Genomic DNA, 46,218 nt, shown 5'->3' with positions numbered 1-46,218 from the left:
GAGCAGCCGGAACAGACCGAGCAGCCGGAACAGACCGAGCAGCCGGAACAGGCCGAGCAGCCGGAACAGACCGAGCAGCCGGAACAGACCGAGCAGCCGGAACAGGCCGAGCAGCCGGAACAGACCGAGCAGCCGGAGCAGACCGAGCAGCCGGAACAGACCGAGCAGCCGGAGCAGACCGAGCAGCCGGAGCAGACCGAGCAGCCGGAACAGACCGAGCAGCCGGAACAGACCGAGCAGCCGGAGCAGACCGAGCAGCCGGAACAGACCGAGCAGCCGGAGCAGACCGAGCAGCCGGAGCAGACCGAGCAGCCGGAACAGACCGAGCAGCCGGAGCAGACCGAGCAGCCGGAACAGACCGAGCAGCCGGAACAGATCGAAGAAAAGACCGAGATTGTGCCCCGGAAATTCTTGGCGACCCAAACGTATATGTCTGCGGCACCGGTGAACTACACAGCAGAGCTAGAGCTGGTTTTTGAAGAGATGCCCGATATCGTACCCCTTGAAGAGAGTTCTGTGGAGATTGCCATGGGAAGACGTGCGGCAAGCTCAGAAACTGGTACCATAAGCGATGTGACATCTGAGGTTGCTTATGTTCAGCACAACTACATCAAATTAAGTGGGAGCGGGAACGATGAGGCGACCCTCTACTACTATGCGACTCTGGTTGAGAATGCGGGTATCACCGCAGATCAGGTCGTTAATAGTGGTAGAGTCGCGAATGCTGGAGAATTTGAGCAAATCCGGGATAAGAATGGTACAGTGGTAAAGCCGGGTTATTCCGGCGGAAATATTTATCTGTATGCGGTTGAGGTAATCGGAGAGCAGAAGTCGGAGGTCGTTTCTGCCACGTATCCTGTGAAAGAATTATCCTATACAATAAGCGATATCACTGCATCACCGCAAGGCCCTTATTTGGTCAGCGATACAGTCACCTTTACATTTAAGCTGAATGCAAACTTGCCGTTAGTGACTGACGTGAAGTGCTATTACCAAATAGATAGTGCCGAAAAGATCGAATTGACAGACCCTACGGCAACCATGACCAGTGAAATCAAAATGTCCGATCTTAGTGCCGGCACACACACACTTACATATTATATTGAATTGGAAAATGATACCAATAACGAATATGGAAAATCTACTGCGCTGTCCTTTACTGTTGCGGAGGACACCCAAGATCTCTGCCTTTCCTATGGAGAAAACAGTTCGGAAACGTTTGCAGCTGCAGAGCTTTCCAGAATTGGCTCGTTTTTAACAGAGAATAGCATCACAGAAGCCACTTTGACGTTGTTGAACGATGTTGCCCCAGAGATGTTTACGACCTCTCTGACGATACCCAAGAATACATCTTTGACGATAGATCTTGCCGGTCATGCGATGACCAGCAAGACATCAGGTGTTGGTTTAAAATTGGCTGGAGAGGGCAGCGGTATTACCATTCAGGATCTCAGCGAGAGCAAAACCGGATCAATCGCAACGACCGGCAGTGCACTACAGGTTGCAGCCAACGGAACTTCGACGAATCCTGTGAAAATCGATGTGGCGTCTGGCCTCCTAAAGAGTACTGCGGCCGTAGTCAATGCTAATTCCAAGAGTTATGTTGAGGTGAATGTTTCTGGCGGTACCCTTGAAGTGACGGGAAGCGCCGCTGTAATTGACGCTCGAGCCGCAAATAACACTGTGACTGTTCGGGGAGGAACATTTAAGGGACTGTCCAGTTATGTATTTCGTTTAAATAATGCAGAGTCCACACTTACAATCGAGGACTGCGATGCTTCTGCGACGGGCGCGGTTTTCTATGGTGGAAACTCGAAAATAACAATCGGTGGCGGTACATTCACTTCAACAGGGAGCATGATGGCAGAATCGTTTACCGATGCGACGATCAATGGTGGAAAGTTTTTCTGCAATACTACCGATCTTGCAACTGCTTTTTATACCTATGGAAGCGCGATCAACTGCCCAGAAGGGCATTATTTCGGGTACAGCGAGACTGACAAGTGCTTTATGCTTCTAATGAAGCCTGTTACGCAAGATCAGGGATCGCTGAGTGTAACATCCTCCGATGGGGAAACTACAACATATACATCGGTGGCCGATGCGTTCGCCGCAGCAAAGAACGGTGGTACGATTCAGCTGACCGGCGACAGTTCTCTGGTAAATGGTGACAGTCTCACTTTGGAGGCCGATGCAACGCTGGACCTCAACGGACACACTTTAACGCTGACACCGTTCACAACAAGCGTAAGTTCCGGTGCTATCCACATTGCATCAGTGGTAGATTCTTCGACAGGCCTTGCAAAGGCCAGTAAGTTGACAATCAAAGACGGTAGGTCTGGCGGACGACTTGTTTTTGGAAATGGGACCCAGTACGGCATTACCCTCGGCGCAGCAGCGAGTTTTTCTCTTCAAAGCGGGACCATCTCTGGCGGTGACAGCCGTACAGTGCTGATGTCTCAGGGTATGTGGTCGGGAAAGATAGAAATTTCCGGCGGAATTATCGCCCCTTCAATGGACGGCACGGCTGTTGGCGCTGCGGTTACCTTTGGCGAGTACGGCGCTTTTGGTAAAATTGTTGTCTCAGGAAACGCGGAGATCACGACCACAGGAGCAGGAATTGGAATTGCAACGACCTATATTCCGGTGGAAATCCAAAGCGGAACCATAACAGCCGCTCATGGAGAGGCTCTGCAGGTAGCCGTGGCGGACTGCACAATAACTGGTGGAACGATTTCCGGTAGCGGCACCAATGTGGTGAGCTTTACGAAAGAGGGAACTCGTGAAGTAAGCGGCTCTGCCAAAATTTGTGCAATTGGTACTGGTGAATATGCTATCTATTTGGATGATCATGATGAAAATATACTTACCATAGACAACGATGCGGTCATTTCGGGCAAAAAATATGCGATTTATAACCAAATCATCGCCGACACTCATGCCACGGTAAATGTAAATGGAGGGCACTTCCAGTATGAGGAACTTCCCTTCAGCTCCAGCGCGGCCGTAACCTACAAGACAGAGAACGAAGACACTTATATTCTGGCACCGACGAAGGGTACAGACGAAGCATATCCAGCTTATTACAGCTTGGTCACTCGGGATTCCCTGAAGTGGGAGGACACGACAACCACGCCGCCTACCCAGAAGACGTACCAGGATTTTGAGCAGATGAATTACACCATTAGCGCTGCCAAGGCAACATTGGAAAATGAATCCATGTATACTGCAGATACCGTGGAAGCGGTCAAAAATGCACTCTCCACAGCAGAAGCTACTTTGATAAATACGAATGCGAACCAAGCGGAGATAAATTATTTCGAGCAGAAACTAAGTGATGCAGTAGCCGGTCTGGTTGGAACGTCTGATCTTGATCCGGATTCTCTTCAAGATGGAACTTATGAAGTGGATGTTGCTATGCGAATGGCCGGTTTGACAAATCCTTCAATGACGTCTGCTGCTGTAAATGGAACAGCTACATTGAAGATAGCAGGAAGCCAGCGTACCCTTATCCTTACTTTCCGGCCTGCACTCGTTATGAATCTATGGGGCCACTTGACGCAAATGTGGTACTACAAGGGGGAAAGCACAACTGAAGCAAGACTAAATTCTAAAAGTTGGTCTGGTGACACAGGAACTCGTTATACCTATATGGATGACACATACATCTTGAGTTATTATGCGCCAGATCCGAACGATCCCAGCAAAGCGATTCCTTGTGAAGATGGCCATGTGCACGACAGTAATTGTTACCCCTATGCGATTGAGATTCCTCTGAATTATATCAGCTCAGCGGATGGAGAAAATATATATGTGCTTCGTGTATCTGTTGATCAGATGACTGCAAATGGAGTGGGGGATCAAAATGTAGACTGCTATGTCAAATGGGGAACTCTAAAAGCTGTGGATATTAAAGATACTCTTTCGGTAAGTGATACTGAGATAGGTTTGTCCACACATGAAGCAGGTACAAATTCTAAATCCGTCACAGCACAGGTTATTGGTACTACAGGATGGGAAATTTCTTGTGTAGCTAATCCTTTGAGTAGCAATCAATCCAGTTCCATTGCGGACGTTATTGTTGACGGAAACAAAATTACGTTTACTGCGAAAGAGGTTGGTACCTGTGATTTTACAGTTATTGCCCAAAAAGAGGGAGCGACAGATTTAAGTCAGTCCATCACCGTGACCGTTACCGATCAGAAGCCAGCCGCAGTGACCACGACCACCTCAAATGGTACGGCGAGTATCTCTATTACCGGCGGCACATTGATCGGCGCAGGGGACATGATCGAGGTATCTGATTCTAAAATTACGATCAATGCAAAAACATCCGACGGCAACGTGGATGGGGCCGAGATCTCTCTTGCCGCAGATACCATGAAAGCGCTTGCGGCGGAAGGGAAGTCTGTTGCCATCGTGACCGATGTGGGCACGATCACACTTGACTCCGATGCGGCGTCCAGCGCTGCAAATTCTAGTCAGGAAATTAAGCTGACCATGAATGAAGTAGATGCGCCTGACATTGATGGAGTGGATGACAGCGATTTTGATGCGGCATATGAACTGACTATGCGCTATGGAAGTAGTAGCCGCTCCAATTTGGGCGGTGATGTGACCATCACGGTTCCCTGGAGCGGGAGTGTCGGCTATGCCTACTATGTGGACGGCGACGAACTTGCTGAGCGTTATACCATGACGGTCGGCAGCAGCACTGCCAGCTGGGTTACAGACCATTTCTCCACCTGGGCCCTCAGCACAGACCGCAATCTGATGGAGGTGGGCATCACAGAGGGTGTATATAGCGTTCCTATTAGAATCAAGAATTCTAGTAATACGAACATAGATTCCATGGCCAACGATGCCACCGGCGACATGGTGGTGGCGGATGTCGATGAAGATGGCGTAACCTACACCATGTTCCTCAAGGCCCGTATCGGCGACGAGCTGGGTGGCGATTCCCTGCGTGGACACCTGCTGAAGATGTGGTACTACGCACCGGATGATACCAGCCTAAGCAACCCTATCCGCGCTACAGTGGTGCGAACTTACCAGGATAAGGATATGTATGGCGAGATCGACACCTTCCCCCGTGAGGTGGAGGTCTATCAGGAAGGTGACCCCAACGAAGAGTACTACATTCAAGTCTCTGTAGATGCCATGGGCGGCGATAGCGCCCTACAGAACGCCCTGGTCAAACTGGACTGGGACAACGCGCTGGACGATGGTGGCGAGGCTGCCCGCGAGGGATTCGAGGACGAGTATGCTACGGAGCAGGTCATTGACTCCGGGGACAGCGTTTCCCGTAGTGATTTGAAGGATTGGATCGACAACGAATGCATTCTGCTGGTTCAGGGCAGGGACAGCGATCTGACAGCTTACTTTGATACGGATGCTTTGGAGGATATTTACGGTCAGACCAGCTCCAGTGTCAAGTTTGTCTTGGAGGAACTGAAGAAATCTAAACTTTCCGATGAGCAGCAGGAAGTGGCGGGAGATCGTCCGATTTATCAGCTGAAGATTACTTCCGGAAGCAAAACGATTACCGAAATTGATGACGGCAATGTGGAAGTTACTTTCCCCTATGAGCTGGAAGAGGACGAAGTCAAGGAAGGCCTGCTGATCCAGCTGGTGGATGACGATGGCGACGTCCAGAAAATCAAGTGCTCGTACAGCACAAAGGGCGAGACAGTCAGCTTTGATACAACAAACTTCGGCATTTTTGTGATTGGCTATGATGCCGACCAGATCTGGGAGAATCCCTTCACGGATGTCAAGGAAGAGGATTGGTTCTATGAGGCCGTAAAGTATGTGGTTCAGAAGGGCCTGTTCGCAGGTACCTCTGAAACGACCTTTGAACCGAATCTGACCATGACCCGGTCCATGCTGGTTACGGTCCTGTATCGTTTGGCCGGTTCCCCTGTGGTGGAAGGAACCAGCAAAGTCTCGGACGTTGCGCCTAATGCCTACTACACCGATGCCGTGATCTGGGCCACACAAAACGGGATCGTCGGCGGCTATGATAATGGGCAATTTGGCACAAATGATCCGGTCAGCCGGGAGCAAATGGCAACGATCCTGTATCGCTATGCACAGCATATGGAATACGACGTCAGCCTTGTCAAGGGGTTGAATGACTACACTGACAGCAATCAGGTATCCAGCTACGCCGTCCGTGCCATGCAGTGGGCGGTGGCAAACGGGATCATCAATGGAACCAGCAGCACCACGCTGTCCCCGCAGGGCAGCGCCACCCGTTCTCAGGTGGCTGTGATCCTGATGCGCTTTGATGAAGAGATCGCTGTTCCCGCTGAGCAGCAGAAGGAGGAGGGCACAAAGACAAAATAACGACACGGAAAGCCGAACTGTTTGGCTGAATTCAGCAACGGGAGCTGCCCGATAAGGGCGGCTCCCTGAGCTGGTTATTTGACCACACTTTGTAAAGAAAGGAATTATGGAAATGAAACAGACATGGCTTAAGAAGCTGACGAGCTCTCTGCTGGCCGGGGCTCTGGCGCTTGGTATGGCAGTGGTTCCCGCGGCTGCCGCGGAAAGCAACAAGCTGGTGGAAGTGGATCTCTGGCATGCCACCCGCAACCAGGCGTCTATGGGCAACGTGGCTACCGACAACAACAGCAAAGCACTTTATAACCCCGAGGAAAACACACTTCAGATTGCCACCAATCCTGTCAGTGTCAGCGGCTATCAGTCCGCCATCACCAAGGCGCAGTACGATACCACCGGCAAGGGTAACTATGAGGATGTGGAGATCCTCTCTACCGGAACGGTCCAGACCGGGACCAAATATGACGGCACCGACCATACCGTCACTTATCTCAGCAGCTTTGAGATTGAGCTGCCGGATTACATCACCGGCGAGGGCGTGGAATATATCTCCCTGCATATGATGGTTCCCTATACCCCCATGGATGAGGTAGTAGGGGAGGGGTATCTGGATGCCCGCCTGCGCATCGACTGGGATCAGGTGTCCACCACCTCTCTGACCCAGATCCAGCCGGACAATACCATGAGCAGCGGCGAGGTTGAAAATGTGGACCGCACGGATGCTGCCACCGGCGTCCGCCTGGTGACTGACAGCACCAAGGTGGCCACTACGACCCAGTTCAAGGTGGAGCAGGTGACCTCCGGTTCGGATTATACCCTTGCTAAGAAAGCCCTCACCGGCGTCTCCGGCAGCTTCACCCTTTATAAAGTTTCTCTGGTGACCGAAAACGGCACCCAGACTGATCCGTTCGGTGCGGTCACCCTGTATTTCCCGTACAGTGATGTGAGTTCTATGTACCGCATCAATGATACCGGCACCAAAACCGTCCTCCGGGGTACGGAAGGTGACGAGGGTTATGAGATCATGACCACAAAGATTGGACTCTTTGCAATTTTCGGCGGCACCAAGATGGAAATTACGGTCAAGCCCGACACCGGGAATGGCGATGACACGCCCACCACGGATGTTGCTTCTGCCTTTACTGATATTTCCGGTCATTGGGCGGAGGAGTATATCATCCGCGCCACGAACCAGGGATTGTTCAGCGGGACCAGTTCTACCACCTTCAGCCCTGACACCTCCATGACGGCCGGGATGGTGATTACGGTCCTCTACCGCATGGCGGGTTCTCCTGCCACCACGCTGCCGGACTCCATGGAGAATGTGGCTGTGGGCTCCTGGTATGAGATTGCCTGCGCCTGGGGCTATAACAACGGCATTATTGGCGGCTACAAGACTTTCTACCCTGATCAGGCTGTGAGCCGTCAAGAGTTTGCCACTATGCTGTATAACTTCTATAAGCTGAGCAAGACTCCTGGTTCCGGAGCGGATCTGTCCAAGTATACGGATGTCAGCACCGTGGCCTCCTGGGCAAAGGATGCTATGGCTTGGGCCAATGCGGCTGGGATCATCAGCGGTACCAGCTCCACCACGCTCTCTCCTGAGGTGGGTGCCAGCCGCTCTCAGATTGCTACCATGCTCTGCCGCTACCTGGATTACGCAGGCTGATTTCTAAGATCGGGTGGGAGTTGGCAGGAGGCCTGAAATAGAGCTTCCTGCCACCCACCCTGTCTGCGTACATAGGAGGAACTGTAGATGACAAATCGACAAGAGGAATATTTGCTTTTGTTTGCAGTACGCAGCAGCAGTGGAGGTTGTATCGCAAATGCATCAGAAGAGTTTGGAGTGTCTAAGGCAACCGCCTCCCATCTGAGCACTGCGCTGGAAGAGTTGGGCATGATCCGCAAGAGTGATTATGGAAGAATCGAACTTACGGAACTTGGCTACGCTCAAATCATGGAAAAGCTGAATCGTGCAAAAGAGTTAGAAACCTGGATGGTCTCCGGATTAGGGCTTGCTCCGAATCTTGCTGAGCACGAGGCACGGCGCATGGTAGTTACATTAAAGCCGGAAACAGTGGAGGCAATTATTAGAGATTGGGAGCAGCCCAAACAAGCCCAGGCGTTGGTTCAGGATGATTTCTTTTCTCACCTTACATATGGCGTCTATCAGCTTCCGTTCCATGTATGGAAAAAGGATAGCAATGAGCCGTCCATGGGTGATCAAGGATTTAGGAAACCGGCCATCTTGGTTTGTCAGGAAGACGGATGCTCAGTATTCCTGTTTCCGCGCAGCTTTCAGTACCGCCTATCAACGGTTAAAGCTCGCCGACATACAGGTGTGCTGGAGCGACTCTGGTATTCGCTTTCCGGAGTATGGCATGAGTCGCCGGAGGAAGAGAGCGGAAACCGTATGATCCCCGGAGAAGCACTGGTGTGTGAGAGCGGACTGGATGGCCACATTGCAAAGGTCCGCATCCGGGTCAGAGCACGAGTCCCTGTTTTCAGAATGCCGGAGAGTGAGGCGGATTTAGTGTTTTTGCTGGATCAGTTGAAGCTGTGCAATGAATCCGCTTCCACGATGGTATAACACAATGATTGGAGTTATGAACATGTTGAGACGAAGGATATTCTCATTGGTATTGTGCCTGGGCCTGATGACCGGTTTGTTGTCCGTCAGTGCTTCTGCAGCAGAGGTCAAAAGCGGTGTCTATACCGCCAGCATGGTCACCACCTATTATAATCCGGATACTGGAAATGTGGATGATGGTGGAACTGCCAATGCTGCGCTGGGCGAGGGCATGTGTCGCTCAGCGACCGATGAAACCTGCCTTGTCGAGGTTGATGGCGATGATATTTGGATCACTGTCCGCTTGTTGCTTCAGAGCAACTGTAGTAATGTTGCTCTCTATTCCCGCAGTGGATATGACAGTTACTCGCAGGTCAGTTATGACATCATGTCTGAAGATGCCGCGAATGACTCGATTGATTATCGGATCAAGGTCAGTGATGTGGGGCAAAAGCTGAAATGCACCATGTATGTTTCTCCCATGGGGCGTGATGTGCTGTGGTACTTATATGTAGACACCGCTTCCTTGACTGCCGGCAGCGGCGACTTTGTGGTGAGCATCGACCCCAGTGCGGAGCCGGAGACATCCGCACCGGAGCAAAACGTCGGGACTTCCACTCCCTCCACCCAGGCACCTTCTACCCCCGCGGCATCCACGACTCCTTCCGTGCCCTCTGCTCAGGAACCGGAGGAAACACCTGGAAACAGCGCAGATCCTGTGCAGTCGGAGGAACCTGTGGAGAGCACACTTCCGGAGGAGACAGATATGGTGGAGCCCACTGAAACCCCAGAAACACCCGATACAACTGAAAAGGACTCGGAGAGCAGTCAGACTCCTGAGCAGAATAAAGCTGAGACCGGCAGCACCGTTGAGCAGGAGTCGGCTTCTGCGGGCGTGTCCGGCGGAGTGATTGCAGCAATCGTGGTCGTGGCAGCTATCGTTGTGGGCGCAGTGATTTACTTTGTAAAGAGGAAGAAATAAAGATGAAGCACCGTTTTTTGAATCGGCTGTTGGCAGGCGGGTTGGCCTGTGCAATGGCGCTTTCTCTCACAGCCTGTGTGGACCAGCACCCGGAGGAGAGCTCAAATACCGGGAATGGTGAGACGACTGGAGAGAGCCGTATCGTGGCCACCTCCAACGCCACCCTCCAGATCTGCGACCGGCTGGGGCTGGACTTGGTTGCCATCCCCACCACCACCGGCGAGGTGCCGGAGCGCTATCAGGGGCTGCCCGAAATCGGCACTGCCATGGCTCCCGATGCAGAACAGATTGCCCTTCTGGATCCCACGGATGTGATTGGGCCGGATACACTGAAAGAAAATATTGAGCCGACCTACCAGGCGACCGGCGTTCCCTACACCTGGATCGATCTGCAAAGTGTTCAGGGTATGTACGACAGCATTGCCATGCTTGGAGAAAAGTACGGAAAAGAAGTTGAGGCTGAGGCCCTGATCTCAGAATACGAAGAGACCATGGCAGAGTTCGAGTCATCCATCGCCGGGAAGGAGCATCCCACGGTGCTGGTACTGATGGGGCTGCCCGGGGCCTATATCGAGTGTACCCCTAACTCCTATGTGGGCTCTTTGGTGGAGTTGGCCGGCGCCACCAGCGTAGTTCAGGTGGAAGATGAGATGAATTTTGTCTCATGGAACACGGAGGAGCTTTTGGAACTGGATCCCGATGTGATCCTGCTGACTGCCCACGGCCTTCCTGATCTGGCCATGGAAATGTTTGCGGAGGAATTTACCACCAACGACATCTGGAAACATTTCCGGGCCGTGCAGGAGGGGAGGGTCTATCAGCTGGACTACAACACCTTCGGCATGAGCTGTACCTTTGACTGGCCGGAGGCCCTGGAGATCCTGAAGGAGATCCTCTATGACGGTACCTATGAAGCCTATGATGCGGAGGCGGCTTATGCGGAAAGCGGTACATAAGGATGCTCTGAAGGGCCTTGTGGGCTGCCTGGTTCTGGCGCTGCTGATTTTTATCCTTGCGCTGATTGCTATGAAGATGGGCAGTATCTCCATTTCCTACCGGGAGCTCTTTGAGGGGCTGTTCGTGACCTATGACAAACGGGTGGCCACGATCTATGACCTGCGGTTTCCTCGGATCATCGTAGCCTTGCTGGGAGGTGCAGCCCTGTCCTGCTCCGGTTTGCTGTTCCAGGCGGTGCTGAAGAACCCCCTGGCTGACCCGGGAATCATCGGTATTTCCGGCGGCGCATCTCTGGCAGCATCCGTCATCTCGGGCCTTTTTCCCGTCCTCTATTTCTCTGTGCCCCTCTTCGCTTTTCTCGGCGGGCTTCTTGCCTTTGTGCTGATCTACTCTCTCTCCTGGAAGGGGAGCCTGGATCCGGTGCGCATCATCCTCATCGGCATTGCCGTGGCGGCGGTGTTCACCGGACTGGAGTCGGTGCTGGGTGGGCTGACGGACCGCACCGGTGTGTCCGTGTCCGTCAGTGGACTTGCCCAGCTGGTATGGTCGGATGTTGCAATGATGGCGGTGTATTCCATTGTCGGACTGGTCCTGGCGCTGGTGCTGTCTCCTGTCTGCAATCTGCTGGCGTTGGACGACAAAACGGTTCGTGGTCTGGGAGTCAACGTGGATCTGGTCCGCTTTGTGATCTCTGTGGCGGCGGTGCTGCTGGTTTCCGGCGTCACCGCTGTGATTGGTGTGGTTGGCTTTTTGGCCCTGATCGTGCCGCATATGGCACGGCGGATCGTAGGCTCCGACCACCGTATTCTGGTGCCCTTCTGTATCTTGCTGGGCGGTTTTGTGCTGTTGCTGGCGGATACTGTGGGCCGGTGCATTGCACCGCCCAATGAAATCGCTGCGTCCGTCATTATGAGCATCGTGGGCGGCCCGTTCTTTATCATTCTGTTGAAGCGAGGTGACCGGCATGGTAAGCGTTGAGCATCTTACCTTTCATTATGACAACGATCTGCCCGTTCTGCGGGATTTGTCACTGACCATCCGGAGCGGAGCCATCACCACGCTGATGGGAGCCAACGGCTGCGGAAAATCCACCCTGCTCCAGATCCTCACAAAAAATCTGAAGCCGGACAGCGGGACAATTCGTTTCGATCAAGCGGAGCTTTCCACCATCTCGCTCAAAGAATTTGCCAGGAGAGCTGCCATCGTCCACCAAAAGAACACAGCGCCCGATGATTTGACTGTGGAGCGGCTGGTGGCCTATGGCCGCCTGCCGTACAGCTCGATTTTTAAGGCAGGGCTGGACCAGGAGAATCAGGCTCAGGTAGAACGGGCTCTGGCGCTTACCGACCTGACGGAGCTTCGGGACCGACGGGTGGGCGCACTGTCCGGTGGTCAGCGGCAGCGAGCTTTTATTGCCATGGCGCTGGCACAGAATACGGAGCTATTATTCCTGGACGAGCCCACTACTTTTCTGGATGTCCGCTATCAGGTGGAGATTCTGCGCCTGGTGGAGCGGCTGAATAAAGAGGAAGGGATCACCATTGTAATGGTACTCCACGATATCAACCAGGCGCTGTCCTATTCGGACGAGGTGATCGGATTGCTGGACGGTCAGGTATCCATTCAGGGGCCTCCGGAAGAGGTCATTACTTCCGAGAGTATTCAAACTCTGTATGGCATTGATTTGCCGGTGATCCGGGCGGATGGCCGGCTGTGTGTCATGGCAGTGTAGCGAGGGGAATCAATTTCATGAAAATCATGCTTATTATTCTGGGCTTTTTGGCCCTTGGTCTGGGCGCCGTAGGACTTGTGATTCCTGTCCTGCCCACCACACCCTTCTTGCTGGTATCCACTTTTTGCTTTGCCAGAAGTTCGGAGCGGCTGAACACTTGGTTTAAGGGGACGAAGCTTTACAAAAATAATCTGGAGACATTTGTTCGGGGCCAGGGAATGACCTGGAAAGCAAAGCTGCGCATCATGGGTACCGTGACCGTCATTATGGCAATCGCTTTTATCGCCATGCAGAACGTTCTTGTTGGTCGGATCTGCCTTGCTGTGGTTTGGATTGCCCACGTCATTGCCTTTTGCTTTATTATCAAGACCTGCCCGTCCAAGCACGGTAAGTCCGGTGAGGTGACGTGATATGATGATCAATAAGCGTCTCATTGCCATGGTACCCGAGGTGAAACCGTTTATTTTCAAAAAAGTGGTGGCCAGTTGGGTCTCGCTGCTGGCAGGTATCGTTCTCTGGTTCACCGTGGCCAAGACGCTGGAACAGGTTCTGGAGGAAGGGGCGGTTGCACAGGGCACCGGGACTGCGTTTCTTGTCGCCGGGGGATGCATCGTGATCCGCTTTTTCCTTACTCGTTTGTCGGCCGGATACACCCACCAGGCGGCAGCCTGTGTCAAGGCCAGACTTCGACCGGCCATTTATGATAAGCTGCGCAGGCTGGGCAGCAGCTACACAGACCGATTCCCAACAGCGGAAGCAGTTCAGCTGGCGGGTGAAGGCGTGGAACAGCTGGAGACCTACTTTGGAAATTATCTGCCCCAGTTTTTTTATGCAATGTTGGCCCCCCTAACGCTTCTAATCGTGTTCCTACCCCTCTCGCCTCTGACGGCGGCGGTCTTGTTTCTCTGTGTGCCTTTGATTCCTGCGGCTATCATTGCCGTCCAGCGAGTGGCAAAGCGCCTGTTGAGGAAATATTGGGACGCCTATGCCAATCTGGGGGACAGTTTTCTGGAGAATATTCAGGGGCTGACCACTTTGAAGGTTTATGGCGCGGACCAGGCCCGGCATAAGGCGATGAATGAGGAAGCGGAACATTTCCGCAAGGTTACCATGAAGGTGCTAACCATGCAGCTCAATTCCGTAACCATCATGGATCTGGTGGCCTATGGCGGGACAGCCCTGGGAAGTATTCTTTCGGGGCGTGCATTCCTGCTGGGTCAGGTCTCTTTTGCCGGAGCCGTAGCCATGATCCTGCTGGCCAGCGAATTCTTCCTTGCCATGCGGGCGCTGGGCAGTTTTTTTCATGTGGCCATGAACGGCATGGCTGCCAGCGAGCGGATGTTTCGTCTTCTGGATCTGACGGAACCGGAGGAAGGGGGTAAAACGCTGGAGAACGGCCCCATCTCAATTCAGGAACTCTCGTTCTCCTATGACGGCAGGAAGGATGCCCTTTCGGGGCTGGAATGCACCGTCCCTCAGGGCGGCTTTTTCGCCGTGTCCGGCCGGAGCGGCTGTGGGAAGTCTACGCTTGCCGCTGTCATCAGCGGCGCACAGACCCATTACCGGGGCAGTCTTCAAATCGGCGGTACCGAACTGCGGGAGGGATCCGCGGAGAGCCTGCGAAGCCTGATCACAGTGGTGTCCTTTAATAGCTATATCTTTGGCGGTTCGGTACGCAGTACGCTCCTGGAAGGACGGCCGGACGCCGACGAGTCGGCGCTGCAGGAGGTGCTGCGCCGGGTCAATCTGCTGGATTTCGTGCAGTCCCAGGGCGGTCTGGATATGCCCCTGATGGAACGGGCGTCCAACCTCTCGGGCGGGCAGCGGCAGCGTCTTGCTTTGGCCCGCGCTTTACTCAAGGACAGCCCGATTTATATCTTTGATGAAGCCACAAGTAACATTGACGCAGAGAGCGAAGAGGACATCATGGGTGTGATCCGTTCCCTCAAAGGGCGGCACACAGTTCTGGTCATCTCTCACCGGCTTGCCAATGTGACGGACGCAGATAAGATCTTGTATCTGGAACATGGCCGGCTGTGTGAAAGCGGGTCCCATAACGCACTGATGAGGATGGACGGAGGCTATGCCGCCCTGTTCCGGGCACAGCAGGAACTGGAGCATCCGGGTGGAAAGGAGGGGGAGGAATGCGAAGAAACGGCATAAAGATCATGTGGGGTCTGCTGGGGCTGCTGCGGCCTCTGGCCCATATCATGGTGTTCTGTATTGCCCTTGGTACACTTGGTTTTTTCTGCGCCATTGCCATCACGGTTCTGGCGGTGAATCTGCTGCTCACTGCCATGGAACTTTCCCCCTGGAGCCTCACCTTTGCTGCCGGTGGCGCGATTATGGCTGTGTGCGCCGTGGCCCGGGCATTGCTTCGTTATGGAGAACAGACCTGCGGACACTACATCGCATTCAAACTGCTGGCGGTCATCCGGGACAAGGTGTTTGCCGCCCTGCGGCGTCTGGCTCCGGCAAAGCTGGAGGGCAAGGGACGGGGTGACCTGATCTCTCTGATCACCAGTGATATTGAGCTTCTGGAGGTCTTTTACGCCCATACCATTGCCCCCGTCTGTATTGCCGTGCTGGTCTCTCTTTCCATGACGGTTTTGATCGGCAGCTTCCATCCTTTGCTGGGCCTGCTGGCTGGCATCTCCTATCTGCTGGTGGGCTGTGTTATCCCCTTGGCTACCTCCCGTATCGGACGGAGGCAGGGCATGGAGGTTCGAAATCAGCTGGGTGAGCTGAACAGCTATGTGCTGGAAAGTCTGCGTGGTCTGCGTGAGAGTCTTCAGTACGCACAAGATGGAGCCAGGGCACATGAGATGGAGCGGAAAACCGAACAGCTCAACCAGCTGCAAAAGCAGCTCAAACGGCACGAGGCTGCAGCGTCCTCCTGGTCTGGCGGGGCGGTCATGGCGCTGACTTTGGCGATGCTGGGTGTGGGAATGGTGTTGAATGTATCGTTCCCCGTACTTCTGTTGACCACAGTAATGCTCTCGTCATCCTTTGGACCTGTACTGGCGCTGGCAAATCTCTCCGCCACCATGGATCAGACGCTGGCTTCCGGGGAACGAGTGCTGGCGCTTCTGGAAGAAAAGCCGGAGACGGAGGAGGTGCTGACCGGCCAATGCCCGGACTTCTCCGGGGCGGAGGTAAAGCGTCTCACATTTTCCTATGGCTCTGAGGAGATCCTTCACGATCTCTCCGCTCAGTTTCCCAAGGGAAAGATCATTGCCGTCACAGGGAAGAGCGGTTCCGGGAAATCCACCCTGCTCAAACTGCTGATGCGCTTCTGGTCTGCGCCGGCGGGAAGTGTTTTGATCTCAGACACCGATGTGGGTAATATCCCCACCCATCACCTGCGGCATTTGGAAAGCTATATGATCCAGGACACCGACCTCTTTCATGACAGCATTGCGGACAACATCCGCATCGGAAAACTGGATGCCACTCAGGCGGAGATCGAAGCGGCAGCCCGCAAGGCAGCCCTCCACGACTTTATTCTCACATTGCCCCAGGGCTATGATACGCCGGTGGGCGAGCTGGGCGATACCCTCTCTGGCGGTGAACGACAGCGGATCGGCCTGGCCCGAGCCTTTCTTCATGAGGCGCCCTTTTTGTTGTTGGACGAACCCACCAGCAACTTGGACAGCCTCAATGAAGGAATTATTTTACGAGCTTTGCGTGAGGAACAGGATGACCGAACCGTGATCCTGGTTTCCCATCGCACATCGACGCTTTCCATTGCGCAGCAGTCTTACGCAGTTGATTGCGGACGACTTTGTTAGAAAAGAAGTAACCTAAGAAAGTGCGGATCTTGTCCATCAGCGGGGCTGCACTTTCTTACTCTATAGAGAGTGCAATAAAATGGTAATTTAGTCAGAATTCAGACAGCTTTGTCGACTACAATGAAAATGAGATTTTAGTTGGATCGGTATAAACTGCACTCAAAGAAATGGAGAAATGAATATGAAAACTAAAAATCAGAAAGGCAAAAGAAATTTCAAATTGCTTTTGGCGGCCTTATTCGCAGATGAATGAGGCCGCCTCTTTGTTTACAGACGACAAAAAACGACAATATTTTTAGAACGATACTGAACCCAAAGCGTTGGCAGGCCCGCTACCTAGTCTTGATAGTTGCGGGCTCGTGTGCAGAGTGTGGTTCAGATGGCAGGGAGCCAAAGGTGCATGAGAGAAAGATGGATCATGCACATAAAGAGGTTCGTCCATCTGCTTACATTTCGACACACAGCTTACTTTACAATACGGTTCTTCCGCCGCCCTTTTCACAGGAGCAGGCGGGAACATCGCAAATCGAGCGACAAGCCTCCTCCTGTGGGCGGCGGAAGTCGTGACGGACTTCTTTATGTGTTTTACACGGCCGACCGTTCACTTTTGCGGTGTGCGGTTGTCTGTGTTTGTTTATGTAACAAACACACACGCCCGTTAGTTCGATGCCGGTCTCCTCCGAAAGTTCAAGAAACCTGTTGGACTTCTTGAATGATTTGGAGGAAAAGGTCATGTGGCAACGAAATAATGGACAAGCAAGGGAAGAACTGCAAATCAGATTTACAGGTTACTTAATCCAGGCGGTTAGGCGCACACAGCGGGACTATCTGAGAGCTCTTTGCAAATATGGTGAAAACGAGATACTTACGGAAGTGTTTTGCGCTGTGGGCCAGTCGCTGGAGCAGGAACTGATAGAGCGACTGCCTCTCTGGGAGCAGATCGAGAGCAGTGATCTTCTGAACGCATTGAAAAGGCTGGATGAGCGTGAGCGGTATGTGCTCCTTTCCCGCGTGTTGGATGAACGCTCTTTCGATGTGATCGGCGCGCATCTGGGATTATCGTATAAAGGAACGGCCGCGGTATACTACCGAGCCATTCAAAAGCTGAAGAGGAGCATCAAGGGAGTGAATAATTGTGACATTTGAACAGATGCTGCGGCGAGCCAAGGACGGAGACCATGAGGCAATCACAAGCATTTTGCTCATGTACCAACCTATGCTGCTCAAAAATGCTGTGCTTGATGGCAGGTTGGACGAGGATCTGTACCAGGAGTTGTGTATCACGCTGATGCAGGCTATCAAACTGTTCCGGATTTGAGTTTATGAGGAAGGCTCTGAGAGCGCATTGTCTCAGGGCCTTTCTCGTGAGCTTAAAATAGTTGAGATATAATTTCACTGGGAAGCTATATACAACTAAACAGTAGTGTGTTGTGCCCTGCCAGGTTCGACCTGTGGGAAAAGAATGTTCCTAAATATAAATTAGTTACCAATCAGAAACCATTGAGGCATGCTGTTAATTTATAAAAACCTGTATTTTACTGGCCTATTGGCAACAGGATCTGCCCTGTGTTATACTGGGCTTAATTAAGGAGGTGGAGCCGGCATGAGCCCATTGGAAAAGAAACGAATTGCAGCGGTCAACGCTGCTGATGCTATTACCGCTATTGGAGGCGCGCCAATTTCCAGCTATGCACAGTCATTGTCTGTAAGCTGGGCCCACGGCGAGTTGACAGGCAAACAGATGAAGCAAGCACTTCTGGCGAATCATCGCCGGATCGCGGAACAGGAGCACCAGAGCCATGGTTGACCCATATCTGTATGAAGAATCTCTTGTTTTGAAAAACAAACTGGACATCAAAAATGAGAAAATCCTGGATCGCATCGAGGCTGAGCAGTCCAGAGTAAATATAATGCTTTTGCATGAAAAGGGATTTCAGAATTTTTCACCAGATGGACTGCGGGAAATCCATCGGTTCCTGTTTGGTGACATTTATGAATGGGCTGGCCAGTATCGCATTATCAATATCGAAAAGAAAGAGAAGCTGCTGGCAGGCCGGAGTGTCTGGTACAGCAATAAAGATAGAATAGAAGAAGATCTGAATGATGCTTTTCAGTGGCTGAAAAATGCTCACTGGGAGGGCATTGGTCGAGAACAATTTGTTCATCAAATAACCAGACTCTTCCCGGTGATCTGGCAAGTGCATCCCTTTCGAAAGGGCAATACACGAACTGTCGCAATGATGATCAACTTCTTTGTGGAGTATCACGGATATTATGTGGATCAAGAGTTGATGGCAGCTAATGCCGGCTATGTCCGAGACTCTTTTGTGATGGCATCTCTGGATCAATTTTCAGAATTTGAGCATTTAGAGCGCATTATGCTGGGCGTGGTTTGTGATGAGCCGGTTGACTACAGTGTGGGAAGCCTTGGGAAATCGGTACGGACGTTGGAAAAATACTGAAAGTAGCAGAAGGAACCCCATATGCCGGAGCCACATTGCCGGCGCGAGGAATGAAAGAAGCGCACAGCGGAAGGAGACCCGCTGTGCGCTTGCTTTATTTTGGGCAGGAGTCAGGGATAACAAATTTGCAGCCGTGCCCCCGCATTACTTCGATAATGTCGGTGCCTAATCTCCGTTGGAGCTTAAAAATCGTGCTGAAATCCCAGCCTAACTAGCATCAAAAAAGTCTGTGGCTACAGTTGACCTAGCCGACAGTTTATTAGATAGGCTCCAGAGCACATAAGAAAGGTGATCCATAGGGGCTCAGCCTCATTGCTTGACTTCAACAGCAGCCTTATCGTAATAGTGAACATAGACATTGTAATCCCGAAACCGGGTGATCAAACGAATCCAGATATACAGATGATCGGTCTCAGAATACAGGTTGAATTCCGTTGCATCGTTGGTAGGCTGTGCATAGCGGCAGAACCGCCGCATAGTATCCAGCGTTTTGAAGGCCGGCAGTTTGAACAGGGCACTCTGGAACTCGTCGATTTCTTTTACCAGCTCCGGAGCCGGTTTTTTCTCACGCTCGTCATGCCAGGTTGTCCACCACCGGCACCCGTCATAATCGGAGCGGGAGTAAGCCGCCTCGCTGACAGGTCGCTTGGTGGCCTGCATGGGGGGAGTATAGGTGTGCTGGAACACTTGATCGAAGCCGCAGGTGGTCTTCAGATAGCAGTCACGACTTTTTTTGGGCCTCAACAGCCGCCCCTGCTTAATCGCGTCCCATTCTTCAAGAGGCAAGGGAATATGCGCTGCATCTCGGAGAGCTTCGTCCATCCCGCAGGCCTCACAGATCTGGACATCCACATAGCGGCTAAGGGCGTTTACCATCAAATGGGGAGCCAACGGGGCGCCACACCGCAGACATCTGGGCGGATCTGCGGCGTCACCGTCCGCATAAAGTTTTTTGTCTTTACGCCAGGCTGCTTCTAACAGCCCCTTGGGGTAGAGCAGCAGTTTCATTGTCAAGTCCTCCTTTTTTGAGATTTCTTTTTCTTTCCTGCCTGCTGGCGGATTTCTGCGGTTTCTTTGAAAGTCTGGATAAGGGGATTTTCGTGTCTTGTGTCACTCTGGCGCCGCCGATCTTCTGACCAAGGCGGGTATACAGGAAGTTCCCCTTGATAAAACGAAAGCAGGTTGGTGGCCATATCTTCTTTGCGGCGGTGAATATAGCGTTGCACAGTTTGGGTCTCGCAGTTAATGATTGTGGTCCGCAGCATAATTCCGCGCTGCTCAAAAATATACCGCAAGCAGTGAGCCGGATCTTCGGCTTCAATCCATAATGGGAGCGTATCATCAGAGCCTTGGAGTTTTCGCCATCCGCTGTAATCCGTGTAGTGGAAGTGAGGAACATGATTTGCGAGCCGGCGAAGTGCCAAATACAAGCGTTCATATTGGCGGCCAAGCTCTCCTTTCAATCGCCTGGAATAGTAGGTATAGCCGTCAGGGTCAAGCTTTTTAAGCTTCTTGCTATTAAAGAGATATTCCACATTATCCACTCCATTTTCAGAGCGAATTTGGCCTGTTGGTTCTCCTAGTCCGTTGCGCTTAATCCATGCATAAAACCGTTTGCCAGTGGTCTTTGTGTTGACAAAACCACAGTCCTTCGGCCGCAGACCACCCAGATTTGTGGTGAGAGTGTCCCAGAATATCAACTGCCCGAAATTCTCTTGATAAAGTTTGATAGCGAGGTTGCCTTCCGGGTAGGTGGCAACTTTAATGGTTATGGCATAGTCTGTTCCTTTCATTTTGAATGGTATTGGCTGCATTGCTTTCCTCCAAGCAAAACCGGTGGGCTGCAAAAAGCAACCCACCGGTCGTTGTGTTGTAAGACTGACTCCAGAGTGCAGGATAGGGGAGAGCAGCCTCGTCGTCATTGTTGTTTATGCGCTTTTCCCGCTTTGCTGTGAAGCAAGGTAAGAGGCGTACCCATCCGGATCAAGCTCTTGCAGCCGATCTGCTCGGAAACGGTATTCCGGGTACTCGCAGAACCCGCTGCGCTGTAGGATGCCAGTAGGGACTGCCAGCCCGTTGCGGATGATCCAAACAGGAAAGTCGGGGTCCCCGTTGGTGTCAATGAATGCACAGTCTTTCTGACGCTTGCCGTCCAAATTGACAGTCAGAGATGCCCACGGCTCGGGATAGCCGTCCTCCCAGGCCACCATTTGAATTGCAAGATTGCCGCCTACATAAGAGGTAACTGTGAGCTGGATCTGGTGGGTAGAGCCGTACTTCTCATAGGGGAGAAGAGCGGTGGCGTGGTTGGTTTCCACAGATGCGGGATGGCTGTCTTCGTTGCAGCTATCAGGCATTAGTCCCAATTCCCAGCAGATTGTGAGAATGTCTGCCCGGTCTACCCGATAGACAGTTCGTTTTGCATATTTGGGGCGGAAGAGCAATTCGCCGCTTTCAAGGAAAAATCGCCCCTCCTTCCCACCGTAGATATGGCGCCGCCCATCCAGAAGATACTGCATCTTTCGGGCGTCTCTTTCAATTTTTGGGGTGTCATACCAGGTGGAATACTGTACCGCCACATGCAGGTTCGGATGGCTTTTAAATTCCGTATCCAGAAATTCCAGCAGCCGCTCACAAAGCACCCTGCGCTGAGAAACTGTCTGCCGTTCATTGAAGGTCAGCGTAAAATAAGAATAATCTCTGCCAGAGAGTCCACAGCCGTGTGCAGTATTGCTGAAATCGTTGCACCAGAAATAGACTTCCCAACCATCGCTGAGGTAGGGGGCCGGCTCCTCTTCTGTGTAGCCGTAGCAAATGAAATTATGAGCAATGGCAGCCATGATCGGAGCCATAACCGCGTTTCTGTGTTCGGCGGCCTGCCGGAGCTGAACGGTATCCCTGATTCCGGCCGCATGAGCCATTCTGTTTTCTTCCTGCTGCGCTTCCGTATATAAGAACTGCAGGCGCAGAGAATAGATGTCCTCCATTGCATATCCTTTGGCGATCCACTTTGCGTTGGATGGTTTCACATAAGATGTATCATGGTATATGATCATAAAACTGTCCCTCCATAAAAGTGCCCAGCAGATTGCAAGAAAACAATCTGCCGGGCTTTTGACACTTACTCTGAATGAACCAGAAGGGTCTTTTTCTCATAGTCAAAGAGTCAACATTGATGTGCCGTCTTTGTCTTCCCATTTGACGATTTGCCCCTGCTGCTCTTTCAACCGGGCAATATGTTCTTTCCACTCTTTGCGAGCTTTCTCTGCGCGCAGCAGTTCGGCAGTCTGCTGTTCTGGTGTGAGAGCAGAGAAGGCAAACTCACGCTGATCGGACTCCAAATCATAGATGACCCGCCTTGCGATGGACAATGCCAGCTCAGATACGGTGGGGGCGTGTTCCTCAAGAGCCTGCCGGCCGCGGTGGAACAGGTCCATATACGCATGGTACTGTGCTTCGGTGATCAACTCCCAGCCGTAAGCATCCTGGATCTCATTTTCACTGTGGTACTCCATAGCGGCATCGAAATCAGCCTGCCGTGCGGCATTTTCCTTATCTATGCGGCGCTGAAACTTGGTACAAACTCGCTCCAATTCTTTGATCAGAAGAGCACAGGCGTCCGATTCCAACAGATAGCCATGGGCCTCGCTGTTCAGATATTTCTGCTTTTTTGTCATGCGGCTGCCTCGACAGGGCCAGGAACCTCATAGATGACCTCAACGGGAAGCAACGCACCGCAGGAAGTATCCTCCATAGTCTGCCATTCTCCGTTTCGCCAAACCTGTGCGGTAGCGTCGTTATAGACCTCCGGCGCCAGATGATGGTCGCTCATGCATTCTTTGGACACATAAATGCACATATGCTGCAGGTAAAAAACATGGAGGACCTGAAGAATTTCCTCTCTCAGCTGTTTCGCCAAAGCAGCGATCTCATTCATGTCCTGCCGCTCAAAAGCAGCCTCGGAAATCCGCTTCAGACATTGGGAGTCTTTTTCCGCTTCGTTGGCATAGCTCGTTGCCTCATCTCCATACTTTTGTTTGATGCGAATACCCCCGAGAGACACATGGCGGGTGTACGCCGTAGCGGCTTTGCAGATGCTTTCCTTCAACTCCTGATAGGGTTTCTTATACTTGGTTTTCAGCACATCCATAGGCACGACCTCCAGATTGCGGCGGAGTGTGTCCAGATGCTTTTCCAATTCTTCACGAAGAGCCTTTTCCATTTCGTCCATAAAAACATATCCCTCCATTCATTTATCAGTATCAGGCTGTCGGCTGATTTCCGTCAAAAGCGCCGCCGCTACTTCAGACACCGCTTCCCAATAGGCCTCCTGATAAGCAGAACTGCTTCTTAACTGTGCAAGAAGGCGCCGGGGAAAATCCGGAGAGGCCAGCAATCTTTCACGCTGGGATACAGTAAGCTCCTGAAATTCCTCCCAGTCTTCAACTTGCTCTCTAAAGTCCTCGCGCATATTTTGCGCCTGCCAGAGACCAGCCACATTTTCCATAAAGCAGGGGGCCATCGGCAACGAAAAACTTTTCAGCTCAATGGAAAAGTGGTTTTCACAATACTCACCGTCCAGATAGCATTCATAGCTATTTTGCGTCTCTTCCTCCACAAACTGACTCTTTTGGCGCCAACTATCAATGCTGCCGCCGTCCTGTTCCTCCCGGAGATCATCATGGAACTGCCTCTGGGCATCGATCAGACTGGTGAATGGGATCTCATAAGAGCCATATTCTCCGTCGCTGGCCCAGTGGGAAGCCACAATATAAAGTGTCGCTTGGGGATAATCCTGTTTCGGAGCCGGCAAAGGAATCAACATTTCCGGTGACATGATAACAAAATCAAGTCCCAGATCCTCCACACTCTTTGGCTCATGGTAGAGTTCAGAAAAAGTCCGTTCCAGAGCTTTGCGGTCAGCGGAGAGAACAGGCAGGTCAAACCTGCAGTAAATATCCGGCGTGTCGTTTTCAGTTTCTTTGTCGGTTCCGGTGCGGATCTCGAAGATGGTTCCAAAGAGTCCTTCGTATTCGCTCTGATCGTTGGCAAAGACCCGTGCACCGATTTTGAAGCAGATGCCTTCGTGCCAGAGTTCTTCGTTTTCATTTTGGTAGATCGTAGGTCATACCTCCTTCTTTAGAGGGTAGGGGGTATATCCTTGCCCCTGGATTGATTTTGGCTATCCACGCCGGAAGTGGCGGCACCGTTCCTGAACATAAAAATGGGCGGCACCATAGGCGCGGTACGCCTGCATTTTAGAGGACTGCTTGACGGAACCCCTGCCGGGTAGGTTCAGCCGATTCTCAGGCGGTTTACACTTAAAGTTCGTCATCTTCTTCCCAAGGGGAATCTGCATCATTTGTATCAGCCTCCTTCTTTGTCATATGCTCCATGTGCTCCACGCTGGTGTGCTCTGAATCGAAAGGATAAGTACCAGGGACAGATCCTCGCTCCAAAATCGTGAAGCTGTTCCAACGCCCACAGTGTGGGCAAGAAATCTGGCCGCTGCAAGCGCGGTCAATTTGTTCTTGGGTGACTGTGCCGGCTTCGGGGCAGCACGCCATGCGAACAAAAACGATGTCGGCAGTGTTCAGTATTTCTGGCCGATATTTTGCGTTAAAGGGGATAAAACCGATCCATTGAGGATTGTCGAAGATCCGGGAAGCATGAAGCTGGAGCGCCTCCTTCCGCATTTCAGACACAGATGCTGAGACATAGTTGTGCTCATTGCACCATTGGATAAGCGCATTCAGCAGCGGAACCTCATTTTCCCGCTCGATGACAGCCTCCACCAGCTTGCACCAGTCACATTCTTCGATCTCACCTAATTTGGTTTTGACAGCCCGCCAAGGAGTATATTTTTTATCTCGGCCAGCACCGGTGCTGTTACAGCGGAACACTCCATATTGCCAGCGGATATCCTCGAATGTAGCTTCAGAGAGGGTTTTCCCACCGGGCAGTCTATAGTTCTCATACTTCATGGATGTGGTTCCTCAGCTGTTGGATTCATAGATGACGGTAACTCTCCGCTTAAAACCAGGGGAAGTGCCGCACTCCATATCCTGAGAGGAATTGGTTGGCGGTCTATTTCCCGCAACGCTTCATCCATCCAGCACTTTTCACAGATATAAACATGAGCGTATCGGCTCAGCGGGTTCAGAAAAAAGTAATTGCCGGTATATAACTCATTGTGGCCGCACCTTGGGCAGAGAATCTGTTGTTCCGATTTCTGAAGGGGTAAAAGCCGCTCAAGAAACACTTTGATTTTATCTTCGCAAATATTCATGCCGTATTCTCCTTGATTGAGGCATTGGTTCTATTCACACCAGCTTGGCCGACGACGATATAAAGTCAAGCCATGGATAGGGAGGTTCTCTTTGTCATTGGTTACTCGGATAAATCCCTTTTTGTAGGCCACGACCTGGACTTCCTCATTTGTTTCGAGACAGAACACTCGTTGGCCGTTCATTTTTCTGAGTTCCTGCAGAGTGAGAGGAAACTCGTCATCATGCGTGCCTTCAGGCAGCGGAAGACCAGCCAATAGCATCTGAAAGGCAGTCTGAAAACCGGATTCAAACGCTTGTTCAGTAACGGCGCCGTGTTGCTCACCAACAGCGATCTGATAGGCCTCGAACGCTTTTATGGCTGACGGGGATTTCTGCAGGATGTTTCGCAGGGCTGCTTCGGCAGCGGAAACCGACTTGTCCATTTTTTCCTGCTCACTGCTCTGCGTTTTGAACACGCTCGGCTCATAGTCACCGTAGTAGAGGTCGTGCAGAAAACTGGATGTAGGAGCTGCACTCTGCGGCGAACCTGCCTCAAGATGTGCAAGTCCGTCAGCAATTCGTTCCATCGCCTTGATAAGATTGGGCAGCTGGGCCTCAAAAAAGCGGTGACCGTATATCGTTTCGTGGAAATTCAAAGGTTGGCACCTCCTGTCAATGAAAGAACCACCGACGGTACAAAAGATGCGGTGGTTACTGATTGAGACCTCTGATAAGGTCATAGACCATCCATAATAGATACTGAAAATCAGCCAAAACAGTCGTGCTGCATAGCCTTATTGCAGGCCAGAGAGAGGCCTGTCATCAACTGCGGCATAGCCTCCATATACTGGGGTGTAATACCCAAAGCATCCAATGCTTCCTGCACATCGCCGGTGTAACTATACTCGTGATTCTCCAATTCCTGGAGGAACATATCAAATATAAAGCCTTTCCCCGTTTTATCCGAGGAAATGGCATCTTCCAGTTCTTTGCGATGTCGGGCGAGCATTTCATCCAGCTTGGCAGCATCGCTTTTGCGGCAGTAGCCGCCACCGAAAATACTGCACATCTGGCAGGTGTCCGAAAGAGAGAGGCCCAGTGTGCGCATCCCTTCGGCAAACTGTTGTTTGTTGAACGCAAAGAACATAGGGAATGCGTTGATTTCCGCCTGTTGGCGGTTACGCATCTCCTGATATTGATTGGTACTCATGCAACGCTCCTTTCCTCTGCTGTGCTTACGGCCAGTGGTGTCACACGCCATTCTTCCGGGTGACGCTGGTTTCGGCAGATCTTTTGCAAAATTTCATGCTTGCCGCAGACGGCATATTGCATCCATTGATGGCATGGTTGACCGTTGCCGTTCTGTGAAGAGAGATGCTCCAGCACATAAATCACGGGTGCCACCTCACTCTGAAGGAGCCAATTTGCGAAGCTCGTTCAGCAAGCTGCGGTTGTTCTGCTCGTACTGAGGCAGGAATGGCTGATCCAGCTCAAAATGATAGTAGTGATAGAACAATATCTTGAATACAGCTGCTTGGCGCATTTCTTCCGGCATACGGTGCATCAGCCGGCCAATCTCTGGGATGACCAGATATTGTTGCTTCAAAAATTCCTTGTCCTCTTTGGGAAAGTTGTGGTACAGCCAGTCTTTTACCAATACCTTTCCGCCGTTGAAGTGATGCTGCTGATTATCATCAAAGCACAGGCAGTATTCAAAATCCCGTCCACGCTCACCAGGCCCCACCGAGAACGGGTAAAGGCGGCAGGTTCGAGGGCGGGCAGCATAGATGCTGCACTGGTTTTCGCGCAGAAAAATACAAGTGGCATCTGCGCCGACCGTTTTGAGTACATAAATGGGATAACCTTCATCGGTAAGCGGCATGGGTTCGCAGTATCGGAGCAGCACATCGTCCGTGCTGCTGATACCGCAATGCTGGTTACGCAGGTGCTTAGCCATCCGGTAGGCATCCAGGCTCTCAACCATGACGCAATTTTCAATATGACGGCAGCAATGACCGCAGCAACTGCAGTGATATGAAACGAACTCCTTTGCTCGTACCGACACGGCAAGGGTTTTGGATTGCTCTTCCATCGTATTCCTCCATAAAAAAGGCCGCGGCAGACAAAGACGCCTGCCACGGCCGGGACTTATGGGGCGTGGCCCCTTACTTGTTGAATTCTACGCGCACGCGGCCAGGGCCGTATAAGCCGGGAAGACGGCCGCCATCGGGAAAGGGTCCATAGAGAGGTAGTAGTCAGAATTGAGCGTCTCAAAATGGATCATATCCGCCGACTGCTCGTGGATCGCCACGACGGCCGAGGTGCGGTAGGTGGTGCCGTTGGCACGCAGAAAAGCGCAGTTACCCAGAACCAGCGGGCATAAAAGCGTTCCGTGCATCACGATGGATTTCTTCGATTTCGTCATAGTGTTCAACCTCCATTCAGTCGAATTTTACTTGATCTGGTGGCGCGTTTGCCTTATTCGTAGCACATCTCCAAAACCACCAGACGAACCTCTTCCAAAACCTCTTTAATACGCTTCATGGGGATTTTTTCACGACTGGCGATCTCCCGGATGCCATAACCACTGCTTTTCATACGAATAATCTTCATCTGTTGCTGAGAAACACGGCCCGCCAAATCATGAAGCAACAGGCGCATTTCAAGATCCAACATTAGATTATCCTGTGTCGGCATCATTTCTTCCGGCGAAAGACTGTCGGGATGGGGCCCCACATGAATACTGACAATTTCGGCGTTGCGTTTTTGACGAAATTGTCCCTTAAAGTGATTTGATAAGCTACGAGACATGTATTTCCAGGCAATCGTAGCAAAAGAGTAATCCTGCAGCTGTTCTCTCAAAAAAAAGTCCTGCACTGCTTTAAGATAGCCAAAAATGATTACATCATAGAATTCATCTTCAGCCAAACGGTTATCATTCAGAAATTTATAAACCAGGCCGTGATGTTCGGCGGCAAACTCTTGCTGTTCCTTTGTTAACGGTACTTCACACAACATATATATTTCCTCCAGTCTAAAACAAAAAAAGGGATACCCCCGGCGTGAGCCAGAGGTATCCCTTGATGACATGTCATGCGGTTATGCCCGCAGAAAATCCATTATGCCGGCAGCTTTTCGTAGTCGCCGTTGATCGCCCCGACCGCATAGCTCCCATCAGGATTTGCGGCTTCGGTGGCGGATGCGGGGATCTCATACTCGCAGTCGTTGGTGCGCTGCTCTTCGTTGATCAGGGCCCGCTGGATGTTGATGAGTTTGATTTGCTCCTTGAAGCCATTGGCATAGGCACGGATCTGACTCAACTCCTCGCCCTGGAAGTCGCGCACGAGACGGAAGGTGGCAACGCTGTAGTCGTTGCTGCCGTTGTTTTCCTTCTTCAGCGAGATCTGCACCAGGCTGCCGTAGGTGGCACGCCGCCGGTAGACAAAGGCTCTGTTCAGGAACTCTTTGAACGGCTTGATGCTGGTGGGCGGGAGCGAGATCAGCAGAGGCATATACTCGCCGCTGCGCAGCAGGTAGATGTCCCGCATATTCTTGCACGCCTTGCCCCGTCCGCCGTCTCGGGCCGAGCCATACTCGTTCATCGGGCAAGTGGCGCAGGCGCCGCCAGGTTCACCAATTCCCGTCTTGCCGTCCACAGAGGAGCAGAGAGGCTTGGTGTCCTCGTCATACTCACTGCCTTCCGGCCAGAGGGTGCAGGCGGCGTGATTATAGAGAATCACGCCCTCCAGCGTCCGGGCATAGTCCGGATTGTCCGGGTCCTCGGTGGGGATCTCGAACTGCAGCTGGCCGCCGGCGGGAATCTTCACCCGCTGGAAACTCATCATCTGCAGACCGTCGGCATCCTCCGCGATCTCCTCGCTGCTGAAGTCGCCATCTACCATGGCGGGAAGCAGGAAAGCGTTCTGCTCGGGAATGTTCATCATGGAAGTGTTCTGTTCGTACATAGTTCGTTCCTCCTTAGAATTGACTGGTTGGCAGCCACTCAGGCGGCCATCTGATTGATACGGCTCCACTGCCTTGCCGGCATGGAAAGAATGTTGTAGCCGATGCCCTCCAGAGCGGTGGCTCTGTCATAGTCCTCGACATCCTGGCTGTGGCGGGTCACTGCGTTGGACAAGCCATACAGCGTCAGATCGTTTCCTTCAATCAGCCGCTGCAGCACACCGGAGCTTTCTTCTTCCGTGATATGAAAGTCTCTGCTGACCAGCTTGACGACACCAGGAACATCCGCGGTATTCATCCGGGCGTCTTTGGCATCTTTCATCAGGTTGACCACCTGAGTGAAACGCACCTCATCCACCACGGCCCGTACCGTATCCTGAATCTTCATGGCAAACGCCTTATCGTCGGCTTCCAGCGTCTTATCGGAGTACAGCTGATAGTTCTCCGTGGCCTCGTTGACGCGGCCAACATGATTGCGGCGCGTCTGGGCATCGTTGACCACCATGCCATTGCTGCACACCAGACGGTAGACCAGCGGCTGGATATTCACCGAGCCAAGGCCCACCTCGCTGTTGCTGATGATGATGCCTGACTGGACGATATCGCCGGGAGAGACCTCTGCTTGCAGCCGGGTGTTCACCACCTTGATATACATACGGCTTTCGGTGAGCTGGCAGCTTTCAAAGTGCATTCCTTCCATATCCTGCAGGACAGGAAGAACGATGCCGGCAATATCCAGATTGTCGATACGCCGATAGCGGTTACTAAGGAATGCCCGGGCGGTGCCGCCAATAGTGCGGACTAAGCGCACAGCGGGTTCACGCTCGAACCAGGCGTTCACATTTTCCGAAAGCAGCTGGGGATGCTGTGTCAGCATCTTGTCGTAGTAGGCCGCCGGGATCTTCAGATGGGTGCCGATCTGCCTGTGGGCGATGGCATTGATCTCCAGCGGCTCCACAGCCATCTCGCCAGACGGGGTATAGGCATTGAGATATAAGTCCGAGCCAAAAGGCTCCAGACGGAGGCTTCGGGTATCCATCACATAATCGGCCTTCAGTTCGGCCTGACGCTGGATCTCCTTTGCCATCTCAACAAGGCTTATCCCGGATTTCATTGTGTTTCACTCCCTTCTTTGTATGATGGTGCTTACCAGGAGACCTGAATGCCCTGCGCCGTTGTTTCGGCAGAAAGACCATTGCTCTCAAATACTTCCACCAGACGGGGCCAGTAGACCTTCGCCGGAAAGTTGGAGAGGTGTTCCTGCGGCACCAACTCCTCACCCTGCTGAATGCAGATGTCACCGTTTTCACGCAGAGTGAGCTTACTGTGACCACGGGAGTTCAGATCTGCCACCAGTGCCTCCAAAACCGTGCGTCCGCTGTTTTCATACCAGATGCGCGGATCAATGGGCTGCTTGTTGGGCGGAATATTGGCCGGGTCGTCAGCCCCTGCTTCAGTCTTGGACAGAGGTACGATCCGGAGCAGGTCACAGCGGATAGCTGCGTCCTTGCCGAAGGTGATGTCCGCATGGTCAAAATCATCCACGTTGTAAAGGCGGATGCGTCCGGTACCATTGGTGCGGATCAGCTCGGTCGGCTTAGGTTCGCACCACTCAAAGCAGGCGTTTGCATACGAGGAGCGCAGGTAGGTCAGGATGCGGTGATTTGCGTAGCGGAGCAGCAGATCATCTGAAATCGGTTCTTCCAGTTCCGGGACCTGAAATGTGCTCCGGCCAACGCCCTCGGCATGAAGCTGCCGTTCCCGCTGCTGGCGCTGCCGGCGGCGTTTGGCCTGCTGCATATAGGGGAGCAGGAGGATCAGTACGACCCAAAGCCCCCAGAGGGTGAATACCCCAATCAGCAGCCAAGCCTGCCATGGTCCGCGCACCAGAGCCATGATGGCGATAACAGCACCGATCAGAATGGTGATGCTGCCGCTCAAAAGTCCTTTGTCGTTACTCATTTTTGTTGCCGTCCTTCCTTTAGATTTTGCCTGAAAACAAAAAAAGAGGGACCGCACCAAGTTTTTCAGTCCATTCTGAAAACTTGATACGGTCCCTCTGAGGTGCCGGTACTTATCCCGGCAGGGGTTCGCGGTTACCGTCCATCACCTCTGCGGGTGCAGGAACAGTCTCCGCTTGGTCGGAGCCATTCTGATCACTTTCCGGCTTTGCTCTGGAGGTTTGTCCGGGAAGGTAGCCAAAGTCAGTCAGCCATACTTTCAGCTTCTTGACCGTGCTTCCGTCCTTTTGGCGGACATCCACCAGTTTTTGCGATCCGGTGAGCCAGATCATGCTGCCCTTTCTAACCTTGAGCTTCATGAGCCTGGCAACAGCGTCGCCACGGGCCCATACCTGATAAAAGTCCGGCTGGTTACCGCCGTTTCGCTCCATAAGGTCAAAGCAGACATACGGTTGTTTTGTCTGGCCTTCTTTGGGAACAAGATCATGCATGACTCGGCCAAATACATGGATCTGTGCCATAACACTTCCTTTCTTCGCCTTTGGCGTTACTATCTATATATAAAAAGTGCCAGCAGCAATCCGGCCACAAAATGGGCGCGGAGATACCACTGACACTTGCATACAAACTTAACAGCGTGTGCAATGCGGGCTTTTGGCCTGCGGTACAGAACATCGGTCTGTATCCCATACGGGAAGCGCACAAAAATCAATTACAAGGTAAGTGTAACACTATATCTTGTGTCTGTCAAGTGATATAATTCTATATATAGATATTTTCGCGCGGCGACTTACAACATATGGTTCATGTAACGATAGTAGTCATCCAGCAGGTAAAACTTCAATCTTCTGGCATAAGTTTTGCCATAGTGAATTGTCAGACCGTAGATGTTTCCGGTACCATCCACTCCAAGGGGACCCAGCCAGCAGTAGTTTTTGCCCTCGTCAAAGAACCAGAGCTGAATGTCCTGGTATTCTTCCTCGGTTACAAGGCCGGAGGCGGCCAGTCGGCAGCAATCTTCTTCCTGGAGCATTGGGCGGGAAAGAAAGCGGCGATAGAGTTCGTCCGACAGGCACAGGGCCTGCTGGTAGGTCAAAGGATTCGAATGACTTAACCACCAGCGTGTGACATCTTCAAAGGAATGCAGCTTCGGCTTTGGATTAAGCGCACGGAAAGTTTGGAGAAAGGCCTGCACATCTTCCGGTTTTGCCGGCGGCGGGATCGGGATTTCTTGTACTTTATTATCAAAAAATCCAAAAGCAATCTGTTCGCCGGTCTTATCTTCCAGAAGAAGAGAAGTTCGGGAAAGCGGAGATACCAGAAAATGTTCCATGGCAAAATTGGCATCCAGGAATTGCTGGATTTTGTATTGCTCAATGGTGTGTGGCTTATACATTGGCGAAACCTCCTTTTTGATGTTCCGCTTATTAAATAGGGAAGTATTTTCACTTTTCTGCAATGCAGATTAAATTTGAAAAGGCAAGCAAAAACTGCGGCACCATAACGGTTTGGACGGCACCGCAGCTTTTCCCTATTTCGTGGGTTCTTGTTCAAGGTTTTCATCCGCAGAGGAAGTCGTTTCAAGCTCTTCATACCCCAGAAAACTATTGGTAGAAAGGGCTGCGTCCAGGTAGTCATTTCCAACTGCGGGACGGCTCCCCGTCTGGAAATAGAATCGGTAGTGGGAGCCAATCCGAAACCTGGAAGCTTTGCTCAAAAGCAGGGTGGTTTCTGCACCTTGGGCATCTACTAACTGTACCTTGCGATAACGATGCAATGCGGGGGTAGTGACACCGGTACAAACTCCTTCGACTACCTCATACCGGCCACGAGCGGCGGTGCTCCACAGGCTTCCGCTCAGCACCAGCGAAGCGATGAAAATAATTCCGCCCAATGCCAGAAGGATGTGATCTGTGGTTGCGGTAAAAATTACGAGACTGACAGCGAGGCTGGCAAGTCCGGCCAAAGCAGTCAGTAGAATCTTACGCCGCAGCACAAAGGGGAATTGATCCCATTGTTTTTTCATGTGCTGATCCTTTCAAAAATGATTTGCTGGCGCAGATACAGGTTGGCCACGGCCAGCGTGACAGCCTGACTGCTCCGGCTGTTCTTCATCATGCTGGCGATATTCTGGCAGGTGGTCTCGCTGTCACCGTACACCTTTTCCATCAGGACCCGTTCACTGGGGAGAGAGAAGACATCCTGCTCCACACATTTGATGATTTCGGCGGTGGAAAGAAGCGCCTGATGGGCCAGCCTCATTACACGGGATTCATAATCAGTCCGGCGGTCTTTATGGAATAGCTTCATAGCCTGCTTCATCGTTATCCGCCGGCTGAGTACCAGTTTGGCAGCGGACACGCCGCGTACAAATGCGGAGCCATTGGTGGGGATGACCCCAAGAGAGCTGAGCAGGTCGTACAATGCATCGAATTCTGTTTCGCCGCATCCGGATACCAGAAGGCCGCGGATGAGCAAACGGTTGACGCAGGCATCCCAGGGACGGGCAACACATCCGCCCAGGGAGGAGGCCAGCTTGTCACACTGGCAGGAAATATCATCCCATTTGGAGATCCGCCAGTTCAGTGCAGTCCACACGACCATTTCCTGAATATCCACCATGTATCGCTCCCCACCCAGCACAATGACCGGGCAGGAATGTCCGCACCCGTTGGCCTCCCGCTCCAGACGGCCGACCGCAGTATACAGCTTTTTTAATTCCATAGCTTCAAAACCTCCTTTTAAATATCCTTTACTGCTGTATGACCGCGGTTTTCAACAGACTTAAAGCAGACTTGCCAAAAAGCGGGGATCACAGCGCAGCTTGGCCGCAGAGCGAGAGATCCAGGCGCCTACATGGGAAGGAGGCACATGATAGATTTCCGCAATATCTGTGACCCGCATCCCTTGTAGTTTAAGAGCAAGCGCCTCAATACCGAGTCTGGCTACACCGTCATATTCCTGTTTGCTGGCCTCCAGGAGCGACAGTGTTTCTACCAGGGACATACGAGCATCAAAATCATCGGCCTGCGGTTCCAACGCCTCACCGTCTGCCGCCAACTCGCCATGCTCGCCAATGATAAGACGGCTGAAATGGCTCCGGTGATTGCATACCTTTCTACAGTAGGATAAGAGACCGTTTTTTACGACTGTTTTGGCGTAGGTGGAAAATTGTGCCCGCCCGTCATCCTTATAAGTGGTTGCAGCTTTGCAGAGCCAGAGGCATCCCTCTTGAAACAAATCGCTGTACTCCAGGCCGCAAATGGTGGGATTGACATGGATATAGTCACAAATCACCCAATGTACCACAGGCAGATTCTGTGCAACGAGTTCCTGTTGTGCTTTCGTTAGGCTATTCATATTTTCGCCCCCCATCAGGCTGCCGCCTTCATGTCGGCGGGAGGGCCAGACGCCTGTTTGCACAGACGAATCACTTCATCGCACATCCAATCAGAAAATTGTCCGATATGAGCCTGGTGCTCGTTTAAGCCCAATTTGGCCTGTAGCCAGATATAGACCTCCCATTTTTCCATGTTCCGGCTCTGTTGCAGCTGACGAAGCGCCTGGTGCGCCAGAATCCGTTTGTGTCGCAGATCACCATTGGCCAAGACTCCCATGGGCAGGCGCGTCCGATCATGGGCGCTCACATAAGCGTCACAGGCAGGCCAGCGATCACAGAGATAGAGAAATTTTCCCTGAGAGCGCCGGTTGTGCCCATATACAACACTAGCGGGGCGAAGCGAAGCGTTGGCGTGACAATATGGGCATTTAATTTTTTTTGACTTCATCATAAAAATCATCACCTCCAAAAACGCGCCGATGGCGGCGCAATGACGTCTTTTTGGGTATAAATTAGGGAGCGCTGCCACAGGACCACGCAGAGCAAAGCTGGTGAAGTGTGCAGTTAGACGGGTCCGGCGTGTGCCATTCAATGTATTTTGAAAAGGCAGATTCAAAGGAACGGCGCGGCAGGACAGCGCTGCACTCGGCGGGATCAACTTGCTCGCCGGTCAGCTGATGAACCGATTCGGCAGACAGCAGCATGACCTGCCCGCACTCATCCACGGTAAACAGAAAACCAGAGCATGGTTTTTTTCGCTCATGTGGGCAGACCTCACAATCACAGGGGATAAAAATGGCGTTGTGCCAGTTCCCACCGACGGCACGTAGAAAGGAATAAAATTTGCAGGGTGTACTCATCCTGTACCTCCGTTATCCTACATTTGAAAAAATAAAAGCGGGGGCCGGTTGTGTATATCCACAAACCGACCCCCGCATATTGGCACTTAGGCGAACAGGCCCTCGATCTCCTTGGTAATCCGGGGGATGACCGTATCGTTGAAGATGAGGGTCAGAGCCGCCAGGAGCAGCGCACCGAGGACGACAGCGATGATGATCTTCACAGCGTCAGAGATATAAAAATCGCCGCGCTGGTTGGAGAGCGCCGTGCGGGCGCGAAGGACGAGGCAGTTGGCTTTGTTGCAGATGCAGCTGGTAAACTTCTTCATGAAAATACCTCCTGAGAGTGTGATTATTGAATGGTTGGGTGCAGCCTGTCAGGAGCGACGGATCGGCTTGAGCAGGCCGTTTTTGTTGGAACGGGGCTTGTCAGGATATACCTTGGGCTTCTGATGCAGAAGCTGGTGGAACCGGCGGCGAATCCGATTTTCGCCGTCAGGCGGAATAAACTTTTTCTTCGCCATGGAATTCTCCTGTTCAGACGATAAATCAAGGCCGGCCTGCTGACAGGCCGGCCTTGTGGCAAGGTTGATAGCAGCCGGTACGCCGGCTGCTATGGGAACCCGCTGACATACACGGTATCACCTCCTATATGGGTTGGTTCCCGAGCGGGGGAGTTGGTATATAAAGCTCAGACTTGAAGTGTGAGCGGGAACCTGTCAGCCGAAGAAAGCCCCGAGAGAAGCAAGCACCTCCGTACAGAGGACAACCAGATAGATGATCATAATACAGATCAGCATCATCATGGAATAACGCTGGATCTTCTTGGGCCGTTTGGCAGCTTCTTTTTTCAGGTTGTTCTGTTCAATCTGCCGCATATCAAAGCAGATCATCTTGAAGTACATCCGCTGGTCGTCACCGCGTAGTACGCCAATCAGGCCTCGGATCACATCAGACAACATGGGGCTGCCGATGCGGGTCTCAAAGTGAATCAGAGCGTTTTCATAATTGCCGGTTTTCATGTCAGCAATCGTCTGATCCAGCTCCGCACCGAAATCCTTACCTGCAACGCGACGATAGGAGGTGAGGATCTTCAGTACATCACGGTCATTCTCCAGATTCTGCCCAATGGTCAAAGCAAATCGGGGTATCTCACTTTCAATGAGTTTGCGGCGCTTTTTAACATAATCGAAGACGCTGTAATAGGTCGAAAACCACAGCGCCACCGCCAAACCAATCAGGATCGGAACGGCCAGCGGCATAAGCGGCGCCATGAGCAAAGCGCAGAGACCAACGGCGCCCGCCCGGACCCATGCCCGGGCGGTATAGACTTCCGGTGACAGTTCCAAGCCGACAATGTCCAGTGCCCGCTGAAGCTTATTGCGCTTGAGCTTATCCAGTTTCAGATAAGGAGCGAGCAGCCCGGCGATCTTGGTAGTGTAAACATCCAGCAGCTTTTCTGCTTTGATGCCCTGCTGCTTACGGGCCAGCATCATCATCCGGGAGGTCTTCTTAGTGGGAATGTCCACGAAGGCGCAAGACAGGTTATAGGTGGCGAAACCAAAACAGATGATCGCCAAAAGAGCCAGAAGCGTCATGCGCCGTCACCTCCGTATTCAATGGGTTTGCTCAGCTTCATGATCTGGGTCAACGCAAACAGTATGATGGCTGCACAGATCGCCAGAGCGATTTTGCCGGGAGTCGTAAAAATGAGGGTATGGAACCAGTCTTTGTTCAGGAAATAGAGCAGCGGCACATTGGCAATCACCAGGAACATCATTGTGATGGCTTCCCGGCGCGGCCCCTGCATCATGGCCTCCAGTTCAGACTGTACCACACGCACATCACTGAACTTTTGGGCAATGGTGGGCAGCGTGTTTTTCATGGAACGATCAGACTGGCACTGAATCAAGATGTTGCACCACTCGTGAAAGACCCGGTTGGGTATCTTCATCTTGAGGGAGTTGATGGCGCTTGTCAGATTGGCATTGATCAGCTCCGCCTCGTAGACGAAAGCTTCAAAATTGGCCTTTACTGGCTCGTTGATGTAGGGCAGGTTCTCTTTGACAGCCCGGATCAGATCCTCGGTGCGCAGATAAGAGGTGGTGATGATGGAGATGGCAGTCTCCAGTTCCTCATTGAGATGCTTCTTGTAGCTGGCGGCAGTGCTTCGCAGGTACCAAATGGGGGCAAGGGAAAATCCAATGCCCAGAATCGGCACCATATACACATTATTGATGAGTAGCGCCAGTACGGCACCCACCGCAAATAGGATAAGCGACAGCCGTTTGACGGCCTCATAACGGTCAGACCGGCCGGTGCCTTTCAGGATCTGCTTCAGCTCATAATCCTGATTGAAGAATCCCTTGGCAGGTGTGCCCATCAGAACATTGAGTTCATCAGACAATGTGGCCGCTTTGCGCTGGGAGCGGAAGAGAGCGTCAATGAAATCGCCCGGACGCACACCGAACAAAGCCAGGAGGCCCGCGCTGATAAGCGAAAAACATATGATATAGATCCACTGCAATGCTTAATCCACCTCCTTAGGGGGCTGCATGAACTCGGCCAATTCCTTGTTGGAAATACCGTTGTCCAGCAGGCGCTTTTTCAAAGTATCGGAGATCAGGCCGACCTTCCGATGGTGCCCGACCACACGGACATTCCCATCCCTGTCAGTCACATTGTCCTCTACCTCAAACTTATATAGTGTGTGGGAGACGAGCTGACCATCTCGGAAGTCCTCACCCTCCAGGATTTCCATGATTTTGCGGGAGCGATCCTCCAGCTGTTTGGTGAACACCACGATGGGGTAGGCCTCTACCATGATCTCCATGAGCACAGAGTCATCCATACTGTATTTGCGCTTGGCGAGGGTCATCATTCTGCGGTATGTGCTGTTGCAGGAATTGGAGTGAATAGTGGTACAGACCGTGTGGCCGGTTCGGGAGCTCTCTGCCGCAGACAGACTTTCCGCCGCAGACCGCATCTCACCAACGCCGATCACATTGGGATGCTTGCGCAGAACCCGCTCCAAGAGGAAGTCCTGGTTGATGTTCAGAGCCGGATTCTCGCTGGGGCGGGTCAGCAGGTGGATGACAGAATTCAGGATGTTGCCGTTCTCGTCCCGTTTGACCAGATCAAACTCACGGCTACCCTCCTCGATGGTAATGAGGCGCTGATTGTTGGGTACATTGGAGAGCAGCCAGGCCATGATGGTAGTCTTGCCGGAACCCGTGGAACCAGCGATGCACACACTGACACCGTACCGAATACAGGCCATCAGGAAGTGAAGCATCTCAGCTGTGGCGCTGCCGGAATCCAGAAGCTTCTGTTCAGAGACCGTCTGCTGATTGACGATACGGATGGAGGCATTGATACCAACATCCGGGTCCACGATAGGGGTCTTATCCACGGAGATACGGATGTTCTTATCCAGAAACCCCACCACGCTGGGCATCGTATCGTCGATGACCATGCCGCAGGCGTTGAGCATACGCCGCACCACATCAATGGCGTGCTGCGGAGAAGAGAACTTATCCGGGATCTTGATGCTGCGGCCGCCGGCCTCGATCACCTCAATGTCATTGTAGGCATTGATATTGACTTCCTCGATGCCGGGCTTGTAGATCCATTTCTTCAAAAAGGAGTACCCGGCCATATCTTCATAGAGCTGCTCGCAAAGCTGCTCGGTGGTCAGCCCGCTGATAGCATATTTGCGTTTGACGATGTACTGCACCATCAGTTCTTTCAGCAAGGCTGTGGCCCGCTCGGCATTGGCTTCGCCAGCTTCGGCAATGGTGGATGCGTGATTCTCAGCAAAATACCGCTGCACATCCTCCAACACCTGGTCATAGGTCAGCTCCTGATTGGCGGCAGGCGCAAAGAATATGTCGTTGAGGTTATTCATCGGCATCGTCCTCCTCGAACTCTTCCTCATCGTCAGGATCTTCCTCTGCGGCCTGTTCCGCCAACTCCATCTGCTCCAGCGCATCCAGCACCTTGTTGAGCGAAGCGGTGTACTTGGGATTGCAATATTTAATGGCCTGGAACATGCCACCCTCAGTGGCACAACGGTCGATTTCCTTGCCGTAGGGGAGCAAACCATCAAACCCTCCGATGATATACCCCATTTCATCCAGAGCGTGGAACGGCCGGGCCATACCGGCAAAGGTCAGGTGCTGATCGTAGTGAAAACGTCCATCCACCAGCAGCGGCTGATGGGCCTTCAAGTAGTTGATCCCTTTCAAATCAGGGGTGAGCAGTCTGACGACCAGATCACCGGATTCAATGGCCGCCGGTGTGAACACATTGGTCATGTTGGAACTGCAGTCCAAAATGACGAAATCCACCAGTTTGGCTGCCGCATTGACCAGCTGGAGTACCATGGCGTATTTGATTTCCGGGTAACTCAGAGGATTCTCACCAGCGGAATACCCCATCAGGCCAATGAACGGATAGCTTTTCAGAACCGTGACATGGCTTGCCACCAGCGAGGTATCAATCTCTACGCTGCTGAGAACCTGACCCACCGAGGCGTTGGTCTGAATGATCTGATCCGGCAGCCAGACCGGGAGCATGGGAACGCTGATCTCCGCGTTGATGATGATGGCTTTCCGCTTATCTCGGGTCAGGGCTTTTGCAAGAATGGCGGAAAACATACTTTTCCCGCTTCCCGGACTGCCCCAGACAGTAATGACTTTTCCCATCGTTTCCGACCTCCTTCTGTTACTCAGCCGGTTGGCTGGTGTCCGCGGGGGGCGTTTCAGCGCCGCTGTCCGGCGCCTCAGAACCGTCCTCGGCCGTAGGCTCGCTGCCCTCCGTAGTCTCACCATCTTCCGTCAGCGTTTCGGGAAAATAGATCTCCTGCAGAGTTTTGTCCTGCGCTGCCAGAAGTTCCTTGGCCAGCTGATCGTTGTTACGGGAGATCAGGGCCACATGGGCGACGCCGTCGTTTTCCATCTCTGTGATGATCCGGGCCTGCTCAGGTGTCGCCAGAACTGTGATGGTAGCAGATTGCTGCCGCTCTTCGTCCTCCGTGGGTTCCTTGGTGTTGTCCACATTGACACCATCGGAATCGGTAACCGACAGCACTTTAACAAAGCGGAGCTCCGGGACCTCTTCTGCTGTCTCCAGGAAGTGATAGATCCGAATGATGTCGTTGGGCTGGAGCTTGTCGGAGAGGCCGGAGGCCAGCGTCTTAACAGTCATTGAGATAGCTACCTTTCCAGAAGGGATGTCATTGAGTGCCACATCCGAAGAAACCGGAACACTGCTGACCTTGCTGGTAAGGATGTAGTCACCCTCAGCCAGATCCGCGGTTACATACAGGCCCTCCACATCGCTGAGACTGTGCGCAACATTGGAGGGCAGATTGTAGCCGCCAACTTCCACAACCTCGGCATTGTCCGAGGTGATTTTTTCGCCTTTCAGCACCGGCTGCGTGATACGGACGATTTCGGCTTTTCCGTTGGTCTGACGGGCGATGGTGGGGAGGGCAACAAAGGCAATGACTGCTGCCAGGACCAGGGACAAAATGCCGAAGATAAAACGGTTGTTCAATTTCATAAGCATAATCTCCTAATGCAAAAATAGTTCGGCCAATGTCGCCGCAGAGCAGCCGCAGGCCAGAAAAGGTAGAAACGGGATGGACAAAGGGCGCCGATCCCGGTAAATCCGCCGAATCATCAAAATGATGGGCATAGCACATACTGCGGAAACCAGAAAAACGATGGACATACCGGAAGGACCATAGATGAGTCCCAGCACACCGCAGAATTTGATGTCACCGCCGCCCATGCCGGTCCCTCCAGTCACCATGGCAGCAGCCAGAGGAATACTGAATCCAAGCAGAGCGCCTATTAAGGACTTTGCGAATATCGGCCAGAGCCAAAGCGAAGATTGTCCGCAGTCCAGGGCGAACCACGCTTTGATCAGCGGCGCCGCCGCAGCCAGCGGGATAAAAAAGACGAGCGCCCGGTCGGGCACTCGCCGATGAAAGATATCGTAGAAGGCAAAACCGACAATCACCAAAAATGCGGTGAGCAGATATGCCGACCAGATACTATTCTCGATTGGTATACCAGTCATCATAGAGGCTCCCGTTGATCGATACATAATCGTTCAGGTTGATGCTCAGCATCCCATCCGGCGTCCACGTGTCCCAAACCTGAGTAAATACTGTGTAGTTGGTAGAATCCGGGAACCAGATAGGCGTAAAATGCACCGTTCTGTTGTAAGTGGAGAAGTCGTTGGGCTGGAAGGTGAATTTTGCACTTCGACCACTGGACACCCGCTGCAGAAGACGCAGATAGGTTTGGTACTGGAATTCCGGAAACACAGAAAACGCCGTCTGCGGATGGGTAATGTGACTGGTGGGTGCATCGGTGGAGAGCGTTGCGGTCACATCCTGCTTGACGCCATACCCGCTCTTCATGGCCTTGCCGGAGGCAGTCGGTACAATATCATCCGGCATCAAGGACATGACACCGCTGATCGAAGCGGAGTAACCGGTGTATTCATACTCCCAATAGCCTTCATCAACCCAGTGCCCGCCGTCTTCTCCGTGGTCACACCATACCCACACCGGCACCCAGTAACAGCTCCAAACACCCCAGTTGGCGGTCAGCTTCTGTGTTTCGCTGGGAAGGGACGGCAGTGTATAGCTCGGATTGGTATCCGTAGCTACGGGATCAGGCGGGATGTGTTCGTTCAGATCTACGATCTTCGCCACAAAGGTATCCTGAGCGGTATAAGCGCCACTGACGGATACCGTTATAGTGACTGTCTGGGGAGTGGAGGGAGTGTGCCATTTGACCCAGACTTTCTGGCTGTCGCCAGCCGGAATCACGATATTGTTGACCCGGTAGGATGTGCCGAGAATAGAAAAAGTCACCGAGGCGGGGTTATCCGGTGTAAGGTCGGTGTCAGTACGAAGTGTCACGGTCGTGATTACATCGGTATCTACCCGATACTCTACATCAGGGGCCTCAATCTCGCCTTCGGGCGGGATTTCATCAAACCAGACGATGCCAACGCCGAGGGTATTGATGATGTCGGAGTTGTTTTGCGTCCCGGTGGTGCTGCCGCCCCATGCAGAAATGCCCAGGTCACTGAACTCCAGAAACATGCTCAAGGGCAAGTTCTTATGGGTGAGCGAGGTCATAGTCCTTCGCAGTGAACCACCCGCCAGCTGATCGTACAGGCCAGCTTCAGTTGCTGTCATGCAGTAATACTGGCCATTGTGGGTAAAGTAGGCGATGGGCTCGATAAGAAGCTTATATTCGCCGGCAATCATCCGCTCGTAGTCCACACCTGCTGCCTGAGCAACCATCATGCAGGCATATTCTGAGCAGAAGTACCGTTTGATGGCATCAATATTATTCTGCCCGCTGCTGCTGACGATTGTGGGCATAGACTGGGTGGGCTTGATGCAGGTATAGGCCACGCCGGATTGAAGAGAAAGCCCGGTACCGGCCAGATATTGCAGTTTATTGACTTTACCAAAGTGCAGAATGCTGCTGTTCTGCGTACGATTGGAAAAGTCAATCGGAGAAGAGACGGCAGAGCCGCTCGCTGCATCTACCACCGTAATGCGAACGCCGTCATTGCCCGGGTTCCAGAAGTTGGTGCTGGTGCCCTGGCCCATACCACCGCCGCCGCCATCAATGTTGCCGTTCCCGCCGGCAGCAAAAGCAGCGGCAGGAACAAGGCACAGGGTCAGCGCCAGACTGCACAGGAGGGCGAGAAGTCGTTTCAAATGACATCACACTCCAATCATATAAAATTGAAGGGCCGCCACATAGCTGTGACGGCCCTGGAGATCCGTGTTTAGTTGTGGGGCAATCAGCCCATGTTTCCGACTTGCTTGTTCAGGTCACCATCGCTGCCGCCGGTGGACTGCTGCACATCGCCGGGCACCACCCACCCAAAGACGGGATCGTAGACGGCACCACTGCCATTGCTGGAGCCGGGGGCCGGCTCATTACTGGAAGTGGATTCTTCTGCCGGCGGCGCCGTGACTTGAGGTACAGACGGGTCGGGGTTGACATCGTGATCTTTGCCGGGGTCTGCAATCTCTGTCTTGCCTTCCGGAGCAGGGGGCGGAGTTTCCTCCGGCTTGTCCGTATCAGTGAAGTCGATCACCACTTCACTTTCCGTTTCGGAGGTTACCTTGGGGTATTCCTCCTCAGAGCTGGGAGACTGCCCAGGGGAATACGCATCTGCTCCGCCGGAATCATCCCCGTTTTGGGCGCCGCCGTCCGACCAATCGCTGGTGGTGCTGCTGGGAGGCGATTCATCCGGCTTAAAATTCTCCGTTCGATCCCGGCTTACGAACCAGCAGACGCCCAGGATCGCAGCACAGAGAACGGCCAGGACCGAAATGATAAAGCCCTTGGATTGGAAAAACTTTTTCATGTGTGTCCACACTCCTTTTTTACTGTTATATAAAGCATATACTGCGGAACTGACTGATGTTTCAACAGCGCCGCTAAAATTTGGTGTTATGGTAGCCAGTCAACTCTACCCGCTGTGTGATGGTAGGGTAGTTGTGCCCAAACATCCGCACATAGAACTCTACATCACAATAGAAGATATACTCGACTCGGTCGCCCACCACATTGAACTCCAGGCTGATGTCGGATACCTGGTAGTCGTCCGTGGAGAGCGGGATTTTGGAGGCCAGTCCGCCGGCCACCGTGGACTCCAGCATTTCCGTGTAGTCACTGCTGGAATAGAGGGTGCGCAGGTACTCTTCAAAGTTAGTTTCCCGTTGGGAGCGGTAAGTGTCCGCATAAATGGTGGCGCTCAGATTATTCAGCTCCATTTTAGCGCCGTTTCGGATGTTGATGCAAGTGATCCGCACCGAGGTATACAACAGAAGAAAGGAAATGAGCATCACTACGCCGACCACAAAAAAGCAGGCGAAGAAAGTGATCTCACCCCGCTCGTTGCGGAGTGGCCGTCGCAGCCACCGCATAAAATGCTTCATAGGCCACCTCACTTCCAATAGTGTTCGCTGACGCCGGAGCCGCGGGCCACCACAGTGATGTTGACCAGATCCAGATTCCAGAAGCCACCCAGCTTTGCTTCGCCCTCAATGGTGATATAGAAAGGTGTCCCGAGCTGAATGGCTCTGGACATTCCGGCCGGTGTGGGCGACTTGTATGTGGCATCGATGGAGTAGGTTATGTTTTCCGCTCCCTCGATCTCCGAGCACAGAAATTCAAAGAGAGAATCCGTCTCGCTGTTGATGCCACCGGACAGCTGGATCTGCTTTACCATCTGATCGGCTGCGTGATCCAACTCCTGTTTCGTGGAGATGATACCGAACAGATCGATGATAAATGCCAGCAGGACAACGGCGATAAAGATGAAGAACACCGTGGAGAAATAGTTGGCCTCACCTCGCTCGCTCTTCATTGTCCTGCGGGCTTTCTGCAGGAAAGTATGAATGTGAACCACCACCTTTTCTGACAAATGAAAGCAGCCGCCCCCTGCCGGAGCGGCTGCTTTACAAAGTATTGACTGTACCAAGTATAGCAGATATAGATTTACGGCGAAAGGGCAGGACTGCGCCAATGTAGGGGCAAGATTGTGCCAATTCAAACGCTGTTTAGGTTTGCTAGGGAAAATATCCTTGGGGTATGCTCTGTTGCGTCGGTCTAACTTAAAAAATATAAATTTTTCTTTGTAAGAAAAGCCCCCTTTTTTGCGTTGTAAGTGTGAGCAGATAACAGTACTTTTCTTCCGTTGCAGAAAGGAGGTGTTTCTTTGAAAAAAAGCATTATTTCGTTTTTGTTAATCTCTATGCTCGCATTTACAATCATGGCTCCAAGTGTATTTGCAGCAGACGTTGATACTTATGTAATATCGGGTCGACCTTCCCTAAGAATTGAAGGGACAACGGCATACTGTGCTGGAAAGTATAGTAGTGGAAACAAAAATGATTATATTGAGATAGTGATCACATTAAAACAGGGAGAAAGGGAAATTAAGTCCTGGAGCGCCTCAGGGAGAGGAACTGCTACAGTTTCAAAGACTTATACTGTGCAAGCAAAGAAATCATATCAGTTAGTTTTATCTGCGAAGGTTAATGGCAAAGAAAAACCAAGCGTAACAGTAACGGCAACAGGTAAGTAATCAGCAGAAACGAACTCGCACACATGCGAATCTCAAGAGAGAACTCAGCTTGAGAGGGTAATCGTTATCTGAGGAGCCGTCTGTTTACTAACATGGTTTAACTTTGTAAGGATAGGAGGGGAAAGTATGTAAAAAAAGGTGTAAAAGTAATTTCCAAACAATAAGGAGGTCATATCTATGAAGAAAATTTTATCTGCAATTTTGACGTTGGCAGTAGTGCTCAGTGTATCCACTGTAGCATTTGCGGCCAATAACTGCGACGCTACGACAATGGACAACACTCCGGTTGAAGAGGGAGAAACCGCATTTTGGGGGCCGGAAATCACTTACGATTGTCCGGCACCTTTGTCGGAAGAGGTTCCGGAAGGAGAGAGTCTGCTTATTTCCGCTGAGGAGATCAAAACCATGAGCGAAAGTGAATTAGCTAACGCTCTGCATGAGAAAGCCCCTCAACTGACAGAAGAAGAAATTTCCCAGATTGTAAGCTACTACACCAGTGAGGATTTTGAAGCTGGGATTGCTCCCGTGTATGGCCTTTATGACCACCCAGAGTGGTATATCAAGCCTTACATTAAAAGCACAAGGAGAATGGTACAGTATGCGACCCAGTGGATCGGCATCGATGCATATAGATCTTCTGTGGGAATGACTAAGGGCAGATCGGAGACCAAGAGTATCACATTTTCTTTGGGATATACGGGAAGTGCAGAAATTAAAAAGGTAAAAAATGAGCTAAAAGCAAGTTTCAGCGTAACCGTCAAAGGAACAGGCGGATAGACTTGCATGAGATAATAGTGCTGGAACGAAGCGGAACGTTCCAGCACTATTTTGTACAGGGGGGCTTTCAGTGACATCTATGGAATTGAAA

The 46,218-nt window shown here is 52.2% G+C and carries 53 protein-coding genes; 16 read left to right on the top strand and 37 right to left on the bottom strand.

From position 1 onward, the window contains the following. Positions 1–423 (bottom strand): hypothetical protein (locus ACEVJL_RS14810; protein ID WP_374738267.1); only part of this gene is annotated, 423 nt, incomplete at its 3' end. Between the two features lie 6 nt (positions 424–429). Between ACEVJL_RS14810 and ACEVJL_RS14805 the strand changes: the two genes are divergently transcribed. From ACEVJL_RS14805 to ACEVJL_RS14740, 14 genes are all read left to right on the top strand, one after another. Then, the gene (locus ACEVJL_RS14805; RefSeq protein WP_374738266.1) at positions 430–6,348 is read left to right on the top strand and encodes an S-layer homology domain-containing protein; all 5,919 of its coding nucleotides are present in this window, start codon (positions 430–432) and stop codon (positions 6,346–6,348) included. Positions 6,349–6,460: 112 nt separating this feature from the next. Next, positions 6,461–8,014 carry an S-layer homology domain-containing protein gene (locus ACEVJL_RS14800; protein WP_158097367.1) on the top strand — a complete coding sequence of 518 codons (1,554 nt, stop codon included), beginning with the start codon at positions 6,461–6,463 and terminating at the stop codon, positions 8,012–8,014. Positions 8,015–8,101: 87 nt separating this feature from the next. Further along, positions 8,102–8,935: a hypothetical protein gene (locus tag ACEVJL_RS14795; RefSeq protein ID WP_374738265.1), complete on the top strand. Its 834-nt coding sequence runs from the start codon at positions 8,102–8,104 to the stop codon at positions 8,933–8,935. Positions 8,936–8,957: 22 nt separating this feature from the next. After that, positions 8,958–9,896 (top strand): heme-binding Shp domain-containing protein, encoded by a 939-nt coding sequence (locus tag ACEVJL_RS14790; protein WP_374738264.1) that lies wholly within the window; start codon positions 8,958–8,960, stop codon positions 9,894–9,896. 2 nt (positions 9,897–9,898) lie between these two features. Then, entirely contained in the window at positions 9,899–10,852 is a 954-nt protein-coding gene (isdE, locus tag ACEVJL_RS14785) for a heme ABC transporter substrate-binding protein IsdE (protein WP_374738263.1), read from the top strand. After that, positions 10,794–11,831 carry a FecCD family ABC transporter permease gene (locus tag ACEVJL_RS14780; protein WP_374738262.1) on the top strand — a complete coding sequence of 346 codons (1,038 nt, stop codon included), beginning with the start codon at positions 10,794–10,796 and terminating at the stop codon, positions 11,829–11,831. The genes isdE and ACEVJL_RS14780 overlap by 59 nt, the downstream gene beginning before the upstream one ends. Then, positions 11,818–12,585 (top strand): ABC transporter ATP-binding protein, encoded by a 768-nt coding sequence (locus tag ACEVJL_RS14775; RefSeq protein ID WP_374738261.1) that lies wholly within the window; start codon positions 11,818–11,820, stop codon positions 12,583–12,585. Before ACEVJL_RS14780 ends, ACEVJL_RS14775 begins: the two co-directional genes overlap by 14 nt. Positions 12,586–12,602: 17 nt before the next feature. After that, complete coding sequence (locus ACEVJL_RS14770) at positions 12,603–12,995, top strand: YbaN family protein (RefSeq protein ID WP_204244530.1); 393 nt, start codon at positions 12,603–12,605, stop codon at positions 12,993–12,995. 1 nt (position 12,996) lies between these two features. Beyond that, positions 12,997–14,748, top strand: a complete 1,752-nt coding sequence (locus tag ACEVJL_RS14765) for an ABC transporter ATP-binding protein/permease (RefSeq protein WP_374738260.1) — start codon at positions 12,997–12,999, stop codon at positions 14,746–14,748. After that, complete coding sequence (locus tag ACEVJL_RS14760; RefSeq protein ID WP_374738259.1) at positions 14,730–16,376, top strand: amino acid ABC transporter ATP-binding/permease protein; 1,647 nt, start codon at positions 14,730–14,732, stop codon at positions 16,374–16,376. The genes ACEVJL_RS14765 and ACEVJL_RS14760 overlap by 19 nt, the downstream gene beginning before the upstream one ends. Before the next feature lie 732 nt (positions 16,377–17,108). Next, entirely contained in the window at positions 17,109–17,522 is a 414-nt protein-coding gene (locus tag ACEVJL_RS14755; protein WP_287878061.1) for a sigma-70 family RNA polymerase sigma factor, read from the top strand. After that, on the top strand, positions 17,512–17,694 hold the full coding sequence (locus ACEVJL_RS14750) for a helix-turn-helix domain-containing protein (RefSeq protein ID WP_287878059.1): 183 nt from the start codon (positions 17,512–17,514) through the stop codon (positions 17,692–17,694). Before ACEVJL_RS14755 ends, ACEVJL_RS14750 begins: the two co-directional genes overlap by 11 nt. A gap of 285 nt (positions 17,695–17,979) precedes the next feature. Further along, a complete protein-coding gene (locus tag ACEVJL_RS14745) occupies positions 17,980–18,183 on the top strand; it encodes a hypothetical protein (RefSeq protein ID WP_287878058.1) in 204 nt (67 codons plus the stop codon). Next, positions 18,176–18,838, top strand: a complete 663-nt coding sequence (locus ACEVJL_RS14740; protein ID WP_287878056.1) for a Fic/DOC family protein — start codon at positions 18,176–18,178, stop codon at positions 18,836–18,838. The genes ACEVJL_RS14745 and ACEVJL_RS14740 overlap by 8 nt, the downstream gene beginning before the upstream one ends. A gap of 309 nt (positions 18,839–19,147) precedes the next feature. On the opposite strand, the gene ACEVJL_RS14735 is transcribed toward ACEVJL_RS14740, so the two are convergent. The 36 genes from ACEVJL_RS14735 to ACEVJL_RS14560 form a co-directional block, all read right to left on the bottom strand. After that, positions 19,148–19,846 (bottom strand): hypothetical protein, encoded by a 699-nt coding sequence (locus ACEVJL_RS14735; RefSeq protein WP_374738258.1) that lies wholly within the window; start codon positions 19,844–19,846, stop codon positions 19,148–19,150. Between the two features lie 2 nt (positions 19,847–19,848). Beyond that, entirely contained in the window at positions 19,849–20,685 is an 837-nt protein-coding gene (locus ACEVJL_RS14730) for a DUF4313 domain-containing protein (protein WP_374738257.1), read from the bottom strand. Between the two features lie 81 nt (positions 20,686–20,766). After that, on the bottom strand, positions 20,767–21,825 hold the full coding sequence (locus ACEVJL_RS14725; RefSeq protein ID WP_374738256.1) for a DUF4313 domain-containing protein: 1,059 nt from the start codon (positions 21,823–21,825) through the stop codon (positions 20,767–20,769). A gap of 171 nt (positions 21,826–21,996) precedes the next feature. Then, complete coding sequence (locus tag ACEVJL_RS14720) at positions 21,997–22,515, bottom strand: hypothetical protein (RefSeq protein ID WP_007712869.1); 519 nt, start codon at positions 22,513–22,515, stop codon at positions 21,997–21,999. After that, a complete protein-coding gene (locus ACEVJL_RS14715) occupies positions 22,512–23,069 on the bottom strand; it encodes a decarboxylase (protein ID WP_245185342.1) in 558 nt (185 codons plus the stop codon). Before ACEVJL_RS14715 ends, ACEVJL_RS14720 begins: the two co-directional genes overlap by 4 nt. Positions 23,070–23,087: 18 nt before the next feature. Continuing rightward, complete coding sequence (locus tag ACEVJL_RS14710) at positions 23,088–23,705, bottom strand: hypothetical protein (protein WP_245185343.1); 618 nt, start codon at positions 23,703–23,705, stop codon at positions 23,088–23,090. A 454-nt stretch (positions 23,706–24,159) separates the two neighbouring features. Beyond that, entirely contained in the window at positions 24,160–24,822 is a 663-nt protein-coding gene (locus ACEVJL_RS14705; RefSeq protein WP_130868815.1) for a hypothetical protein, read from the bottom strand. Next, positions 24,819–25,127, bottom strand: a complete 309-nt coding sequence (locus tag ACEVJL_RS14700) for a hypothetical protein (protein WP_209346708.1) — start codon at positions 25,125–25,127, stop codon at positions 24,819–24,821. Before ACEVJL_RS14700 ends, ACEVJL_RS14705 begins: the two co-directional genes overlap by 4 nt. Before the next feature lie 30 nt (positions 25,128–25,157). Next, positions 25,158–25,763, bottom strand: a complete 606-nt coding sequence (locus ACEVJL_RS14695) for a DUF6809 family protein (protein ID WP_245185344.1) — start codon at positions 25,761–25,763, stop codon at positions 25,158–25,160. Positions 25,764–25,873: 110 nt separating this feature from the next. Beyond that, on the bottom strand, positions 25,874–26,317 hold the full coding sequence (locus ACEVJL_RS14690) for a DUF7659 family protein (protein ID WP_186906134.1): 444 nt from the start codon (positions 26,315–26,317) through the stop codon (positions 25,874–25,876). Continuing rightward, positions 26,314–26,502: a hypothetical protein gene (locus ACEVJL_RS14685; protein ID WP_130868811.1), complete on the bottom strand. Its 189-nt coding sequence runs from the start codon at positions 26,500–26,502 to the stop codon at positions 26,314–26,316. Before ACEVJL_RS14685 ends, ACEVJL_RS14690 begins: the two co-directional genes overlap by 4 nt. A gap of 10 nt (positions 26,503–26,512) precedes the next feature. Beyond that, on the bottom strand, positions 26,513–27,199 hold the full coding sequence (locus ACEVJL_RS14680) for a YkgJ family cysteine cluster protein (protein ID WP_087259520.1): 687 nt from the start codon (positions 27,197–27,199) through the stop codon (positions 26,513–26,515). An 87-nt stretch (positions 27,200–27,286) separates the two neighbouring features. Then, entirely contained in the window at positions 27,287–27,532 is a 246-nt protein-coding gene (locus ACEVJL_RS14675; protein WP_209346710.1) for a hypothetical protein, read from the bottom strand. Between the two features lie 53 nt (positions 27,533–27,585). Then, a complete protein-coding gene (locus ACEVJL_RS14670) occupies positions 27,586–28,125 on the bottom strand; it encodes an ECF-type sigma factor (protein ID WP_209346711.1) in 540 nt (179 codons plus the stop codon). A gap of 101 nt (positions 28,126–28,226) precedes the next feature. Next, positions 28,227–29,072 carry a hypothetical protein gene (locus tag ACEVJL_RS14665; RefSeq protein WP_209346712.1) on the bottom strand — a complete coding sequence of 282 codons (846 nt, stop codon included), beginning with the start codon at positions 29,070–29,072 and terminating at the stop codon, positions 28,227–28,229. Between the two features lie 38 nt (positions 29,073–29,110). Continuing rightward, positions 29,111–30,184 (bottom strand): DUF932 domain-containing protein, encoded by a 1,074-nt coding sequence (locus tag ACEVJL_RS14660; protein ID WP_130868809.1) that lies wholly within the window; start codon positions 30,182–30,184, stop codon positions 29,111–29,113. 32 nt (positions 30,185–30,216) lie between these two features. Continuing rightward, positions 30,217–31,032, bottom strand: a complete 816-nt coding sequence (locus ACEVJL_RS14655) for a hypothetical protein (RefSeq protein WP_209346714.1) — start codon at positions 31,030–31,032, stop codon at positions 30,217–30,219. A gap of 112 nt (positions 31,033–31,144) precedes the next feature. Beyond that, positions 31,145–31,552, bottom strand: coding sequence for a single-stranded DNA-binding protein (locus ACEVJL_RS14650; protein WP_209346715.1), 408 nt, complete (start codon positions 31,550–31,552; stop codon positions 31,145–31,147). Between the two features lie 269 nt (positions 31,553–31,821). Further along, positions 31,822–32,427 (bottom strand): hypothetical protein, encoded by a 606-nt coding sequence (locus ACEVJL_RS14645; protein ID WP_209346716.1) that lies wholly within the window; start codon positions 32,425–32,427, stop codon positions 31,822–31,824. A gap of 135 nt (positions 32,428–32,562) precedes the next feature. Beyond that, on the bottom strand, positions 32,563–33,057 hold the full coding sequence (locus ACEVJL_RS14640; RefSeq protein WP_209346717.1) for a hypothetical protein: 495 nt from the start codon (positions 33,055–33,057) through the stop codon (positions 32,563–32,565). Continuing rightward, entirely contained in the window at positions 33,054–33,755 is a 702-nt protein-coding gene (locus ACEVJL_RS14635; RefSeq protein WP_209346718.1) for a hypothetical protein, read from the bottom strand. Before ACEVJL_RS14635 ends, ACEVJL_RS14640 begins: the two co-directional genes overlap by 4 nt. A gap of 60 nt (positions 33,756–33,815) precedes the next feature. Then, positions 33,816–34,406: a sigma-70 family RNA polymerase sigma factor gene (locus ACEVJL_RS14630; protein ID WP_353845852.1), complete on the bottom strand. Its 591-nt coding sequence runs from the start codon at positions 34,404–34,406 to the stop codon at positions 33,816–33,818. Then, positions 34,406–34,822, bottom strand: a complete 417-nt coding sequence (locus tag ACEVJL_RS14625) for a zinc-finger-containing protein (protein ID WP_374738255.1) — start codon at positions 34,820–34,822, stop codon at positions 34,406–34,408. The genes ACEVJL_RS14630 and ACEVJL_RS14625 overlap by 1 nt, the downstream gene beginning before the upstream one ends. Before the next feature lie 61 nt (positions 34,823–34,883). Continuing rightward, the gene (locus tag ACEVJL_RS14620) at positions 34,884–35,231 is read right to left on the bottom strand and encodes a hypothetical protein (protein ID WP_374738254.1); all 348 of its coding nucleotides are present in this window, start codon (positions 35,229–35,231) and stop codon (positions 34,884–34,886) included. An 86-nt stretch (positions 35,232–35,317) separates the two neighbouring features. Then, complete coding sequence (locus tag ACEVJL_RS14615) at positions 35,318–35,539, bottom strand: DUF6133 family protein (protein WP_130868802.1); 222 nt, start codon at positions 35,537–35,539, stop codon at positions 35,318–35,320. 48 nt (positions 35,540–35,587) lie between these two features. Next, entirely contained in the window at positions 35,588–35,734 is a 147-nt protein-coding gene (locus ACEVJL_RS14610) for a hypothetical protein (protein WP_164488728.1), read from the bottom strand. 195 nt (positions 35,735–35,929) lie between these two features. Continuing rightward, positions 35,930–36,808 (bottom strand): hypothetical protein, encoded by an 879-nt coding sequence (locus ACEVJL_RS14605; RefSeq protein WP_209346721.1) that lies wholly within the window; start codon positions 36,806–36,808, stop codon positions 35,930–35,932. Continuing rightward, complete coding sequence (locus ACEVJL_RS14600; protein ID WP_087259510.1) at positions 36,805–37,737, bottom strand: type II secretion system F family protein; 933 nt, start codon at positions 37,735–37,737, stop codon at positions 36,805–36,807. The genes ACEVJL_RS14605 and ACEVJL_RS14600 overlap by 4 nt, the downstream gene beginning before the upstream one ends. Positions 37,738–37,740: 3 nt before the next feature. Further along, entirely contained in the window at positions 37,741–39,117 is a 1,377-nt protein-coding gene (locus tag ACEVJL_RS14595) for a CpaF/VirB11 family protein (protein WP_040411864.1), read from the bottom strand. Continuing rightward, entirely contained in the window at positions 39,110–39,916 is an 807-nt protein-coding gene (locus ACEVJL_RS14590) for a CpaE/TadZ family protein (protein WP_209346722.1), read from the bottom strand. Before ACEVJL_RS14590 ends, ACEVJL_RS14595 begins: the two co-directional genes overlap by 8 nt. A 19-nt stretch (positions 39,917–39,935) precedes the next feature. Then, entirely contained in the window at positions 39,936–40,775 is an 840-nt protein-coding gene (gene cpaB / locus ACEVJL_RS14585) for a Flp pilus assembly protein CpaB (RefSeq protein ID WP_209346723.1), read from the bottom strand. A 12-nt stretch (positions 40,776–40,787) separates the two neighbouring features. After that, the gene (locus ACEVJL_RS14580; RefSeq protein WP_209346724.1) at positions 40,788–41,300 is read right to left on the bottom strand and encodes a prepilin peptidase; all 513 of its coding nucleotides are present in this window, start codon (positions 41,298–41,300) and stop codon (positions 40,788–40,790) included. Further along, positions 41,272–42,966, bottom strand: coding sequence for a DUF8193 domain-containing protein (locus ACEVJL_RS14575; RefSeq protein WP_209346725.1), 1,695 nt, complete (start codon positions 42,964–42,966; stop codon positions 41,272–41,274). Before ACEVJL_RS14575 ends, ACEVJL_RS14580 begins: the two co-directional genes overlap by 29 nt. Positions 42,967–43,052: 86 nt before the next feature. Further along, a complete protein-coding gene (locus ACEVJL_RS14570) occupies positions 43,053–43,625 on the bottom strand; it encodes a DUF6550 family protein (protein WP_209346726.1) in 573 nt (190 codons plus the stop codon). Positions 43,626–43,698: 73 nt separating this feature from the next. Then, complete coding sequence (locus tag ACEVJL_RS14565) at positions 43,699–44,199, bottom strand: hypothetical protein (protein WP_209346727.1); 501 nt, start codon at positions 44,197–44,199, stop codon at positions 43,699–43,701. An 8-nt stretch (positions 44,200–44,207) separates the two neighbouring features. Then, positions 44,208–44,630 (bottom strand): DUF4320 family protein, encoded by a 423-nt coding sequence (locus ACEVJL_RS14560; RefSeq protein ID WP_007712733.1) that lies wholly within the window; start codon positions 44,628–44,630, stop codon positions 44,208–44,210. A 351-nt stretch (positions 44,631–44,981) separates the two neighbouring features. Here ACEVJL_RS14560 and ACEVJL_RS14555 point away from each other — a divergent pair, with 351 nt between their 5' ends. Both ACEVJL_RS14555 and ACEVJL_RS14550 read left to right on the top strand, forming a co-directional pair. After that, the gene (locus ACEVJL_RS14555; RefSeq protein ID WP_209346728.1) at positions 44,982–45,350 is read left to right on the top strand and encodes a hypothetical protein; all 369 of its coding nucleotides are present in this window, start codon (positions 44,982–44,984) and stop codon (positions 45,348–45,350) included. Positions 45,351–45,527: 177 nt separating this feature from the next. Next, positions 45,528–46,127 (top strand): hypothetical protein, encoded by a 600-nt coding sequence (locus ACEVJL_RS14550; RefSeq protein ID WP_374738253.1) that lies wholly within the window; start codon positions 45,528–45,530, stop codon positions 46,125–46,127. The last annotated feature ends 91 nt before the right edge of the window (positions 46,128–46,218 follow it).

Source organism: Flintibacter porci (genome assembly GCF_041925195.1).
GTDB lineage: Bacteria > Bacillota > Clostridia > Oscillospirales > Oscillospiraceae > Lawsonibacter > Lawsonibacter porci.
The sequence above is the reverse complement of the archived record's forward strand: the minus strand, read 5'-3'. Positions and strand labels throughout refer to the sequence as shown.

Coding starts and splice junctions, on each gene's coding strand:
- ACEVJL_RS14805 (WP_374738266.1), top strand. CDS start 430: ATGTCTGCGGCACCGGTGAACTACACAGCAGAGCTAGAGCTGGTTTTT.
- ACEVJL_RS14800 (WP_158097367.1), top strand. CDS start 6,461: ATGAAACAGACATGGCTTAAGAAGCTGACGAGCTCTCTGCTGGCCGGG.
- ACEVJL_RS14795 (WP_374738265.1), top strand. CDS start 8,102: ATGACAAATCGACAAGAGGAATATTTGCTTTTGTTTGCAGTACGCAGC.
- ACEVJL_RS14790 (WP_374738264.1), top strand. CDS start 8,958: ATGTTGAGACGAAGGATATTCTCATTGGTATTGTGCCTGGGCCTGATG.
- isdE (WP_374738263.1), top strand. CDS start 9,899: ATGAAGCACCGTTTTTTGAATCGGCTGTTGGCAGGCGGGTTGGCCTGT.
- ACEVJL_RS14780 (WP_374738262.1), top strand. CDS start 10,794: ATGACGGTACCTATGAAGCCTATGATGCGGAGGCGGCTTATGCGGAAA.
- ACEVJL_RS14775 (WP_374738261.1), top strand. CDS start 11,818: ATGGTAAGCGTTGAGCATCTTACCTTTCATTATGACAACGATCTGCCC.
- ACEVJL_RS14770 (WP_204244530.1), top strand. CDS start 12,603: ATGAAAATCATGCTTATTATTCTGGGCTTTTTGGCCCTTGGTCTGGGC.
- ACEVJL_RS14765 (WP_374738260.1), top strand. CDS start 12,997: ATGATGATCAATAAGCGTCTCATTGCCATGGTACCCGAGGTGAAACCG.
- ACEVJL_RS14760 (WP_374738259.1), top strand. CDS start 14,730: ATGCGAAGAAACGGCATAAAGATCATGTGGGGTCTGCTGGGGCTGCTG.
- ACEVJL_RS14755 (WP_287878061.1), top strand. CDS start 17,109: ATGTGGCAACGAAATAATGGACAAGCAAGGGAAGAACTGCAAATCAGA.
- ACEVJL_RS14745 (WP_287878058.1), top strand. CDS start 17,980: ATGAGCCCATTGGAAAAGAAACGAATTGCAGCGGTCAACGCTGCTGAT.
- ACEVJL_RS14740 (WP_287878056.1), top strand. CDS start 18,176: ATGGTTGACCCATATCTGTATGAAGAATCTCTTGTTTTGAAAAACAAA.
- ACEVJL_RS14735 (WP_374738258.1), bottom strand. CDS start 19,846: ATGAAACTGCTGCTCTACCCCAAGGGGCTGTTAGAAGCAGCCTGGCGT.
- ACEVJL_RS14725 (WP_374738256.1), bottom strand. CDS start 21,825: ATGGAGGACATCTATTCTCTGCGCCTGCAGTTCTTATATACGGAAGCG.
- ACEVJL_RS14720 (WP_007712869.1), bottom strand. CDS start 22,515: ATGACAAAAAAGCAGAAATATCTGAACAGCGAGGCCCATGGCTATCTG.
- ACEVJL_RS14715 (WP_245185342.1), bottom strand. CDS start 23,069: ATGGACGAAATGGAAAAGGCTCTTCGTGAAGAATTGGAAAAGCATCTG.
- ACEVJL_RS14705 (WP_130868815.1), bottom strand. CDS start 24,822: ATGAAGTATGAGAACTATAGACTGCCCGGTGGGAAAACCCTCTCTGAA.
- ACEVJL_RS14700 (WP_209346708.1), bottom strand. CDS start 25,127: ATGAATATTTGCGAAGATAAAATCAAAGTGTTTCTTGAGCGGCTTTTA.
- ACEVJL_RS14690 (WP_186906134.1), bottom strand. CDS start 26,317: ATGAGTACCAATCAATATCAGGAGATGCGTAACCGCCAACAGGCGGAA.
- ACEVJL_RS14680 (WP_087259520.1), bottom strand. CDS start 27,199: ATGGAAGAGCAATCCAAAACCCTTGCCGTGTCGGTACGAGCAAAGGAG.
- ACEVJL_RS14675 (WP_209346710.1), bottom strand. CDS start 27,532: ATGACGAAATCGAAGAAATCCATCGTGATGCACGGAACGCTTTTATGC.
- ACEVJL_RS14670 (WP_209346711.1), bottom strand. CDS start 28,125: ATGTTGTGTGAAGTACCGTTAACAAAGGAACAGCAAGAGTTTGCCGCC.
- ACEVJL_RS14665 (WP_209346712.1), bottom strand. CDS start 29,072: ATGTACGAACAGAACACTTCCATGATGAACATTCCCGAGCAGAACGCT.
- ACEVJL_RS14660 (WP_130868809.1), bottom strand. CDS start 30,184: ATGAAATCCGGGATAAGCCTTGTTGAGATGGCAAAGGAGATCCAGCGT.
- ACEVJL_RS14655 (WP_209346714.1), bottom strand. CDS start 31,032: ATGAGTAACGACAAAGGACTTTTGAGCGGCAGCATCACCATTCTGATC.
- ACEVJL_RS14650 (WP_209346715.1), bottom strand. CDS start 31,552: ATGGCACAGATCCATGTATTTGGCCGAGTCATGCATGATCTTGTTCCC.
- ACEVJL_RS14645 (WP_209346716.1), bottom strand. CDS start 32,427: ATGTATAAGCCACACACCATTGAGCAATACAAAATCCAGCAATTCCTG.
- ACEVJL_RS14640 (WP_209346717.1), bottom strand. CDS start 33,057: ATGAAAAAACAATGGGATCAATTCCCCTTTGTGCTGCGGCGTAAGATT.
- ACEVJL_RS14635 (WP_209346718.1), bottom strand. CDS start 33,755: ATGGAATTAAAAAAGCTGTATACTGCGGTCGGCCGTCTGGAGCGGGAG.
- ACEVJL_RS14630 (WP_353845852.1), bottom strand. CDS start 34,406: ATGGGGGGCGAAAATATGAATAGCCTAACGAAAGCACAACAGGAACTC.
- ACEVJL_RS14625 (WP_374738255.1), bottom strand. CDS start 34,822: ATGATGAAGTCAAAAAAAATTAAATGCCCATATTGTCACGCCAACGCT.
- ACEVJL_RS14620 (WP_374738254.1), bottom strand. CDS start 35,231: ATGAGTACACCCTGCAAATTTTATTCCTTTCTACGTGCCGTCGGTGGG.
- ACEVJL_RS14615 (WP_130868802.1), bottom strand. CDS start 35,539: ATGAAGAAGTTTACCAGCTGCATCTGCAACAAAGCCAACTGCCTCGTC.
- ACEVJL_RS14610 (WP_164488728.1), bottom strand. CDS start 35,734: ATGGCGAAGAAAAAGTTTATTCCGCCTGACGGCGAAAATCGGATTCGC.
- ACEVJL_RS14605 (WP_209346721.1), bottom strand. CDS start 36,808: ATGACGCTTCTGGCTCTTTTGGCGATCATCTGTTTTGGTTTCGCCACC.
- ACEVJL_RS14595 (WP_040411864.1), bottom strand. CDS start 39,117: ATGAATAACCTCAACGACATATTCTTTGCGCCTGCCGCCAATCAGGAG.
- ACEVJL_RS14590 (WP_209346722.1), bottom strand. CDS start 39,916: ATGGGAAAAGTCATTACTGTCTGGGGCAGTCCGGGAAGCGGGAAAAGT.
- cpaB (WP_209346723.1), bottom strand. CDS start 40,775: ATGAAATTGAACAACCGTTTTATCTTCGGCATTTTGTCCCTGGTCCTG.
- ACEVJL_RS14580 (WP_209346724.1), bottom strand. CDS start 41,300: ATGATGACTGGTATACCAATCGAGAATAGTATCTGGTCGGCATATCTG.
- ACEVJL_RS14570 (WP_209346726.1), bottom strand. CDS start 43,625: ATGAAAAAGTTTTTCCAATCCAAGGGCTTTATCATTTCGGTCCTGGCC.
- ACEVJL_RS14565 (WP_209346727.1), bottom strand. CDS start 44,199: ATGAAGCATTTTATGCGGTGGCTGCGACGGCCACTCCGCAACGAGCGG.
- ACEVJL_RS14560 (WP_007712733.1), bottom strand. CDS start 44,630: ATGAAGAGCGAGCGAGGTGAGGCCAACTATTTCTCCACGGTGTTCTTC.
- ACEVJL_RS14550 (WP_374738253.1), top strand. CDS start 45,528: ATGAAGAAAATTTTATCTGCAATTTTGACGTTGGCAGTAGTGCTCAGT.